Here is a 55142-nt window from a genome sequence, read left to right on the forward strand (position 1 = left end):
GTCGACCACGGGGACGCCGTCGGCCCGGACAGCCGCGGGCTGTTCCAGCAGCGCGCCAACGGTGCCTGGGGCAGCTACGAGGACCGGATGGACCCCACCACCTCGGCCACGAACTTCTACCGGGCCCTGCTCGAGGTCGACGGCTGGGAGACGCTGCCCCCGACGCTGGCCGCCCACCGCACCCAGCGCAACGCCGACCCCTACCACTACGCCCGCTGGTGGGACGACGCGCTGGAGGTCACCGGCGCGCTCTCCGGGGCCACCGTGACCGGCCTGGCCCCCGGCACCGGCTCGGTGCCCTGCACCAGCACCGGCCCCCTGCTGCGCGCCGTCGACGGCGCCTGGACCTCGCCCACCGACGGCCCCCTCACCAGCGGGTTCGGCCCGCGCGAGGGCCCGACCGGGGGCGGCGTCCGGCTGCACGCCGGGCTGGACCTCGCGCCGGGCTGCGACGCCCCGATCGTCGCGGCGTCGGCCGGTGTCGTCGTGCGCGCCGGGGTCTCCTCCGGGTACGGCAACCTCGTCGTCGTCGACCACGGCAACGGCGTGGTCACCCGGTACGCCCACATGGAGGACGACGACCTGCTCGTGGTCGTCGGCCAGCCCGTGGTCGCGGGTCAGCAGATCGCGCGGGTCGGCACGAAGGGCGACTCGACGGGGTGCCACCTGCACTTCGAGGTGCTGGTGGACGGCGTCCCGACCGACCCGTCGACGTTCCTCGCCCAGCAGGGGCTGGACGTGGCCTGACTGTGGGCCGCGGCGCACCGGCGCCCGGAACAGCGGGTGCCGCGGAGCTGCTGGACAGGGTGTGGGAGCCGATCCGACCCCGACCGCCGTCCACCCCGACCTCGCCCGGCTGCTGCCGGTGCGGGAGATCCACGCCGAGCCGGCCGCCCTGGCCTCCCCCCGCGGCCGCGAGGTGCTCGCCCGGTTCCCCGACGCCCGGGTCGTCGAGGTGGCCTCGCACTGGCAGATCCCCGACCTGCACGGCAACGCCGGCAACGTCGACCGCTGGGTGCGGGTGAAGTCCGAGACGCTGGTCATGGGCGTGAAGAAGTCGCTGTCGGCCCGCCCCAACGGCCGCTCCGCGAACTGGATCGCCCCCTCGACCGCCAACGGGTGCGCGATGGCGTGCGCCTACTGCTACGTCCCCCGCCGCAAGGGCTACGCGAACCCGATCACCGTCTTCACCAACATCGAGCAGATCACCGGCTACCTGCGCCGGCACGTGGCCCGGCAGGGTCCGAAGCCGGAGGCCGACGAGTGCGACCCGGTGAGCTGGGTCTACGACATCGGCGAGAACAGCGACTGCTCGGTCGACGCGCTGGTCAGCGACAACGTCGCCGACCTGGTCACCACCTTCCGCGACCTGCCGACGGCGAAGGCCTCGCTCGCGACCAAGTACGTCAACCGGCAGCTGCTCGACCTGGACCCGCAGGGCCGCACCCGCATCCGGTTCTCCCTGATGCCGGAGGCCGACGCCCGGGTGCTCGACGTGCGCACCAGCCGGGTGGCCGAGCGCATCACCGCGGTCGACGACTTCGTCGAGGCCGGCTACGAGGTGCACCTCAACCTCTCCCCCGTCGTCCTGCGCGAGGGGTGGGAGGCCGACTGGGCCCAGCTGCTGCAGCGGCTGGACGACGAGCTGTCCCCGGCGGCCAAGGCGCAGGCCGCCGCCGAGGTGATCATGCTGACCCACAACCGCGACCTGCACGAGGTCAACCTCGGGTGGCACCCGAGGGCGGAGGAGCTCCTCTGGCGGCCGGACCTCCAGCAGCCCAAGCGCAGCCAGAACGGCCAGTGGAACGTGCGCTACCGCAACGACGTCAAGCGGGCCGGCCTGGAGCGCCTCCGCGGGCTCGTGGCCGCCGAGGCGCCGTGGCTGCGGGTGCGGTACGCCTTCTGACCCGCTCCGGTGTCGACATGACGCCATGTCGCCCCGGGCCGGGGGTGTTGACCGTGCGTGTGGGATCGTGGACGCGGCGTCCCCAGCAAGGAGGAAGACCGCGACGATGGCGTCCCCGTTCGACTCCGCCGTCGCTGCGCCGTCCCTGCTCACCGCCCTGCCCGACACCGTCGTCGTGGCCGACAGCACCGGTCGCATCGCCTACGTGAACCCGGCGGTGCGGGTGCTGCTCGGGTACGAGCCGGAGGCCGTCCTCGGGCAGCCCCTGGAGGTGCTCATGCCCGAGCGCTTCCGCGGCGGCCACGCCGCCGACTTCGCGCGCTTCCTCGCCACCGGTCAGGGCGAGCTGGCCGGTCGGACCACCCAGCTGCCGGCCGTGCACGCCAGCGGCCACGAGGTCGCCGTCGACGTCACCCTGGCGATGCTGCCGCCACCCGACGGTGGCGGGCCGGACCAGGCCGGGGTGGTCGCCGTCCTCCGCGACGCCAGCACCACCGTCCTGCTGGAGCGCCAGCTGCTGGTCGGCCGCTACCTCGCCGCGACGTTGCGGGTCACCGCGGCGCTCACCGAGGCGGCCGACGCCGACGTCGCCTTCCGGGACCTCCTGCCGACGCTGTGCACCGAGCTGGACTGGGACACCGCCACCCTCTGGCAGCCCGACGACGCGACCGGCCGGCTGCGGCACGCGCGCACCTGGACCGCGCCGGGAGAGCAGCCCGGCGCCCTGCACGCCGAGAACCGGACCCGCCGGTTCCGTCGCGGCGAGGGACTGCCGGGCCTGACCTGGGCCCAGCGGGTTCCGGTCGCCGTCGAGGACCTGTGCAGCGATCCCCGCTTCACCCGCGGCGCGGCCGCGCACACCGACGGCCTGCGCAGCGCGGTCGTCTTCCCCGTGCTCAGCGGCGGCGCCGTCCTCGCCGTCTGCGAGCTCTTCTCCCGCGAGCGGCGGTCGATCCCGGCCGAGCTGGTGGACGTCCTCGCCCACGCCGGCCGGCAGATCGGGCAGTTCCTGGGCCGGCTGCGCGCGGAGTCCGAGGTCCGGGAGCTCGCCGACACGCTGCAGCGCAGCCTGCTGCCCTCGACCCTGCCCGCCGTCCCCGGCCTCGAGCTGGCCGCCCGCTACCGCCCCGGCAGCGACTCGGGCCTCGTCGGGGGCGACACCTACGACGTCATGCCGCTGCCCGACGGTCGCTGGATGGCGCTGATCGCCGACGTGTGCGGCACCGGCGCGGAGGCGGCCGCCGTCACCGCGCTGACCCGGCACACCGCACGGGCCGCGGGAGCCTCCGGCGACCCGGCGGAGGTGCTCCGCGCGGTCAACGCCGCACTGCTGCACGAGCAGGGCGAGGGCCCCCTGCGGTTCGTCACCGCCTGCTGCCTGGTGCTCTCCCCCGGCCCGGACGGCGTCCGCGCCGCCGTCGGCGTGGCCGGGCACCCGCTGCCACTGCTGACCACCGGGACGGGCACCACGGAGGTCGGCGTCGTCGGGCGTCCGCTCGGCATCACCGCGGAGCTGGACCTCGAGGTCGTGGACGTCGACCTGCCGCCCGGCTCGACGCTGGTGCTCTACACCGACGGCGTGACCGAGGCCCGCGACGACACGGGGGTCCAGTTCGGCGAGGAGGGGCTGGCCCGCGTGGTCCACGCCGCGGCGCCCGGCGCCGAGGCGACCGTGGCGGCGGTGGGTGCCGCCGTCGAGGAGCAGCTGCGCTCCTCCCGGTACGAGGCCGACGACCTCGCCGTCCTGGCGCTGGGCGTGCCCGCTCAGCCGGTCTGACCGGTGTCCGCGTGCGCGGCGCCCACCGGCTTGGACTCCGGCGAGCCGCGCTGGCGCAGGTAGACCGAGAAGATCGCCATCGAGCCGACGGCCAGCATCTCCGACTGCCAGTTCTGGAACGACCGGTTCCAGAAGTCGGCCTCACCGAGGTAGCTCACCCAGCTGACCGGGTCCTGCCGGTCGGCCAGCTGCTCGGAGTTGTAGGCCGCCCAGCCGGCGATCGAGGAGGCGGCCCAGGTCAGCAGGAACAGCCCACCCATGAGCAGGCCCAGCGAGCGGGAGAACAGCGCCGTCCGCCACCCCCCGGCGCGTGCCCAGGGCGGTGACTCCCCGTCGGCGTGCCGCCCCACCTGCTGCTCCTCGTCGGACTCGGTGCCCTCCTGGCCCGGTTCCTTGGACTCCGAGGAGCCGCGCTGGATGAGCCACACGGTCGCGAAGACGTAGAGGAAGAACTGCAGGTACTCCGACTGCCAGTTCTCCATCACGTCCACCCCGAAGGACGACGAGGTGACGTAGTCGAGCAAGGAGACGGTGGGCAGCCCGTCGGCGACCTGCCGGGCGTTGAAGTCGGCAGTGCCCGACACCGCCTGGCCGACCAGGGTGACCAGGAACAGGACGCCGAAGGCGAGGCTGAGCGCGTTGGCGCGCAGCGGCCCGTACCGGCTCATCGCCCCATCAGCCCCAGCGCCGTCACGTAGACGATGCCGACCAGCAGCACGACCATGTAGACGGCGAACACCGCCCGGACACTCCTCACGGGCCCTCCACCTCGCAGTCGTAGGGCGCCTCGGCCCGGGGTTCGCAGCCGGCGGCGACCACCTTCCAGCCGGTGACGGTCTCGGCGAGGAAGACGGTGTCGCCGCCGAGCCGGACCTGGGCGTTGCCGCCCCAGACCTCCACCGCCTCCACGCCGCCGCCCGGCAGCGGCACCTGCTCGATCGCGTCGACACACGGTGCCGACGCCTCGGACTCCAGCGCCGCCAGCGTGGCCGGGGCCAGCAGGGCGCACCGCTGCGCGGGGTCGCCGGCAGGGTCCTCGAACGCGACGGCCACCCCGCCGACGTCCTGCTCCTGGAGGTCCGCGCACCCGGACAGCGACACGGCAGCCACGAGTGCGCCGCCGGCCAGGCACCTCCTCGTCGAGGTCCTCACGTGCCCTCCGCTCCTCCCCGGTCCCCGGCGGTGCTGGCCGGGTAGATCGCCTACCCCGGCCACGACTGCAGGCAAACGATCTTCGCCCGGCCGGGGGAACCGGGGGTTGCCCGGGCGCCGGCGGCTACCGTGGCCGCGTGGCGCGGGTGGCGGTCGTCGGCGCCGGGATGGGCGGGCTCGCGGCGGCGGCCCGGCTGGCGGCCCTGGGGCACGCCGTCACGGTGCTGGAGCAGGCCGCCGACGTCGGGGGCAAGCTCGGCTGGTACGCCCGCGACGGCCACGGCTTCGACACCGGCCCGAGCCTGGTGACCCTCCCCCAGGTGTACCGCGACCTGTTCGACGCCACCGGCGGCCCGCTGGAGGACGCCGTCGACCTCGTCCGCCTCGACCCGGCCGTCGCCTACCGGTTCGCCGACGGCACCCGCCTGGCTGTGCCCGGGCACCGCGCGGAGGTCCCCGACGCCGTCGACGCCGCGCTCGGGCCCGGGACCGGCGCCCGGTGGGCCGCGCTCATGGACCGCGCCGAGGCGATGTGGCGGGTGACCGAGCAGCCCTTCCTGCGCTCACCGCTGGCCGGTGCGGCCACCCTCGCCCGGCTGGCCCGCAGCGCCTCCGACGTCGCGACCGTGGCGCCGTGGCAGACGCTGCGCGGCCTGGGGACGGCGTACCTGCACGACCCGCGGCTGCGCACCCTGCTCGACCGGTACGCCACCTACTCCGGCTCGGACCCGCGGCGGGCGCCGGCCGTGCTGGCCACCGTCCCGTACGTGGAGCAGGCGTTCGGCTCCTGGTACGTGCGGGGCGGGCTGCGCCGGCTGGCCGAGGCGGTCGCGGCGCGGACGGTCGAGCGCGGCGCCGTCGTCCGCACCGGCTGCGCGGTCGAGCGGGTCCTGGTGGACGGCGGGCGGGTGTCGGGGGTGCGACTCGCCGGCGGGGAGGTGCTCCGGGCCGACGTGGTGGTCTCCGGGGCGGACGCCGCCGTGCTGTACGCCGACCTGCTGCCGCCCACCCGCACGACCCGGCGGGTGCGCCGCGACCTGGCGCGCAGCACCCCGTCCCTGTCGGGCTTCGTGCTGCTGCTGGCGCTGCGCGGGCGGACGCCGGGACTCGCGCACCACACCGTGCTCTTCCCTGCGGACTACGACGCCGAGTTCGACGCGGTCTTCGGCGTCGGCTCGTGCCGGGGCGTCCCGCAGCCGGTCGAGGACCCCACCGTCTACGTCAGCGCCCCCGACGACCCCGCCACCCGGCCCGGCGACGACGGCGAGTCCTGGTTCGTCCTGGTCAACGCCCCCCGGCACGACCCGGCCGGCGGGGTCGACTGGGACACCCCCGGGCTGGCCGACCGGTACGCGCAGCGGGTGCTCGCGGTCATGGCGGCCCGCGGCCTCGACGTCCGCGACCGCGTGCGCTGGTGCGAGGTCCGGACCCCCACCGACCTGGAGCGGGACACCCGCAGCGCCGGCGGCTCCATCTACGGGACGTCGAGCAACGGGGCCCGGGCGGCGTTCCTGCGCCCCGCCAACGCCGCACCCGTGCCGGGGCTGTTCCTCGTCGGCGGGTCCGCGCACCCCGGTGGCGGGCTGCCGCTGGTCGCGCTGTCCGCCCAGATCGTCGCCGGCCTCGTCGGCCCGGCGTGAGAGGGGCCCGGCGTCAGCCGCGGGCGGCGCCGTACCCGAGCAGGGCGGCCAGGCCGAGGGCGCTGCGCGGGGCGTAGGCGCCGCGCCACAGCCCGCCGTGCGCCGCGGCGTACGCCTCGTCCTGCCACGGGTGCTCGTGCGCCGGGCCGCCCCCGGTGTGCAGGTCGTGGACCAGGAGGGCCGCCATGAGCACGTTCGAGGTGGCCGGCTCGAACACCTCGACGCCGAACCGGTGCGCCCCGGCGTACGCGGCGGCCAGGGCGCGGTTCTTCACCACCGAGCGGGTGCGCGTCGGCGGCGCCACGTTGAGCGAGACGGTGCGCCCGGCGGCCCGCGCGGTCGTCGCCCGCCACCGCTGCAGCCGCTTGGCCAGCGCGTAGTTGGGCCCCTGCTGGGCCACCAGGCTGTCGGCGATGCCCGGGTCGGAGCCGGGCACGTAGGCCCGCTGCAGCAGCCGCCCCGCCGAGAGGGTGCGCAGCGGGCGGCCGAGCAGCTTGCCGGTGCGCGACCGCGCCGCGTAGGCCCGCACCGACTGCTCGACCGCCTCGGCCGGGACGGCGAAGACGTCGGTCGGCGTGGCCAGGAACGCCAGCGCGAGGTCCTCGCGGGCCGCGGTCAGGCGCACCGTGAGCGCGTCGACCGCCGTCGACACCCGCACGTTGGTCGCGCCGTCGGCGTAGACGTAGTTGCCGAGCACCGGCCGGCCGGGCAGCGCGGCCACCCAGTCGGCGACGGCCGGCACCTCGGTGACGAGGTCGGCGCCGGCCGTGGCGGCGACGTCCCCTGCGTCGCCCACCGGCAGCAGCAGCGTGCCGGCGCCGCGGCGGGCGGTGTCGAGCACCCGCTCCCACAGCGGCGCGTGCGGCAGGTCGACCCCCGCCACCCGGGCCCCCCAGCGCAGCAGGGCGGGCAGCGGGCCCATCTCCGCGCCGGCGCCCAGCACGACCACGGTGGTGTCGGGCAGCGCCAGCCACTCCGGGTGGGCGGCGACGGTGCGGACCGCCTCGGCGCACGAGGGCTCCACCACCCCCGCCTCCACCCAGGTGTCCAGCCGGCGCAGCAGGGCGTCGCCGCGCAGCCGCCCGCCGTGGAAGGGCAGGGACAGCTCCCGCTCCGGCTCGGCGGTGCCCCGCACCTCGGCCGTGGCGAGCGCCCGCCCGGCCGGCGCGGTGGCCAGGACGTCCAGCCCGGCCTCCCCGTCGTCGCCGGCGACCCGCATCCGGGCGTGCAGGGCGGTCAGGCCGGCGTCGGCGATGTCCCGGGCCGCCTGCGGAGCCGCCAACCCCGCCTCCACCAGCCGGCGGAAGTGGGTCAGGTACCCGGCCCGCCAGTTGGTCTCCCGCTCCGCGGCGCCGGCACCGGTCGGGTCGACCGGGCGCAGCGCGTCGGCCACGACCGCCCGCCCGAGCGCCGCGGTGCTGCGCCGACCGTCGGGGCCGGCCGGGAAGACGACCCCGGTCTCCGCGGCCATCAGTCCGCGGTCATCGGGGCGTCGACCGGGGCCCCGGCCTCCAGCCACCGCAGCAGGGTCCGGGCGCCGAAGCCGGTGCCGCCCTTCACCACCTCGGCGTCGTCGGCCGCGGCGCGGGCCGGCCCGGCGACGTCGAGGTGCGCCCACGGCAGGTCGCCGGCGAACGGCCGGAGGAACAGCGCGGCGGTCGTGCCGCCGGGGTTGCCCGGCGCGTTGTTGGCGTCGGCGACCGCGCTCTCCAGCAGGTCGACGTGCTCCTCGGCCAGCGGCATGCGCCAGACCGGCTCACCGGCGTGGCCGGCGGCGGTGCGCAGCGCGTCGGCCAGCCCGTCACTGGTGGCGTACAGGCCGGCGGTGCGGGTGCCCAGCGCGACCTTCATCGCCCCGGTCAGCGTGGCGACGTCGACCAGCACGGTGGCGCCCAGGTGCAGCCGGGCGTGGGCCAGCCCGTCGGCCAGCACCATGCGGCCCTCGGCGTCGGTGTTGAGCACCTCGGTGGTGCGGCCGCCGACGTGGCGGACGACGTCGGAGGGCCGGTAGGAGGAGCCGGAGACGGCGTTCTCCGCGGCCGGGACGACGGCGGTGACCGCGACCGGCAGCCGCAGCCGCGCGGCGGCGTCCACCGCGGCCAGGACGGCGGCACCGCCGGCCATGTCGGTCTTCATCTCGCGCATGCCGGCGGTGGGCTTGATCGAGATGCCTCCGGTGTCGAACGTGATGCCCTTGCCGACCAGCACGGGGTGCGCGGCGCCCGCGGCCGGGGGGCGGTAGGACGCCACGATGACGCACGGCGGCGAGGCCGAGCCGCCACCGACGGCGAGCACCCCGCCGAAGCCGCCGGCGCGCAGGTCGTCGACGTCGAGGACGTGCACGGTGACGTGGTCGAGGCCGGCGAGCCGTTCCCCGGCCTCCGCGGCCAGCCAGGCCGGGTCCTTGGTGTTGCTGGGGGTGTTGACCAGGTCGCGGGCCCAGGCGATCGACCGGGCGCCGACCTCCCCCGCGTGGGCGGCGGCGGTGACGGCGGGGTCGCCGGCGTCGGTGGCGACGACGGTGACGGTGGCCAGCCGCGGCGGGTGCGGCTTCGAGGTCTCCCGGAAGCGGTAGCCGGCCAGCAACGCGGTCTCGACGGCGGCGCGCACCTCCTCGGCCCCGGCCGGCGCCGCGGCGTCGTCGACCGGCAGCACCAGCCGGGTGGCGCCGTGCTCGGCGAGGGTCTGGGCCCGGCGGACGGCGACCCCCACGCACCGGCGCAGGTCGGGCAGGGTGGCGTCGCCGACCCCCACCGCGACCACGCTGCGCGGGCGCCGGCCGGGGATCGGCAGGTTGGTGATGACGCCCGGCGCACCGGTGTTGCCCGTGTCGCGCAGGGCGCCGGCGACCAGGTCGGCGTCGACCGGCGCACCCGGCGCGGTCAGCCACGACGGCAGCGCGGCGCCCGACCCGACCGGCACGGCCAGGACGTCCTCCTCCCCGAGCGCGGGGAGGGTGGTGGCGAGCTCGACCCGCGGCAACGGCGCGGCCCCGGTCGCCGGCGTGCTGCCGGCGGCCGGGGCCGTGTCGTCCTGCGCGGAGCTGCCCGGAGGCAGGTGCGCTGCGGTGTTCAGCTGGTCGCGCCCTTCAGTGCCTCGGACAGCGCCGCGGCCTCGTCGGGCGACAGCTCGACGACCAGGCGACCGCCGCCCTCGAGCGGTACGCGCATGACCAGGCCGCGCCCCTCCTTGGTGACTTCCAGGGGACCTTCACCCGTGCGCGGCTTCATGGCCGCCATGCGTGCCTCCTTCATCGGCCACCCGCGAGCCTGGTGAGCTGCGGTGCGGCTGCTCGTCGATGCTGTGAGCTCTGCTCCCCATGATCCCGTATCCGGCGCCGAGGACCAACACGAGGCCCCCTCAGGGGGTGGCGCGGAAGCAGTCGGCGACGTGGTCGTCGACCATGCCGGTGGCCTGCATGAGGGCGTAGGCGGTGGTCGGCCCCACGAAGACGAAGCCCCGGCGTTTGAGCTCCTTGGCCATCGCGGTCGACTCGGGGCTCGTGGCGGGGACGTCGGCGAGCGTGGCCGGCCGGGCCCGCGGGCCGGTCGGGGCGAACGACCACAGCAGCGCGTCGAGCCCCTCGGGGACCTGCTGCGCGGCGCGGGCGTTGGTGACCGCCGCCCGGATCTTGGCCCGGTTGCGGACGATGCCGGCGTCGGCCATCAGCCGGGCCTCGTCGTCCTCGGTGAACCCCGCGACGGCGTCGATGGCGAACCCGGCGAAGGCGGCCCGGAACGCCGGCCGCTTGCGCAGGATCGTGATCCACGACAGCCCCGACTGGAACGCCTCCAGGCACAGCCGCTCGAAGAGGGCGTCGTCGCCGTGCAGCGGCGTGCCCCACTCCTCGTCGTGGTAGGCGACGTACTCGGGGGTGCTGTCGCCCCAGGCGCACCTGACCACCGGGGCGTGACCGATCGGCTCCACGGCGCGGAACGCTAACCGCAGGGGCCGACAGCCCTACGGTCGTGCGGTGGCCGCGCCGGTGACCCTCCCCTCCCCGGTCGACCCGCGGCCCGCCCTGGCCCGCGCGCCCCTGACCGCGCTGGCCGCCGGCGTCGCACTCCTGCTCGTCGCGGTCTCCGGCCGGTACGGGTACCACCGCGACGAGCTGTACTTCCTGCGCGCCGGGCGGGAGGCGGCGTTCGGGTACGTGGACCAGCCGCCGCTCACCCCGCTGCTGGCCGCCGCGCTCGACGCGCTGGCGCCCGGGTCGCTCGTGGCGCTGCGGGTGCCGTCGGCCCTGGCCGCCGGGGCGGTGGTGGTGCTGACCGGCCTGCTGGCGCGGGAGTTCGGCGGCGGGCGCGCCGCCCAGCTGCTGGCCGCCGCGGCGATCGGCGTGTCCGCGTTCCTGCTGGCGGTGGGCCACCTGCTCTCGACCTCGACGGTCGACCTGCTGGTCTGGACGGCGCTGTCCTGGCTGCTGGTGCGGGCCCTGCGCGACGGCGGCGCGGTCTGGCTGGCCGCGGGCGCGGTCGCCGGGGTGGGGTTGCAGAACAAGCTGCAGCCGGCGTTCCTGGTCGCCGCCGTCCTCCTCGGGGTGCTGGCCGTCGGGCCGCGGGAGGTGTTCCGGTCCCCGTGGCCGTGGCTGGGCGGTGCGCTGGCGCTGGCGCTGTGGTCCCCGAACCTGGTGTGGCAGGCGTCCCACGGCTGGCCGCAGCTGGCGCTGGCCGAGGCGATCGCCGCCGGCAGCTCGGGCACCAGCGAGCCCTGGTACCTCTTCCTGCCCTTCCAGCTGGTGCTGGTCAGCCCGCTGCTGGTGCCGGTCTGGGTCGCCGGCTGGGTGCGCCTGGCCCGCGACCCGGGGCTGCGCCCGTGGCGGGCGTTCGCGGTGGCCTACGCCGTCCTCGCCGCGGGGTTCCTGCTCACCGGCGGCAAGCCGTACTACCTGGCCGGGCTGTACCCCGTGCTGCTGGCCGCCGGCGCGCAGCCGGTGCTGGCGTGGGTCCGGCGCGGGACCGGCCGGGTGCGGGCCGGGCTGGTGGCGGCCGCGCTGGCGCTCAGCCTCGTCGTGGACGCGCTGCTCATGCTGCCGCTGCTGCCCGTGGGCGCGCTGGCCCGCAGCCCGGTGCCGGCGGTCAACTACGACGCCGGGGAGACCGTCGGCTGGCCGGCGTTCGCCGCGACCGTCGAGCGGGCCCGGCAGCGGCTGCCGGCCGGCCGGCCGGTCGCCGTCCTCACCCGCAACTACGGCGAGGCCGGCGCCGTCGACCGCTTCGCCCCCGGCCTGGCGCCCGCGTACAGCGGGCACAACGCGTACTGGTCGTGGGGCCCGCCCGGGGACGAGGTGACGGCGGTGGTCGCCGTCGGGTTCCCCGAGGAGCAGCTGCGCCGCTGGTTCGGCCGGGTCGAGCCCGCCGGGCGGGTGGACAACGGGGTGGGCCTGGACAACGACGAGCAGGGCGTGCAGGTGTGGGTCGCCGCGGACCGGCTGGTGCCCTGGGCGCAGATCTGGCCGCACCTGCGCCGGCTCGGCTGAGCCGTCCCGTCCGGGACGGCCCAGCCGGGGCCGGCTCAGCCCTGCAGGTCCAGCACCCCGATCGGGACGCCGGCCCACAGCTCCCGCGACGCCTGCTCCGGATAGCGGTGCACCCCGCCCCGCTCCCCGGCGTCGAACACCCGGGTCAGCTGCCGCTGCTCGTCGTGGGCGGGCCAGCCGGGGTCACCGTCGCGGGCGAACGCGGTCCACGCCGCCTGCAGCTGGGCGGAGACCTCGGCCGCCTCCGGCGGTGGCGTGGGACCCAGCAGCTGCACCGCCAGGCCCTGGTCGAGGACGCCGAACACCAGCGGGACGTCGAGTGCGTGACAGGCGCCCAGGACGCCGCCCGCGCCCGGCGCCGGCCAGGTGAGCTCGTACAGGTGGCTGCGCCCGCCGCCGGCGGTGTGTGCCGCGGCCAGGTGCAGGCTCGGCACGCGGAACATCCGGTCGGAGTGGGCCAGCACGTACAGCTCCTCGGCCCCGGCGCCGGGGAACGCCGCCCGCACCCGGGCCGCGGCGTCCGGACCGGGCCCGAAGACGGCCATCGCCTCCTCCGCCATCTCGTCGGTGACCCGCCCGACCAGCCCGCCGAGGGCGAGGAACAGCCGCCACTCGTCCCGGTTGTGCCCGACCACCAGGGGGACGTCGCGGCCGGCGCCGGCGGCCAGCCCGGTCCACGGGTCGGTCGGCAGCACCTCGCCGTCCACCACCGGGGAGTAGGGCGTGGGGGTGTGCGCGACCAGGCCCCAGCGCTGGAGGGAGGACATCCGCCGGTCCAGCGCGGACAGCGCCGCGACCAGGTCGGCCGGTGGGACGTCGGCGAGCGCCGCGGCCGACGGGGCGAGGCCCAGCGGCGCGGTCAGCTCGGCGCTGACGTCGCGGGCCAGCGCCGGGGTGAGGTACGTGCCCGGCACGCTCTGCGCGATGGCCTGCGCGAACAGGTCCTCCGCCACCGGCATGACCAGCAGGGCGGCGACCGCCCCGGCGCCGGCCGACTCGCCGAAGACCGTCACCCGGGCGGGGTCGCCACCGAACGCGGCGACCTCCTCCTGCACCCAGCGCAGGGTGGCCACCACGTCGAGCAGCGCCCGGTTGGCCGGCGCGCCCTCCAGCTCGGCGTAGCCCTCGACGCCGACCCGGTGGTTGGCGGTGACCACGACGGCTCCGGAGCGGGCCAGCGCGGCGCCGTCGTAGCCCGGTTCCGCCGACGACCCCATCCGGTAGGCACCGCCGTAGACCCAGACCAGCACCGGCAGCCCGGTGGCGCCCGGGTCCGGCGTCCAGACGTTGAGGGTCAGCCAGTCGGTCGGGTCGTGGCGCACCGGCCCGACCGCGGCGGGGGCCGGCGGTGGCGGGCCCATCCACGCCTGGGGCGGCGGAGGCCCGAAGACGTCGGCCTCCCGGACGCCGTCCCACGGCTGCGCCGGGCGCGGTGCCTGGAACCGCAGCGGGCCGACCGGGGGTGCGGCGAACGGGATGCCGCGGAACACGGCGGTCCCGTGCTCGGTGCGGCCACGGACGGCGCCCGCGCGGGTGCGGACGACCGGCTGCTCGGTCACGTGGTTCCTCCAGGGGTCAGGGGACGGCGGCGTCGACGTCGGACAGCTCGCACCGGTCGCGGCGCACGGGGCTGCGGCGGGTGGCGAGCACGCAGCCGAGCACGATGACCGGCAGCCCGACGGCGAGGCCGAGGGTGAACGGCTCGTCGAGCAGCAGCACCCCCAGCAGGACCGCGACCGCCGGGTTGAGGAAGGTGATGACCAGCGCCCGCTGCGGGCCGACCTCGCGGATCAGCGCGAAGAACAGCGCCAGGGCCACGGCGGTGCACAGCAGGCCGAGGGTGGCCACCGACAGCAGCGCGTCGGCGGGGGCGCGCACCGCCTCGTCCAGCTGCGGCACGGCGAACGGCGCGTAGACGGCGGCGGTGACGGTGAGCGCCACCGCGCTGGCCGCCACCCCGGGGACGTCGGGCAGCCGGCGGCTGACGATCAGCGGCGCGGTGGCGTAGCCGACGACCACCAGCGCCACGGCGAGCAGCGGCAGCAGCGCCAGCCCCTCGACGTCGAGGCCGAGGAGGACCGCGATGCCGACCACCCCCAGGCCCATGCCGGCCAGCCGCACCGGCGTGAGCCGCTCCTCCTCCCCCGCCAGCCGGGCGGCGAGCGCGGCGACGAAGGGGACACCGGCGACCAGCAGGCCGGTCAGGGAGCTGGACAGCGTCTGCTCGGCGTAGGACAGCAGCAGCCAGGGGCCGGTCATCTCGAGCACGGTGAACGCCAGCAGCGGCTTCCAGTGCCGCAGCGCCGGGCGCAGCTGGCCGCGGGCGATCGTCCACGGCAGCAGCAGCGCGGCGCCGAGGACGCAGCGGGCGAAGACGACCATGACCGGCGAGAGCTCGCCGACCGCCACCTTGATCAGCAGGTACGGCACGCCCCAGATGAGCGACATCGCGAGGAACAGCGCCCAGCCACGACGGCTCATCGCTGCCCGCGCGCAGCACTGCACGACTCCACGGCCGACATCCTGCACGAGCCCCCCGACGTCTCCCGGCGGGTTCCGGCCGCGTCGTCCGGCGGCCGCGCCGTTTCCGGCCCGCTCCCCGGGGCACCGGTCGGCCGTGACCGATGCCCGCGTCGTGCCCGGCCGCCGGCTGCTGGTCTCCGGGCTGCTGCTCGGCGCCGGCCTCATGGGGGCGGTCGACGAGATCGTCTTCCACCAGTTGCTGCACTGGCACCACTTCTACGACCGCGCCAGTGGCGCGGTCGGCCTGGTCTCCGACGGGGTGCTGCACGCCGCCACCCTCTCGGCGGTGGTCGCCGGCCTGGCGCTGGTGGCCGACGTCCGGCGCCGCGGGGCCTTCGACCGGGTGCGCTGGTGGTCGGCGGTGCTGCTCGGCGCCGGCGCGTTCCAGCTGTGGGACGGCGTCGTCGACCACAAGCTGCTGCGGGTCCACCAGGTGCGCTACGGCGTGGACCTCGCCCCGTACGACGCGGCCTGGATCGGCGGCGCCGTCGTGCTGCTCGCCGCCGGGGCGCTGCTGGGCCTGCGCGCCCGCCGGCGGCCGTGACCGCGCTGGCCGTGCCGCTGGTCGCCGGCGCGCTCTACGTCGCGGCGACCTGGCGGTGCCGGGCCCCCTGGCCCCTCGTCCGGACGGCGTGCTGGCTGGCCGGCCTGGCCGCGGTGGGTGCGGGGTGGGCGCTGGCCGGTGCGCACGGCGACCTGCGGACGCACATGGCCGGCCACCTGCTGCTCGGGATGCTCGGGCCGCTGCTGCTCGTGCTGGGTGCACCCGTGACCCTGGCGCTGCGGGCGCTGCCGGTGGGCGCGGCGCGGCGGCTGACCCGGCTGCTGCGGACCCGCCCGGTCCGCTGGGCGACCGACCCGCTGGTCGCCGTGCCGCTCAACGCGGCGGGCCTGTGGGCGCTGTACGGCACCGACCTGCACGCCGCGGCCGCGCACCGGCCCGTGCTCGGCGCGCTGGTCGCCCTGCACGTGCTGGTCAGCGGGTACCTGGCGACCGCGGCGGTGCTCCCCGTCGACCCGGCGCCGCACCGGCGCGGGGTGGGCGTGCGGGCCGGCGCCCTGGCCGCGGGGACGGCGGCGCACGACGTCCTCGCGACGTGGCTGTACGCCACGCCACCGACCGGGTTCGTGGCCGCCGAGGAGGGGGCGCGGCTGATGTACGACGGCGGCACCGTCGTCTCGCTGCTCACCGCCGCGGTGCTGTGGCGGCGCTGGTACCTCAGCCGCGCCGCCGTCCGCCCGGCCGGCCACCCCGCAGGGGCCGCCCCGGTGGTCCGGCCGGGGGCTCAGACCTCCCCGGCGAGGTAGGCACGGCGCCGGTCGGGCGGGTACCTCTCGATCGCGTAGCGCAGCATCGTCCGCGGCATCCGGCGGTGACGCGGCCCGAGGAACTCCTCGGCCAGGGCGCGGTCGCGGTTGCCCACCTCGCGCAGCATCCAGCCGACGGCCTTCTGCACCAGGTCGTGCGGGTCGGTCAGCAGGCGGTCGGCCAGCCGCAGCGTCGGCTCGAACCGGCCCGCCCGGACGGCGCCGAACGTGGCCATCACCGCGATCCGGCGGTCCCACACCGACGCGGACCCGGCGAGCTCGTCCAGCACCGCGGGGTCGACGTCCCCCAGGAGGTACGGCGCCGAGGCGTCGACCAGGTCCCAGTTCGACACGTGCGCCCGGCAGCGCAGGTAGAGCGTGACGATGCGCTGCCGCTCGTCCTCCGCGGCCCGCTCGAACCGCCGCACCAGCACGAACAGCGCGGTCAGCCGCTCCTCGTGCAGCGGGCTGGTCAGCAGCTCCTCCGCCTGGTCGAGGGTCGTCGACGCCGCGTACCGGCCGGCGACCCGGCGCAGCACCGGGACGGCGATGCCGAGGAACCGGTCGCCCTCCCCGTAGCCCCCGGGACGGACCTGGAAGTACCGCGCCATCCCGGCCGCGCGCCCGGGGTCCGCGGCCGCCGCCAGCTCGGCCCGGATCGCCGCGGCGGTCACCGCACCGGCCAGGCGATCTCGAGGTGCGGCGTCCCCGGGTCGACGTCCCGGCCGGTGAGGTACACCTCGGCCGGGCTGCCGGCCCTGTCCAGGCCGGCCGCGTCGCACCAGCGGGCCACGGCGTCGTGGGCGCCGAGGATGCGTGGGAGCTCCGCCTCCTCGCGGGTGAGCAGCGCGACCGCCTCGCGCCCGGCCGGCTGCAGCCGGATCCGCAGGCCCGCTCCCGGCCGGGCCGGGCCGGTGGACGGGACGGCGACCTCCACCGGGCCGTCGCTGTCCTCGGTGACCATGCCGTGGTGGACGACCCGCAGCGCCCCGGCGGGTGCCGCGCCGCAGGCGGCGAGGTGGTCCTCGATCGACCGGCGGGCGGTGGTGACGACGTCGTCCAGCCCCTCGACGGTCAGTCGCCGCTCGGCGCTCAGCAGCGTGTCCTCGCCGGGCGGGCGACGTCGGACCACCAGCGGTCCACCGCGGCGGCGCGTTCCCCGGACCCGTCCACACCCGCAGCGTGGGGCCGGGTCGAGCCGGATGACGCGCTCGGGTGGTCCCCGCCGGTCGCAGACCACGGCAGCTCGCCGGTCGCTCAGCCGGGGTGGGCCACGGCGAAGGCGGCGAACCGGCGCAGCGACCGCCGCACGCCGAGCACCACGAACGGGCGCACCAGCGGCCAGCCCACCACGCCCAGCAGTCCGAAGGGCAGGTACAGCCGCTCGGTCCAGGTGAACGTCGTGCGCTCCCCGTCGGGCACCAGCTCGAAGATGCCGGGGCCGCGCACGACCCGGCCGGTGTGCTGGACGACGACGCGCCGCGGGGGGTCCCACTCGGTGATCACCATCGTGTCGAGCACGCCGAGGTGCCGCCCGCGGCGCCACGGGATGCCGGTGCGCGCGGCCAGCCGGCCGCCGAAGCCCTGCGCGTCCCCGCCGACGGTCTCCACGTCGGTGAGCAGCATCCACTCGCCCTGCCGGGTCCAGTCGGTGAGCGCCGCCCACACCCGCTCGGGCGGGGCGTCGACCGTGGTCGTCTCGACGAGCTCAGGCATCGGCGTGCGTCCCGTCCTCGGGGGTGGGCGTCCGCGGCGGGACGTCGTCCCGCGCGGGGGCCGCGGTGTCGTCCAACCGGCGGCGCAGCTCGGCCAACTGCGCGTCGCGCTCCTCCAGCGTCTGGGCCAGCTGCTCGACCAGCCAGTCGACCTCGGTCATGCGGTAGCCGCGGACGGTCACGCTGATCCGCGCCGCCCGGAGGTCGTCGGCGGTCACCGGGCGGTCCTCCGGCAGCTCGAGCGGAGAGCGGTCGGGATCGGCCGGCGGGCGGGTCTCCCCGCGGCCGAGCAGCAGCGAGCCGCCGAGGAACACCAGCCCCCCGACCACCAGCACGGTGACGACGAAGACCACGGCGGAGAGCACGCCGGAGGGCCTCAGGCGTCGCTCGGGCCGGCGTCGGCCGGGACCGACCGCATGCCGCCGCCGTTGTCACCGGCCTGCCGCGCCGCCTCGGCCTCCTGGACCAGGCGGATGACCTCCTCGACGTCGTCGGTGACGGTGAACAGGTCCAGGTCGGTCTCCTTGATGGTGCCCGCCGGCACCATCGTGCTGCGGATCCAGTCGACCAGCCCCGACCAGTACTCCGACCCGTACAGGACCACCGGGAAGCGGGTGACCTTGGCGGTCTGCACCAGGGTGAGCGCCTCGAACAGCTCGTCGAGGGTGCCGAAGCCGCCGGGGAGGATCACGAAGGCCTGCGCGTACTTCACGAACATCGTCTTGCGGACGAAGAAGTAGCGGAACGCGATGCCGACGTCGACCCACTCGTTGAGCTCCTGCTCGAACGGCAGCTCGATGCCCAGCCCCACCGACAGCCCGCCGGACTCCGAGGCCCCGCGGTTGGCCGCCTCCATGGCCCCCGGGCCGCCGCCGGTGATGACCGCGTACCCGGCCCGCGCCAGCGCCGCGCCGATCGCGACGCCGGCCGCGTAGTGCGGGGAGTCCCGGGGGGTGCGGGCGCTGCCGAAGACGCTCACGGCGCGGGGCAGCTCGGACAGCAGCCCGAACCCCTCGACGAACTCGCTCTGGATGCGGAGCACCCGCCAGGGGTCGGTGTGCACCCAGTCCGTGGGACCGCGCCGGTCCAGCAGCCGCTGGTCGGTCGTCGTCCCGACGGTGCGGGCGTCGGGCTCGCCGCCGCGCAGCATCACCGGGCCGCGGTGCCGGGTCGGGCGGGGCCGGCGGCCGTCGGCGGGCTCCGGGGTGGTCGTCATGCGCGGCTCCTCAGGCGGAGGGGGTCGACAGGTAGGCGACGAGCGCGTCCTCGGCCGGCTGCAGCCGCTCGACGACGACGTGCTCCTCACGGGTGTGGGCCAGTTGCGGGTCGCCGGGGCCGTAGTTGACCGCGGGGATGCCGAAGGCGGCGAAGCGCGCCACGTCGGTCCAGCCCAGCTTGGCCCGGGCCGGGCGCCCGACGGCGGCCACGAAGGCCGCGGCCGCGGGCTCGGCCAGCCCCGGCAGCGCCCCACCGGCGTTGTCCACGACGCTGAGCGTGGCGCCGGCCGCGACCGCCTCGGCGAAGACCTCGCGGACGTGCGCCTCGGCAGCGTCCTCGTCGCGGTCCGGCGCGTAGCGGAAGTTCACCGTCACCACGCAGCGGTCGGGGATGACGTTGCCGGCGACGCCGCCCTCGACGCGGACGGCGTTGAGCCCCTCGCGGTAGGTGCAGCCGTCGATCTCCACCTCGCGCGCCCGGTAGGCGGCCAGGATGGCGAGGATGCCCGCGGCGCCGTGGATCGCGTTGACCCCCAGCCAGCTGCGGGCGCTGTGCGCGCGCCGGCCCGGCACCTCGAGCACCGCCCGCAGGGTGCCCTGGCAGCCGGCCTCGATCTCCCCGTCGGTGGGCTCGAGGAGGATCGCGAGGTCGCCGTAGAGCCAGCCCCGGCGCTCGCGGGCGACCCGGCCGAGGCCGTTCTTGACCGCCTCGACCTCCTCGTTGTCGTAGAAGACGAAGGTGAGGTCGTGCGCCGGCTCCGCGCCCGGGACGCCGAAGCGGCCGGCCAGCCGCAGCATCACCGCGTCGCCGGCCTTCATGTCGCTGGTGCCGCAGCCGTGGAGCCGGCCGTCCTCGAGCCGGCTGGGCACGTTGTCGGCGATCGGCACGGTGTCCAGGTGGCCGGCGAGGACGACGCGGGTGGGCCGGCCGAGGTTGGTCCGGGCGAGGACGGCGTCCCCGACCCGCTCCACCTCCAGGCCGCCGAGCCCGCGCAGTGCCGCCTCCACCGCGTCGGCCAGCGTCGCCTCGTCGCCGGACACCGACGGGGTGTCGACCAGCGCTCGGGTGAGGGTCAGGACGTCGGCGGAGAGGTCCAGGTGCGGTGCGGGACTCACGGTGGACGACCCTACGGGCGCCGCCGCGCTCCGGCCGCCGCACCGCGCCACGTCACCGGCCGGTCGCGCACCGTTCACCCGCAGGAGCGTCCGCCTCCTGCCCGGCCCCCACCCCGCGCTGGGTAGCGTCGTCCCCGTGACGAACACCGCCCCGCTCTCCGCCGTCGCCGCCGGCCTGGCCACCGTGACCCCCTCCGGGACGGTGCTCGACACCTGGTACCCCGAGCCCCGCCTGGGCGCTCCCGAGGGCTCCCCCGCCGGCACCACCCGCCTCGGCGCGCTCGAGCTCTCCGGCGAGCTGGGCCCCGACTACGGCGGCCTGGTGCGCCGCGACGAGGCCCGGGGCGTCGAGGTGATCGCCGTCCGCACGGTGATCCCGGACCTCTCCGCCCCGCCGGTCGACACCCACGACGTCTGGCTGCGGCTGCACCTGCTGTCCTCCCGGCTGATCCGCCCGCACGGCGCCGACCTCACCGGGATCTTCGGGCTGCTCACCAACGTCGCCTGGACCAGCGCGGGCCCGGTCGAGGCGGCCTCGTTCAACGCCCACCGGCTGCGCGCCGCCCACGGGCAGGTCACCGTGTACGGCGTCGACAAGTTCCCGCGGATGGTCGACTACGTCATCCCCTCCGGGGTCCGCATCGCCGACGGCGACCGCGTGCGGCTGGGCGCGCACCTGGCCGAGGGGACGACGGTCATGCACGAGGGCTTCGTCAACTTCAACGCCGGCACGCTGGGCCCCTCCATGGTGGAGGGCCGGATCAGCGCCGGCGTCGTCGTCGGCGCCGACAGCGACATCGGCGGTGGCGCCTCGATCATGGGCACCCTCTCCGGCGGCGGGAAGCAGGTCATCTCGATCGGCTCGGGCTGCCTGCTGGGCGCCAACGCCGGCATCGGCATCTCCCTGGGTGACCGGTGCGTCGTCGAGGCCGGCTGCTACGTGACCGCCGGCGCCCGGGTCGCCCTGCCCGACGGCTCGACGGTCAAGGCCGCGGAGCTCTCCGGCCGCGACGGGCTGCTGTTCCGGCGGAACTCGGTCACCGGGGCGCTGGAGGCGCTGCCGCGCGACGGCGACTGGGGCGCCCTCAACGCCGAGCTGCACACGAACTGAGGAGGGGCCACCCCTCCCCACGCCGCGGAGGAGGACCCGCTTCGCGGGCTCAGGGCGGCGCTGGGACGGAGCCGGCAGGGCCCTGCGGAGGGGTCACCGGCGTTAGGCTCCCCCGCACTCGTGCGCGGACCGAGCCGGAGGAGACGACGGTGGCCGACCAGCGGACCAAGATCCTGCTCGATGAGTCACAGCTGCCGACGCAGTGGTACAACGTCGTCCCCGACCTGCCCGGCCCGCCCCCGCCGCCGCTGCACCCGGGCACCCTGCAGCCGGTCGGCCCCGACGACCTGGCCCCGCTGTTCCCCGCGGACCTCATCGCGCAGGAGGTCACCGCCGAGCGCTTCGTCGACATCCCCGGTGAGGTGCTCGACGTCTACCGGCTGTGGCGGCCCTCCCCGCTGTACCGCGCGCACCGGCTGGAGAAGGCCCTCGGGACGCCGGCCCGCATCTACTACAAGTACGAGGGCGTCTCCCCCGCCGGCTCGCACAAGCCGAACACCGCCGTCCCGCAGGCGTACTACAACGCGAAGGCCGGCGTCCGGAAGCTCACGACCGAGACCGGAGCCGGGCAGTGGGGGACGGCGCTGTCGTTCGCCAGCGCGCTGTTCGACCTCGAGTGCGAGGTGTGGATGGTCGGCGCCTCCTACGACCAGAAGCCCTACCGCCGGATCGCGATGGAGACCTTCGGCGCCCGCGTGCACCGCTCGCCGTCGGACCTGACCGACGCCGGCCGGGCCATCCGCGCCGAGGACCCGCAGCACCCCGGGTCGCTCGGCATCGCGATCAGCGAGGCGGTGGAGGTCGCCGCCGGGGACCCGCAGACCCGCTACGCGCTCGGCAGCGTCCTCAACCACGTGCTGCTGCACCAGACCGTCATCGGCGAGGAGGCCCTCCTGCAGCTGGCCGCCGTCGGGGAGACCCCGGACGTGATCGTCGGCTGCACCGGCGGCGGGTCGAACTTCGGCGGGCTGGCGTTCCCGTTCCTCCGCGAGAAGCTGGCCGGCCGGATGTCGCCGACCATCCGGGCCGTCGAGCCGGCGTCCTGCCCCTCGCTCACCCGCGGCACGTACGCCTACGACTTCGGCGACACCGCCGGGATGACGCCGCTGCTCAAGATGCACACCCTCGGCCACCGGTTCATCCCCGACCCCATCCACGCCGGTGGGCTGCGCTACCACGGGATGTCCCCGCTGCTGTCCCACGTCTACGAGCTGGGCCTGGTCGAGGCGATCGCGCTGCCGCAGACCGAGTGCTTCACCGCCGCGGTCCGCTTCGCCCGCACCGAGGGGATCATCCCGGCACCGGAGCCGTCGCACGCGCTGGCCGCCTGCATCCGCGAGGCGCTGGCCTGCCGGGAGTCCGGCGAGGAGCGGGTGCTCCTGACGGCGCTGTGCGGGCACGGCCACTTCGACCTGGCGGCCTACGACGCGTTCCTGTCCGGCCGCATGACCGACGAGGACGTGACCGACGAGCGCCTGGCACCCGGCCTCACCGAGCTGCCGGCGGTGCCGGCCGGGGCCTGAGCCGGCCGCCTCAGCCCAGGTCGCCGGGGCCCGGGGTCTCCGGCGTGTTGGACGGCGCCGCTGCGGGGTGGTCGAGGTGCTCGAGCAGCGCGACGACGAACTCCTGGGGCCGCTCGACGTGCGGGGAGTGCCCGACGCCGGGCAGGACGACCTCGCGGTAGGCGCCTCCGCTGGCCGCGTACCGGTCCAGGACGGCGCGGGTCTGGGTGACCATCGGCTGCGGCGGGCAGACCTCCTCCCCCGGCCAGCCCGGCACCGCGCCCAGCGCCCCGAGCTGGGCCAGGTCGAACATCGACGCGTCCGAGACGATGGCGTCGGCGTCCCCCCGGATCCACAGGACGGGCGGCTTGCGGCGCACGTCGACGATCCCGCTCAGGTCGAACACCGTCGGCGCCATCGTGTTGAGCACCCCGCGCCCACCCGGGGCGACCCCGGGCCAGGTGGCCGACGGAGCGCCCTCGCCCGGGTAGTGGTCCTCGCCGGTGCGCGTGCTCAGCATGGCGGCGACGAAGACGTCCTCGAGCTGGGGGTCCAGCGGCAGGGAGTCCGGGGCGACGTAGAACGCGCGCAGGATCGACCGCGGGCTGGTCGGCTCGTCGGCCGACGTGTCGCCCGCCGCCAGCGCCGCCACGAACGCCGGGTTGGCCGCGCCCGCGCCCGAACCGGCGCCGTCCTCGGACAGCCGCCGCCCCTCCGCCCCGGCCGTGCCGCCGAAGCCGTACGGGGAGACCGGTGCGACGAGGACGACCGACGCCACACGCACCGGGTGGTCGAGCAGGTACTGCAGCACCACCCCGGCGCCCATGCTCCAGCCGACCAGGTGCACCCGCTCGAGGCCGAGGGTCTCCACGAGGGCGGCGACGTCGTCGGCCCAGTCGCGCACCCCGCGCCGCGCGTCGATCGGCAGGGGGTCGGTGTCGCCGTAGCCGCGCAGGTCCACCGCGAGCGGGCGCACCCGCCCGGCCTCGGCGAGGGCCAGCAGCGGCTGCTGCCAGAACAGCGACGAGCTGACGTTGCCGTGCACGAACAGCACCACCTCCCCGGGACCGGCCGGGTCCATCCCGTCGGGGTGCAGCACGTTCTGGGTCAGGCGTGGGGTCTCCACGCGGGTCGCGGTGACACCGGGCAGCAGGACGTCGCTCATCGGGGCTCCTCGCAGGTGGGCGGCGTGCCCACGCTAGCGACCGACACCTCGTCCGGGCAGCGCCGTCCTGCCGGGGAGGGCACCTACAGTCAGGCGCGATGCCCAGCGGACGGAGTGCGACCACGGCCCGCCCGGTCCGACGGACGACCACGGCCCGGCGACCCGGGCGCCGGCCGGCGCGCCGTTCCCCGGTCCCCCGGCGCGGGCGCCGGCACACCGCCGCGTCCTGGGCGTGGCTGGCCGCGGTCCTCGTGGTGGTGGCGCTCGTGGTGCTGTCGGTGGGCGCCGAGCGGAGGAACGCCCCCCTCGTCACCGCGGAGTGCACCCTGCCGGCGACCGGCGTGCGGCTCACCGACGAGCAGGTCGCCAACGCCCGGACGATCGCCCGGGTCGGCTACGACCGGGGCCTGCCCCAGCGGGCGGTGGTCATCGCCCTGGCCACGGCCATGCAGGAGTCCGGGCTGCGCAACCTCGACCACGGCGACCGCGACTCCCTCGGCCTGTTCCAGCAGCGGCCGTCGCAGGGCTGGGGCAGCCCCGAGCAGGTCCGCGACCCGGTCTACGCGGCCGGGAAGTTCTACGACGGGCTGGTCCAGGTGCCCGGGTGGGACAGTCGCCGGCTGACCGACGCCGCGCAGATCGTCCAGCGCAGCGGCTTCCCCGAGGCGTACCAGAAGCACGAGGGCATGGCCGTGGAGCTCACCACCGCACTCGACGTCGACGCCCTGCCCTGCGGCTGAGCGGCCCACCGGTGCCGCGTGGGTGCCGGTCTCACCCGGCCCCCGCGCCGAGCACCTCCGCCAGCGCCAGCACGTCGTCGTCGCGGCGGCCGTGGTCCTGCGCCGTCCACACCGCCCCGACCGCCGCGCTGACGAACCCCCAGGCCCGCGCCCGGGCCGCCGGCACCCCGAGGCCGGCGGCGAGCAGCGCCACCCGGCGGTCCAGCAGCTCCTCCAGCCCGGGGACGCCGGCCCAGGCCCGCGGCGGGTTCAGCAGGGCCGTGCCGGCGTCGAGCGCGGGCTCCCCCCGCACCCCGTGCGGGTCGATGGCCACCCAGCCGCCGTCGTCGCGGAGCACGTTGGCCGCGTGCAGGTCCCCGTGGCACAGGACCGGGTCGGCGGCGCTGTCGAGCAGCCGTTCCAGCGTCGCGGCCGCCCGGTCGGTGAGCGGGGCGGGCACGAGGGGCGAGCCGGCGCGGAGGAGCGCCACGCGGCGGCGGCTGTCGGGGACGCCGTCCGGCCGCGCGGCGCCGGCCCCGTGCAGCCGGCGGGCCACCGCGGCCAGCACCGGGAACGCCTCCTCGTCGGGCAGCGCGCAGAGGTCCGTGCCCGGGCTCGCGGCGCGCAGCAGCAGCGCCGTCGTGCCGGCGTCGGTCTCGGCGGCCAGCAGGTCGACCGCGCCGTGTCCTCGCCAGGCCGCCAGCGTCGCCGCCTCCTGCGCGAGGGTCCCGGCCCGCCCCAGCTTGAGCACGACCCCGGCCCCGTCGGCGCGCACCGCCGGCGCCACCCAGTGGTACGTGGCCGGGTACGGCGGCCCCACCTCCAGGCCCCAGCGGGCCGCGGCCCGCGCGACCGCGGCGGGCAGGGCGGCGCACCAGGCCCGTCCCGCGTCGCCGTGGAGGTCGCCCATCGCCGCGACCAGCGCGGGAGGGACCACGACCGGCCGCATCCGGCGAGGGGGTCAGCCCGCCAGGCGCTCGACGGCGGCGGCGATCCGCTCGTCGGTGGCGGTCAGCGCCATGCGCACGTGCCGCGCACCGGCCGGGCCGTAGAAGGACCCCGGGGCGGCGACGATGCCGAGGCCGGCCAGCCAGTCGATCGTCGTCCAGCAGTCCTCGTCGCGGGTGACCCACAGGTACAGCCCGGCCTCGGAGTGGTCGACGCGCGCCCCGGCGCCCCGGACGGCGGCGATCAGCTGCTCGCGGCGGGCGCGGTAGCGCTCGTGCTGGGCGTCGACGTGCGCGTCGTCGGCGAGGCCGGCGGCCATGGCCACCTGCACCGGCGTCGGCACCAGCAGCCCGAGGTGCCGGCGCACCTCCCACACGGTGCGGACCAGCGCCGGGTCACCGGACAGCAGCCCGGCCCGGTAGCCCGCGGCCGTCGACTGCTTGGACAGCGAGTGCACCGCGAGCAGCCCACCGTGGTCCGCGCCGGCCACCTCCGGGTGCAGGATCGAGCGCGGTCGGACGTCCCAGCCGAGGGTGACGTAGCACTCGTCGGCGACGACGGGGATGCCGTGCGTCCGGCCCCACTCCACCCAGGCCCGCAGCTGCTCGTCGGTCATGACCCGCCCGTGCGGGTTGCCCGGTGAGTTCAGCCAGGCCAGCACGACGCCGGTCGCGTCGGACGGCGGGGTGTCGGTGCGCCGCACCGCCAGACCGGCCAGGACCGCACCGACCTCGTAGGTGGGGTAGGCGACCTCGGGCACCAGCACGGTGCCGCCGCCGCGCAGGCCCAGCATGGTCGGCAGCAGCGCGACCAGCTCCTTGGAGCCGATCGTCGGGATCACCGACGGGTCGGCGCCCAGCGGGTCGGCCAGGTGCACGCCGAGCCGGCGACGCAGCCACTCCGCCGCCGCCGTCCGCACCTCGGCGGTGCCCAGCGCGGTCGGGTAGCCCGGGGCGTTGCCGGCGCCGGCGAGCGCGGCGGCCAGCACCTCAGGGGTGTCGTCGACCGGGGTCCCGATGGAGAGGTCGACGACACCGCCGGGGTGGCGGGCGGCCTTCGCCCGCGCCGCGACGAGGGAGTCCCAGGGGAAGTCGGGCAGCCGGCCGGCCGCCGTCCCGGGGGCGACGCCCCCTGGGGGCAGGGTCGTCAGTGCCCTTCCGCCTGCGGGGGCAGGGCGGCCACCAGCGGGTGGTCCTTGCCGATCCGGCCGGTCTTCGCGGCACCGCCGGGGCTGCCCAGGTCGGAGAAGAACTCCACGTTGGCGTTGTAGAAGTCCTTCCACTTGTCCGGGACGTCGTCCTCGTAGTAGATGGCCTCCACCGGGCAGACCGGCTCGCACGCCCCGCAGTCGACGCACTCGTCGGGGTGGATGTAGAGCATGCGGTCGCCCTCGTAGATGCAGTCCACCGGGCACTCGTCGATGCACGCCTTGTCGAGGACGTCGACGCAGGCCTGGGTGATGACGTAGGTCACGGTGGATCCCTCCCGGGGATGCGCAGCAGGGCACTGGCTCGCGGCCAGGCCGTTGGATCGCTGCTCAGTATGGCGCGTGCTGCCGGTACCGGGCGCGACGGGTGGGCGCCGGGGACCCGCGAGGAGCGGGCCGGGGCGCGCCCCGCAGGATCGCGGCATGGGACAGAGCCGCTCACCCCTGGACGTCGTCGGCCTCGAACGCGTCGCCGCCCGCGGCTGGCGCGGCACGGAGGAGGCGGCGCTGGGCGACTGGCTGCTGCGCGCCGGTGGCGGCTTCACGGGCCGCGCGAACTCGGTGCTGGTCGCGGGCGACCCCGGCCTGCCCCTGCCGGGCGCCGTGGACGCCGTCACCACCTGGTACCGCGAGCGCGGGCTGCGCCCCTGCGCCCAGGTGCCCGGCCGCCAGGCCCGGGCCGCCGACGCGGCGTTCGCCGACGCCGGGTGGGATCGCGACGAGGACGTCCTGGTGCTCACCGCGCCCCTGACGCCCCTCCCGGACACCGGGGTGCCGGTCGCCCTCTCCCCCACCCCGGACGACGCCTGGCTGGCCGGCTACCACCACCGCGGCCGGCCCCTGCCGCCCACGGCGGGCGCGGTGCTGACCAACGCCGAGGAGGTCGTCTTCGCCTCGGTGCGGCTGGACCCCGCGCCCGCGCCGCTGGCCGCCGTCGCCCGCGGCGCGGTCACCGACGACTGGCTGGGCGTCACCGCGGTCACCGTCGCCGAGCAGCACCGCCGGCGCGGCCTGGCCACGGCGGTCATGGCCGCGCTGCAGCGCTGGGCCGCCGACCGCGGCGCCCGCTGGGTCTACCTGCAGGTCACGTCGTCCAACGAGCCCGCCCGCGCCCTCTACCGCCGGGCCGGCTTCATCGAGCACCACCGGTACCACTACCGCTCCGCCCCGGCCTGAGCGGGGGCGCCGCCATCACCCGGCCGACGGCGAACGCGGCCGCGACCACGCCGCCCAGCAGGAACGCCAGGTTGACCAGGCCGGCGGCGCCGCCCCCGGTGACCAGGAGGTCGCCCTCCGGACGGCGGATGCTGCCCGCCACCGCGACGACCAGCCACACCAGGGCCGGCAGCGCCGCCACCAGCCGCGACCCGGTCAGCCGGTGGGCCAGCCGCACCAGCAGCAGGTTGCCGGCGACCGCCGCCACCACCGACACCGGCACCAGGACGCCGAACACGCGCAGCGGCAACCAGAAGACCTCGACCAGCGCCAGCTCCGCCGCCGCCAGCACCACCAGCACCCCAGCCCCGGCGCGCACCCAGGGGCTGCGGGTCATCCGGGCAGACCGGCGAACAGGTCGTCCTCCCACCCGTGGGGCGCCTCCCCGGCCGGCCCGCGCTCGCCGCGGACCAGGCGGTAGTACTCGACGCCCAGCACCTCCTGGCCGAGGTTGTTCGACAGCGCGAAGAACGGGCCGTCGACGGTGATCTGCGTGGCGTGCGCGCGCATCGCGGCGTCCTTGCGGTCGGCGTGCGACCGGCCGTCGACCGCGGCGGTGACCACCTCGTCGGCGACGGCGAAGGGCACCTCGTCGAGGTCGCCGAGCGCCTCGAACGGGGAGGCCTCCCCCAGCGCGGCCATCGCCTCGACGCCCTCGCGCAGCACCGACCGCGGCATGCAGCACCAGTAGACCTTGGCGACGTCCCAGGCCGTGCCCAGGTCGGGCCGGTAGGCGGGGTCGGCGGCGCACTCCACCGCGCGCATGGCGACCCGGTGGGCCTGGATGTGGTCGGGGTGGCCGTAGCCGCCGTTCTCGTCGTAGGTGACGACGACCTGCGGCCGGACCTCGCGGACGACGGCGACCGCGTGGGCGACCGCCTCGTCGAGGTCGGCGTTCCAGAAGGCGCGCGGCTTGTCGTTGGCCGGGGTGCCCATCATGCCGGAGTCGCGGTAGCGCCCCGCCCCGCCGAGGAAACGCCAGTCGGTGACCCCGAGGGCGTCCATGGCCGCCCGCAGCTCACCGATCCGGAAGCCGCCCAGCTGGTCGGCGTGGTCGGCGGCCAGCAGCTCCAGCTCCGGCACGAGCACCTCGCCCTCCTCGCCCAGCGTGCAGGTGAGCAGGGTGACGGCGACCCCCTCCGCGGCGTAGCGGGCCATGGTGGCGCCGTTGTTGATCGTCTCGTCGTCGGGGTGGGCGTGCACCAGGAGCATGCGGCGGTCAGCGGTCACGAGGGACATTCTCCGGGAGACCGCTGCGCGGCCGGGGACGGCACCCGGCTCGGGCAGCGGCTGAGCACCGGCCGGGGGACGGCACCCGGCCGCGGTGTCGTCCCACCGGACGACACCGCGGCCTCACTCGGCGTCGACGGGGACGACCTCGCGGGCCTCGGCGAAGTGGCAGGCCGACGGGTGGCCCTGGCCGCGGTCGACCAGCGCCGGGGCCTCCTCCGCGCAGATGTCCTGCGCCTTCCAGCAGCGGGTGCGGAACCGGCAGCCCGAGGGCGGGTCGGCCGGGCTCGGGACGTCGCCCTGCAGCAGGATCCGGTCCTTCTGGCCCCGCAGGTGCGGCTCGTGCAGCGGCACCGAGGACAGCAGCGCCTGGGTGTAGGGGTGCGACGGTGCGGTGTACACCTGCTCGTCGGTGCCCTCCTCGACGATGCTGCCGAGGTACATGACCGCGACCCGGTCGGAGATGTGCCGCACCACCGACAGGTCGTGGGCGATGAACAGGTAGGACAGGCCGAACTCGTCCTGGAGGTCCTCGAGCAGGTTCACCACCTGGGCCTGCACGGAGACGTCGAGGGCGGACACCGGCTCGTCGCAGACGATGATCTCCGGCCGCAGCGCCAGGGCCCGGGCGATGCCGATGCGCTGCCGCTGGCCACCGGAGAACTGGTGCGGGTAGCGGTTGACGTAGTCGGGGTTGAGCCCGACGCGGTCCAGCAGCTCCTGGGTGCGCTGGAGCCGGCCCTTCTTGGGGGCGACGTCGGCGTGCACGGCCCAGCCCTCGGCGACGATGTCACCGACGGTCATCCGCGGGTTCAGCGACGCGTACGGGTCCTGGAAGATGATCTGGACCTCGCGGCGGTAGTCCTTGAGCGCGCGGCCGCCCATCTTCGCGACGTCCCGGCCCTTGTACAGGATCGAGCCCGCGGTCGGCCGCTCGAGCGCGACCAGCAGCTTGGACACCGTCGACTTGCCGCAGCCGGACTCCCCCACCAGGCCCACGGTCTCCCCGCGGCGCATGGTCAGGTTCACGCCGTCGACGGCGCGGACGTGGCCGATGGTCCGCTTGAAGAGGATCCCCTGCGTCAGGGGGAAGTGCTTCTGCAGGTCGCGGACCTCCAGCAGGGTCTCGCCGAGGGCGCCGCGCCGGCTGCCGTCGGCCGCCGTGGCGCCGGTCGTGGACTCAGACACCGAGGACCTCCTCGCTGTAGTGGCACGCCGCCTCGCGGCCCGGGACGACCAGGCGCAGCGGTGGCACGTCGGTGGCGCACTCCCGGCCCGGCGCCGCGGCGGCACCCAGCCGGCGCCGGGAGCAGCGCGGGTGGAACGGGCAGCCGCTGGGGATCGCGGCGAGGTTCGGCGGCTGGCCGGCGATCGGCAGCAGCCGACCGCCCTTGGCCTCCACCTGCGGCACCGAGCTCATCAGGCCGTCGGTGTAGGGGTGCGCCGGGTTGGAGAAGACGTCGTCCACGGTGCCGCGCTCGACGATCCGCCCGGCGTACATGACCGCGACGTTGTCGGCGACCTCGTTGACCACACCGAGGTCGTGGGTGATGAGGATCAGCCCCATCCCGGTGTCCCGCTGCAGGTCCTTGAGCAGGTCCATGACCTGCGCCTGGACCGTGACGTCGAGGGCGGTGGTGGGCTCGTCGGCGATGAGCACCCTCGGGTCCAGGGCGATCGCCATCGCGATCATCACGCGCTGGCGCATGCCGCCGGAGAACTGGTGCGGGTAGTCGTTGACCCGGGAGGCCGCCGCCGGGATGCGCACGCGGTCCATGAGCTCGACGGCGTGCTTCCTGGCGTCCTTCTTCGACATCCCGCGGTGGGCACGGAACATCTCGCCGATCTGGTAGCCGACGCTGTACACGGGGTTCAGCGACGACAGCGCGTCCTGGAAGATCATCGAGATCCCGGGGCCACGGACCTTGCGCTGCTCCTCCTCCGGCTGCTGGAGCAGGTCGCGGCCCTCGAACCAGATGCCGCCGCCGGTGATGACCGCGGGCGGGGTGTCGAGGATGCCCATGATCGCCTGGGCCGACACCGACTTGCCGGAGCCGGACTCCCCGAGGATCGCGAGGGTCTCGCCCTGCGCGAGGCGGTAGCTGACACCGTTGACGGCGTTGACCACGCCGGAGCGGGTGCGGAACTCGACGTGCAGGTCGTCGACCTCGAGGACGGTGTCGCCGGTGCCGGGTGCCGCGGCGGTGGGCTGGGAGAGGTCGGGTCGGGTCATGCGCGCTGCCTCGGGTCGAGGGCGTCGCGCAGCGCGTCGCCCATCATGATGAACGCCATCACGGTCAGGGTCAGGACGATGCTGGGGAACAGCACCAGGTGCGGCGCGGTCCGCAGCAGCGACTGGCCGGCCTCGATCTGCAGCCCCCAGGAGATGGCCGGCCGCTGCAGGCCGACCCCGAGGAAGGTCAGCGTCGCCTCCGCCGCGATGAGCACCCCGATGGTGATGGTCGTGTAGACCAGCACCGGCGCGACCGCGTTGGGCAGGATGTGCCGCACCAGGATGCGGCCGTTGGACGCCCCCATCGCGCGGGCCGCGGCCACGTAGTCCGAGCTCTTCACGGCGATCACCTGGGAGCGCACCAGCCGCATCGCCGTCATCCACCCGAAGGCGGCGAGCGCGATGGCCACCGCGACCACCCCCCGGCCGAGGACACCGCTGCGGAGCACGACCAGCGCGCCCAGGACCAGCGGCAGGGCGTAGAAGATGTCGGTCACCCGGGACAGGATGCTGTCGGTGATCCCGCCGTAGAAGCCGGACACGGCTCCGACGAGCACGCCCAGCACGAGGATGACGACCACCGCCAGCAGGCCGATGATCAGCGAGTTCCGTGCGCCGTACACGACGTTGGCCAGGTAGTCGCAGCCCTGCTGGTCGAAGCCGAACCAGTGGTCGGCCGACGGCTTCTGCTGGCTGTTGGACAGGCTGCACGCCCGCGGGTCCGCGCCGCGCGCGAACACCTGCGGGACCAGGGCCATGAGCAGGAAGACCAGCATCAGGAAGGCGCCGATCCAGAACAGCACGTTGCGCTTGAGCTCGCGCCAGGCATCGCTCCACAGGCTGTTCTGCCGGGTGTCGGTGGCGTCGACCGACGGGCTGGCCAGGCCGGTCGTGGTGCCGGCCTCCACCTCGTCGTGGCGCAGGTCGGCCTGCTGCTGGTCAGTCATAACGGATCCTCGGGTCGAGGACGGCGTAGAGCACGTCCACGACCAGGTTGAAGAAGATGAAGAAGAACACCATCAGGGTCACGATCCCCACGACGACCGCGCCCTCCTGCTGGCGGACGGCGTCGAAGACCGCCCGGCCGATCCCGGGCAGGTTGAACACCGACTCGGTGACGATCGCGCCGCCCATCAGCGTGCCGATGTCGGCCCCGATGAAGGTCACCACCGGGATCAGGCTGTTGCGCAGCGTGTGCCGGATGACCACCGTGCGGTTGGGCAGGCCCTTGGCCCGCGCCGTCCGGACGTAGTCGGCCCGCAGGTTCTCCGCGACGCTGGTGCGGGTGAGCCGGGCGACGTAGGCGAGGGAGCCCGACGCCAGGACCAGGCCGGGCAGCAGGAAGCTGTACCACCCGTCGCCGATGCCGGAGATGGGGAACCACCCCAGCTGCAGCCCGAACACGAACTGCGACACGAACGCGAGCACCAGGATCGGCACGGACACGACGATGGTGCTCGAGACGAGCACCAGGTTGTCCAGGAAGCCGTTGCGGCGGATGCCGGCGAGGACGCCGGCGATGACGCCGATGACCGCCTCGAAGAGGATCGCGACGACCGTCAGCTGGATGGTCACCGGCAGCCGCTGCTGGATCGTGTCCAGCACCTCGCGGCCGCGGAAGTCGGTCCCGAAGTCACCCTGCAGCAGGTCACCGACGTACTTGGCGTACTGCACCAGCAGGGGGTCGTCGAGGTTGTACTCGTCCCGCAGCTGGGCGACGACGGCGGGAGCCAGCGGACGGTCCCCGCCGAGGGCCCGGATCGGGTCGCCCGGGAGGGCGTAGACCATCGCGAAGATCAGGAACGAGGCCCCGATCAGGACCGGGATGGTGAGCAACAGTCGGCGCGCGACGTAGCGGCCCATGTCCCCCCTCGGGTGTGTGCGCCGGGCCGCGGTGCGGCCGGCGCCGGTTCCATCGTGCCCGGTACGGGGCACGCGCGCCGCCGGGGGCGACCGTCCTCGCGGACGGCGCCCCCGGCGGGTGGTGCGGGTCCTGCTGGTGGATCAGCTGACGACCGTGACGGCCGCCGCGTCGATGCGACCGAAGGCGTCGATGATCACGTTGTCGACGTTCTCCGAGTGCGCGCCCTGGTTGAGCCGGTAGAACAGCGGGGCCGAGGGCAGGTCGGCGATGAGGACGTCCTCCGCCGCCTGGTAGGCGGCGACCGCCTCGTCGTCCGACGCGGCCGCGTTGCCCTGCTGGAGCAGCTGGTCGAACTGCGGGTTGCTGTAGAAGGTGTAGTTCGACCCCGCCGGCGGCAGCGCGGAGGAGGAGTACAGCGGGCCGAGGAAGTTCTCGGCGACCGGGTAGTCCATGATCCACGCGTCGCGGAACGGACCGGTCATGCCCTGCGCGTCCTTCAGCGGCAGGAACTCGGCCTGCTGCAGGTCGCCGCGCAGCTGGTACTCCACGCCCAGGTTCTCGCGGAGCTGGTTGCCGACGGCCTCCATCCAGGCCTCGTGACCGGCACCGGCGTTGAACCACAGGTCGACCGGCTGGTTGCGGTCGAAGCCGGCGGCGTCGAGCAGCCGGTTGGCCTCCTCGACGTTGAGCTCGCAGACGTCGCAGGCGTCGGCGCGGTGGCCGTTGACCACCGGGCTGATGAAGGACGTCGCCGGGGTGCGGGTGCCGTTGAAGATGGCGTCGCTGATCGCCTGGCGGTCGATCGCCATCGAGATGGCCTTGCGCACGTTCGGGTCGGCGAAGCGCTGGTCGTAGGTCGGGAAGCCCAGCGAGGTGATGTCACCCTGCTCGGTCTCGATGTAGCGGTCACCGAACTCCGACTCGGCCGAGGCGATGGCGTCCGGCGGGAGGGTGTCCATGATGTCGACCGCGCCGCCCTGCAGGTCGGTGTAGGCGGTGTCCTGCTCGGCGTAGACGCGGTACTCGACCGACGCGGCGTTGGCCGGCTGGTCGCCGGCGTAGTCGTCGTACCGGGTCAGGGTGATGCCCTGGCCGCGGACGAAGGGCTCCTCGGCCTGGAACGGGCCGTTGCCGATCGGCTGCTCGCCGAAGCCCTCGGGGTCGTCGAAGAACGCCGGCGGCAGCGGGAAGAACGCGGTGTAGCCGACGGTGGTCGGCCACTGGGCGTACGGCGAGGACAGCGTGACCTCGAAGGTCAGGTCGTCGACGACGCGCAGGCCGCTCATCTCGGTGGCCGCGGGGTCGCCGCCGGTCTCGGGGGCCTGGAGCTGGTCGTAGCCCACGATGTTGGCGAAGAAGTACGAGTTGCCCTGCGCGTTCGGGCTGTAGGCCGTGTAGTTCCACGCGTCGACGAAGGACTGCGCGTTGACCGGCGAGCCGTCGTGGAAGGTCCAGCCGTCCTTGAGCGTGACGGTCCAGGTGGTCTGGTCCGGGGACTCGATGGACTCGGCGACGCCGGTGAAGGCGGCCTCGTTGGTCTCGTGGTCGTACTGGACCAGACCCGTGAACAGGGAGTCGACGACCTGGCCGCCCTCGGTCTCGTTCGTGTTGCCCGGGACCAGCGGGTTCTCGGGGTCGCCGATGTAGACGCTGAAGCTGCCGCCGTCGGCGCTCGCGCCCGAGCCGCCTTCGTCGTCGCCGCCGCCGCAGGCGGACAGCAGCATCGCGCCGGACAGACCGGTCGCGATGAGCGCAGCAGCGCGCTTGCTCAACTTCACGTGCAATGCCTCCCTCGTCCCGCGGTGCGGGGGGAATGGACTGGTTCTCCCGGGTCGCCGACCCGGTCAGCGGGTCAGCTGGGGGGACGTGCGGACAGGTACCGAGTCTGGCTGGTACGACGGGCGACCCTAGGCGGGCTCCGCGAAGAGCGTCCACGACCGACACCGACTTGTGACCTCGGCTCAGGATCTCACAGGGTGGAATCCCGCTTGCACCCGACGTCCCACCTCGGGACCCGCAGGAGTTCCGGCGCCGGCCCCCTCACACCGCAGGACTTGCGCCGTTCCCCGCCTCGGGTGTCGACCCCCTGCACCGCGGGTAGAGCCCTCCGTGACCGACGAGAGGAGTCCGGCATGAGTGGCATGGACAAGATGAAGAACAAGGCCGAGGAGCTGTCCGGCAGGGGCAAGGAGGCCGTCGGCGACGCCACCAACGACCCCGACCTGAAGGCGGAGGGCAAGGCCGACCAGGCCTCCGGCAACCTCAAGCAGGCCGGCGAGAAGGTCAAGGACGTCTTCAAGTAACCCCTCGGCACACGCCGCGGACGCCGCCCCGGGTCCCCGGGCCGGCGTCCGCGGCGCGTCCGGGGGTGGTCAGAGCCGGGCCAGCAGCGCCCGGACGGCGGGCAGCAGGGGCCGGTCGGCGGGGATCCACTCCAGCGCCTCCAGCTCGTCGCCGGTCAGCCACCGCAGCTCGGCGTGCTCGTGGGCGGTCAGTTCCCCGCCGTCGGCGACCCGCGCCCACCACACCCGCAGCGTCGAGGCGCCGGGCAGCCCGCCGGCGACGACGCCGTCGAGCACCACCTCACCCAGGAACGCCTGCGGGACGACGACCGCGCCGAGCTCCTCGCGGATCTCGCGCACCAGCGCCGCCAGGTCGGCCTCCCCCGGTTCGACCTTGCCCCCGGGGAACTCCCAGAACCCGTCGTAGGGGCCACCCGAGCGCTGGGCCACGAGCACGCGGTCGCCGTCGACGAGGGCGGCGCCCACCACCTGGACGACGTCGAGGGCCCGCCGGGCGGCCGCGGCGGCGTAGGCGTCGAGGTGGGCCTGCATCGCCCGCCGCACCCGCCGGCGCAGGACGCGGTCGAGCAGGCGGCCGAGCGGACCGGGCAGCGACGTGGCCCAGTCGACCTGCTCGTCGACCAGGGTGCCGGCCCCCGTGGCCGAGAACCGCCGGGAGTGGGTGAGCCAGCGCCAGCCCCGACCGGGGCCGGCGGCGTACACGTCGCGCACCGGGCGGACCGAGACGACCTCCTCCAGCGGCACCGGCCAGGGACGGCCCAGGGACCGGGCGACGTCGAAGGCCACGGTCAGCGGCGCCTCCACCACAGTGGTGAAACGCAGCCGGGACACCGGCCCACCTTCCCAGACCACGGCAGGATGGCTGCTGCAGGACTCGGCAGAAGGGATTCCAGTGCGCATCACCGCCCGGGTCGACTACGCCGTCCGAGCCGCCGTCGAACTGGCCGCGGCGGCGCCGGGCGCGCTCACGTGCGACCGCATCGCCACGGCCCAGAACATCCCGTCCCGGTTCCTCCAGTCGATCCTCGGGGACCTCCAGCACGCCCGGCTGGTCACCAGCCAGCGCGGCCGGGAGGGCGGCTACCGGCTGGCGCTGCCCCCGGAGGAGGTGTCGATCGCCCGGGTCATGCGGGTCGAGCAGGGCTTCCTCGCGGAGGTCCACGGTCAGCGGCCGGAGGACGTCGAGTACCCCGGTGCCGCCGAGTGCCTGGCCTCGGTGTGGGTGGCCGCCCGCGAGGCCTACCGCCGGGTGCTGGAGGAGGTCACCCTCGCCGACGTCGTGGCGGGGAAGCTGCCCGGGCCGGTGGCCGAGCTCACCGCCCTGGAGGAGGCGTGGCGCTCCTTCAGCGAGCCCCCGGGCGAGTAGCCCGCCGGGCGGGTCGGCGGCCCCGGCCGGGCCTGCGGGAGACTGGCGGCATGTCAGCTGCGCACCGCCGGGGCGTCACCGTGTTCCTGACCGGGCTGTCCGGCGCGGGGAAGTCCACGATCGCCGACGCCCTCGTCGCCTCCCTCGAGGCCGGGGGACGCCCGGTGACCGTCCTGGACGGCGACGTCGTGCGCACCCACCTGTCCAGCGAGCTCTCCTTCTCCCGGGAGGACCGCGACCTCAACATCCGGCGCATCGGGTTCGTCGCCGGCGAGGTGGTCAAGCACGGCGGCACCGTCGTCGTCGCCGCGATCGCGCCCTACGAGAAGGCGCGCGAGGAGGCCCGGGCGCTGGTCGAGCAGCACGGCCGGTTCCTGCTGGTGCACCTGTCGACGCCGCTGGAGGTCTGCGAGGGCCGGGACGTGAAGGGCCTCTACGCGCGGGCGCGGGCCGGGGAGATCCCCGGCTTCACCGGCATCGACGACCCCTACGAGCCGCCCGCGCGCGCCGAGCTGGTCATCGACACGTCGGTCACCCCGCTGGAGGAGTCGGTGACGCGCATCCGCGCCGCCATGGACGGGGAGCCCGCGACCGTATCCTGAGTCACACTCCGCCGTCGGTCCCGGATGTGGGACCATGGGGGCGTGACCGACCGCGGCCTGCTCCTCGTCGCGCGCCGTCACATCGATCTGGCGCTGGTGAGCAGCGCGGTCTGTCGCCCCGCGCGCTGACACCCCGGTTCCCTGCGCAGCGTCTGCTGCGCCCTCCGATCTGCCAGCGCCCTCCCCGTCCCGGTCCCGGCGCCGGGCGGACGGCGCAGAAGGAAGTGCCCTCGTGACTGCCTCCCCCGGAACGAGCCCTGCCCGCACCAGCAACCGGCCCCAGCGCGCCCAGGGCCAGTGGGCGCTGGGCTACCGGGAGCCGCTGAACCCGAACGAGCGGATGAAGCGGGACGCCGACGGCCTCACGGTCCGGCAGCGCATCCTCGACATCTACGCGGCCACCGGCTTCGACGGCATCGACGCCGGTGACCTGCGCGGCCGGATGCGCTGGATGGGCCTCTACACCCAGCGGGCCCAGGGCATCCCCGGCGGCAAGACCGCCGTGCTGGAGCCCGAGGAGCTCGAGGACTCCTACTTCATGATGCGCGTGCGCACCGACGGCGGGGCGCTGAGCAGCGAGCAGCTGCGGGCCATCGGCGGCATCAGCACGGAGTTCGGCCGCGACGTCGCCGACGTCACCGACCGGCAGAACATCCAGTACCACTGGATCCGCATCGAGGACGTGCCGGAGATCTGGCGGCGGCTCGAGGCGGTCGGCCTGACGACGACCGAGGCCTGCGGTGACACCCCGCGCGGCATGCTGAACTGCCCGCTGGCCGGCGTCCTCGAGGACGAGGTCCTCGACGCCAGCGACGTGATGGCGCAGACGGTGGCCAAGTACGTCGGCAGCCCGGAGTTCAGCAACCTGCCGCGCAAGTGGAAGACCTCGATGTCGGGGTGCGTCGACCACTGCACCGAGCCGGAGATCGACGACATCTCCTTCGTCGGTGTGCGCAACGAGGCCGGCGAGGCCGGCTACGACCTGTGGGTCGGTGGCGGGCTGTCCACCAACCCGATGTTCGCCCAGCGGGTCGGCGTCTTCGTCCGCCCCGACCAGGTGACCGACGTGTGGGCAGCCTGCACCTCGATCTTCCGCGACTACGGCTACCGCCGGCAGCGCAACCGCGCCCGGATCAAGTTCCTGATGGCCGACTGGGGCCCGGCGAAGTTCCGGCAGGTGCTGGAGGAGGAGTACCTCCACCACCCGCTGCCCGACGGCCCGGCCGCCGCGCCGCCCAAGCACGAGCAGCGTGACCACGTCGGTGTCGCCCGGCAGAAGGACGGCCGCAACGCCGTCGGGTTCGCCCTGCGCACCGGCCGGATCAGCGGCAGCCTGCTGACCCGGATCGCCGACCTGGCCGACGAGTACGGGCAGGGCCGGACCCGGACGACGACGCAGCAGAAGATGGTCGTCCTCGACGTGCCCGACGAGCGGGTCGAGGACCTCGTCTCCGCGCTGGCCGAGCACGACCTGCTGGTGCGGCCGAGCGCCTTCCGCCGCGGCACCATGGCCTGCACCGGCCTGGAGTTCTGCAAGCTCGCGATCGTGGAGACCAAGCAGCACGCGCAGGACCTCTACGCGGAGCTGGAGAAGCGGCTGCCCGGCTTCGACGAGCCGATCGGCATCAACGTCAACGGCTGCCCGAACAGCTGCGCCCGCTTCCAGACCGCCGACATCGGCTTCAAGGGCTCGATGGTGCGCGACGACTCGGGCGAGATGGTCGAGGGCTTCCAGGTGCACCTGGGTGGCCACCTCGGCACCGAGGCCGCCTTCGGGCGCAAGTTCCGCGGCCACAAGGTGACCAAGGCCGAGACCGCCGACTACTGCGAGCGGGTGCTGCGCGGCTACCTCGAGCGGCGCGAGCCGGGCGAGCGGTTCGCCGCCTACGTCGCGCGGGCCGAGGAGTCCTGGCTGCTGTGAGCGAGGAACCCGCCGAGGGCGGAAGGTCGCGGCAGCTCCCGGTGTTCTTCTGCCCGTACTGCGGGGACGAGGAGCTGACCCCGCACGGGGACGACGGCGCGTGGCACTGTGCCGCCTGCCTGCGGACCTTCACCGTCCGGCTGACCGGGACAGGAGTGCAGAACCCATGACGACCGCGATCGCCGCCACCCCCGAGCTCGCCGCGGAGGCCGACGCCCGCTTCGAGGGCATCGCCGACCCCGTCGAGCAGGCCCTCGCCGTGCTGCGCTGGGCCGGGGAGACCTTCGGCGACGACTTCGCGATCACGTCGTCCATGGCCGACGGGCTGCTCGCGCACCTGGCCAGCCGGGCGATCCCGGGCGTGCACGTGGTGTTCCTCGACACCGGGTACCACTTCGCCGAGACCATCGGCACGCGCGACTGGATCAGCGGCGTCCTCCCGATCACCCTGGTGAACGTGCGCCCGGCCCAGACGGTCGCCGAGCAGGACGCCGAGTACGGGCCCGAGCTGCACCAGCGCGATCCCGACCTGTGCTGCTCGCTGCGCAAGGTGCAGCCGCTGGCGCAGGCCCTGGCCGGCTACACGGCGTGGGGCTCGGGCGTGCGGCGCGACGAGGCGGCCACCCGTGCGGGCACGAGGGTCGTCGACTGGGACGCCAAGCGCGGCATGGTGAAGGTCAACCCGCTCGCCGCGTGGACCCAGGACGACGTGGACGCGTACACCGCCGAGCACCAGGTGCCGGTGAACCCGCTGCACGAGATCGGGTACGCCTCGATCGGCTGCGCGCCGTGCACCCGCCCGGTGGCCCCGGGCGAGGACCCGCGCGCCGGCCGCTGGGCCGGCCGCGGCAAGACGGAGTGCGGGCTGCACCTGTAGCCGCCTCCGGCGCCACACTGACCACCGTGCCCCGACCGCCCCGCCTGTCCCCCGACGAGCTGACCGCGGCCCTCTCCGGGCTGCCGCTGTGGTCGGGGGACGGCGACGGGCTGCGGCGCAGCGTCGGGCTCCCCGGCTTCCCGGACGCCGTCGCCGCGATCGTGCGCATCGGCTTCGTCGCCGAGGAGCTGGACCACCACCCGGACGTCGACCTGCGCTGGCGCACCCTGCACCTGACGCTGGTCACGCACTCCGTGGGCGGGGTCACCGAGCTCGACGTCGAGCTCGCCCGTCGGATCGACGCTCTCCTACCCGGCTGACCCCTCAGGGCAACGGGCAGAACAGGTCCACCGAGTACCCGTCGGGGTCGGCCACCGTCGCGTACCGCTGCCCCCACGGCGCGTCCCACGGCGGCGTGACCACCCGGTGGCCGGCGCCGGCGACCCGGCCGGCCACCTCGTCCACCTCGGCCGGGGAGCCGTACAGCAGCGCGAAGCCGGAGACGTTCCCCGGCCGTGGCGGCTCGCCGTGCAGCTCCTCGACCAGCGATGCGGCGTCGACCATCAGCCGGACGCCGGCCTCGGCCTCCACGTGCAGCGACCCCGGTCCCAGCGGCGGGAACACGAAGCCCAGCAGCTCGTAGAAGGCGACGGCCCTGGACAGGTCGGTGGCGCTCACGGCCACGGCGGCGATCTCCATGGCGCAGCTCTACACCCGGCCACCGACGGACGACGGCGCCGGGACCACCGGTCGGGAGGTGGTCCCGGCGCCGCGCCCCGCCGCGGGCCGGCTGGCTCAGCCGCCGACCCGGCCGCCGTCCTGCCGGTAGACGACGGCCACGCTGGGCCGGGGGAACGGCCGCGCGCTCGAGCGGTCCGGCCAGGTGCTCGCCGGTGTCTCGAGGGTCGACCCGGTGACCTCGCCGGGGTGCTGGACCGAGACGAACACCGACCGCGCGTCCCGGCTGATCAGCGGGCCACTGCACTCGGCGCCGAGGGGCACGGTGAGGAACGCCTTGAGGTGCCCGCGCTCCGGCCCGTCGGTGGGGACGGCGAAGAGCCCGTCGTTGGTCCCACCGACGGTGCCGTCGGCCTGGTTCACCTTCGACAGCACGTTGCCGTCGGTGGAGATCCACAGGTTGCCGGCGGGGTCGAACTCCAGGTTGTCCGGGCAGGAGATCGCGCTGACCTGGGACGTGTCGTAGCCGGCGAAGTAGGTCCCCGGCTTCCCCGGGTCACCGGCCACGAGGAAGACCCGCCACTGGAAGGTGTCCCCCGCGATCCCGCCGGTCTCCTGCCACTCGATGACGTGGCCGTTGCGGTTGCCCGGCTGCTCCTCGTAGGTCCCCTTCTCGGCGTCGAAGGCGAACGACCGCGCAACGGGGTTGGCCTCGTCGGCCGTCGTGCGGTTGGAGTTGTTGGTCAGGGCCGCGTAGATCCGCCCGTTGACGGGGTTGACCTGGATGTCCTCGGGCCGGTCCATCTTCGTCGGCACCTTGCCGGGGTCGACCACCGTCTCCGGGGTGAGGAGGTCCCCGTTGGCGTCCAGGGCCTTGCCGAGCCGGTCGGCGGCGAGCCGGGTGAAGGTCAGCACCCAGGCGACGTCCTTGCCGGGCACCATCGACTCCCCGTCCCGGACGAGCGGGATCCACTGGCCGGTGCCGTCGAACTCGCCGTCGGACGGGAGGCTCCCGCCACCGTCGACCGCCCCGGAGTCGCCGGTGAAGCGGGCGACGTAGAGGTCGCCGTCCTCCAGGAGCGTCAGGTTGTGGGCACGGGCGGCCCGGCTGTCCCCGGCGCGGTAGCGCTTCCTCGAGACGAACTTGTAGATGTAGTCGAACCGCTCGTCGTCGCCGGAGTAGGCGACCACGCGGCCGTCCTCGGCGATCTGCACGTTGGCACCCTCGTGCTTGAACCGGCCCAGCGCGGTGCGCTTCTTCGGGGTGGAGGCCGGGTCGTAGGGGTCCACCTCGACGACCCAGCCGAAGCGGTTGGGCTCGTTGGGCTCGCGGCTGACGTCGAAGCGGGGGTCGACGAGGTCCCAGCGGCGGCCGGCGGGCTTGTCGGCGGTGATGCCGTAACGGCGCAGGCGCGGCTCGGCGGCGTCCTCCGTCACCGCGGTGACCGCACCGAAGTACTGGTTGAAGTTCTCCTCGCCGTGCAGGGTCGTACCCCACGGCGTCATGCCCCCGGCACAGTTGTTGAGCGTGCCGAGGACCCGCCGCCCGGTCGGGTCGGCCGAGGTCTTCAGGTACTCCGAGCCGGCGGCCGGCCCGGTGAGCTCCATGGGGGTCACCGCGGTGATCCGCCGGTTGCGGTCGCCGTTGCGCACGGGCCGGAACTCACCGCCCTGCCCGTGGCGCCGGACCTCCACCACGGAGATCCCGTGCGCCATCATCGCGATGCGCTTCTGCACCTCGTCGGTCGGCGCCGACTCGCTGGCGACCCCGGCGAACATGAGCTGCTCGTTGGTGTACTCGTGGTTGACCACGAGCAGGAACCGGTTGCCGTCATCGCCGTCGAGCGGCAGGAAGCCGATGTAGTCGCAGTTGTAGCCGAACTGCCGGGCCTGCGCCTCGGGCGTCTGGGCGTCGATGTCGAAGTCGGGCGCGCCCTTCTCGACCGGGTCACCCCAGCGCATCACCACGGCGTAGCCGTAGCCGGCCGGGACGACGAGCTCGTCCTCCAGGTTCTGCTGCACCGGCTCGAAGGTGAGGGCACCGCCGCCCGGCGCCCTCCGCCGGCCCGGCGCGGCTGCCGCCGTCTCGGGGAACAGCGGGGCCGCCGCCACGACGAGGGCGCCCGTCCCGGCCACCTTGAGCAGGTTCCGGCGACTGATGGCGGTCTGCACGACGGACTCGAACGTCGGGTTGTCGGTCTGGTTGGGGACGGCCGCGTCACAGGCGTTGCCGCACTTGTAGTGGCAGGTGGCGTGGCTCCGGCTGCCGTGGCGGACGGAGCCGAGCAGCGGCAGGCGCAGACGGCGGCGGGAGTCGGACATGTCCGGCATGGGGTCCTCGGGCTCTTGTGGGCGTCGACCTCCGGACGGTATGGAGCCGGATCGTCGTCCGGGTGACGCCCGGGCGAGCACCGCGTGAAGGCGGACGACACCCGCCGTTCACGTCCGCGGGGTACGGGGCTCAGCCCTGGACGGGCAGCACCAGCAGCCGCAGCAGCCGGTCGGCCTCGGCGTCCGGGTCCGTGGTGAGCCCGGTGTGCACCGGCCCCGCCTGCACCACCGTGCTGCGCGGCGCGGTCAGCCAGCGGAACCGCGCCCCCAGGGCCTCCCGCCCGGCCGCGCCCGCCCCAGGGTCGGCGGCGCACACGTCGGCGGCCACCTGCAGCGCGCGGCGGATCGCCTCGGCGTCGGCGGTCGGGTCCAGCGCGTGCAGCCGGTCGACGTCGAGGTGCACCCGCGAGCCGAGGTAGTCCCGCTGCCGGCAGTACACGAGGACGCCGGCGTTGAGGGTCTCCCCGCGTTCCACGCGCGGCACCACCCGCAGGACGGCGTACTCGAACGTGTCCCGGCTCATCGCTGGGCGATCCCCTCGGGCGGTGGCGGGCCCAGCCACGACGGGCGGTTCTCCCCCACCCTCGCCCGGCGGCGGGAACCCCCGGCGGCCGCGGCGGTCAGCAGCGGGGGCAGCCAGGCGTCGCGGGCGGCGAGCCGGGAGAGCAGCTGGTCGGCGTAGCGGGCCCGCACCTCGTCGGGGGTGTCGTCGGGCGAGGGCCCCTCGAGCCAGTCGTCGGGCACCTGGGCCAGCACGCCCGCGAGCAGCCCAGCGGTGACCCGCGGTCCGAGGGCGGCGTCGGCGGCCCGTACGTCGGGGGCGCAGTCGACCAGCGCGTGCTGGCCGGCGTCGTAGGGCCGGGCGACCGAGGCTGCCGCGCCGGGCCAGTTGTGGTGGAACGTCAGCGCCGCGCCGTGGTCGATCAGCTGGAGCCGGCCGTGCCAGAACAGCATGTTGGGGTTGCGCCACGAGCGGTCCACGTTGCCGACGAGCGCGTCGAACCAGAGCACCCGGCCGGCCAGCTCCGGCTCCACCGACGCGACACCGGCCTCGAAGTCGAGGGCACCGGGCAGGTAGTCCAGCCCGAGGTTGCGCCCGGCCGAGCGCTGCAGCAGCTCCTGCACCTCGGGGTCCGGCTCGCCCACCGCCAGCTCCGGGGCGACGTCGACGGTGACCAGGGCGGGCACCGGCAGGGACAGCGCCCGCGCCAGCTCGCCGCACACGACCTCGGCGACGAGGACCTTCACGCCCTGACCGGCGGCCCGCCACTTGACCACGTAGGTGCCGAGGTCGTCGGCCTCCATGAGCCCCGGCAGCGAGCCACCCTCGCGCAGCGGGGTGACGTAGCGGGTGGCGGTGACGGCGGGCAGCACAGTGGCCGCGACCCTACCGGCGGGCCCGCCGGGGAGACTGCAGGCGTGGCACTCCTCCGCGCGACCGACCCCGCAGACCTGGCCGCCGCGCCGTTCACCTACGCCGAGGTGGGCGCCACGCGGGACGCCGCGCTGCCCGCCGGCTACGACCACGTGGAGCGCTCGGTGGGAGTGGGCCGCGGCGACGCGGTGTTCGAGCGGGCCGTCGCGGCGGTGTTCGACTGGCGGGCGCAGCGCGGCGTGGGCCTGCGGGTGCGGGCCACCGGGCCGGCGTCCGAGCCCGGCACCGTCGTGGTCCTCACCGCGGGCCTGCCCCGCCTCGGCTACGACATCCCCTGCCGGGTGGTGTGGGCGCAGACCACCGGCGACGAGCGCGGCTTCGCCTACGGCACCCTGCCCGGCCACCCGGAGAGCGGGGAGGAGGCGTTCCTGGTCCGGCGGCTGCCCGGTGGCGACGTCGTGTTCGCGCTGCGGGTGTTCGCCCGGCTGGCCTCGCCACTGGCCCGTCTCGGCGGGCCGGTCAGCACCGGCGTCCAGCGGCTGGCCACCGCCCGGTACCTGTCGGCGATCCGGGCGGCCGCGCGCGGTCAGACGTCGCGGCGCCTCGACGACTAGACGTCGCGGCGCTCCAGCAGCACCGCGCCGATCGCCCAGGCGCCCAGCGCCCACGCACCGCACACGACCAGCCCCACCGGCCAGGTCGTGGGGACGGCGAGGAACGCGTCCTCCCCCACCCGCAGCGCCGGCAGGCCCTGGGAGACGCGGGAGGCCAGCTCCCCTCCGGAGAGGGCGAGGACCGGCGGCAGCACGAGGACCAGGGTCGCCCCGAGGCCGACCCCGCCCGCCGTGGAGCGCAGCACCGCGCCCAGGCCGACCGCGAGCACCGTGACGAGCACCGCGGAGGCCACCTGCAGCCCCAGCGCGCGCAGCACGTCGGGGTCCCCCAGCGGCACCCCACCCGGGACGGCGGTCAGCGTGCGCGCGGCCAGCCAGCAGACGAGGGCGAGCACCGCGGTGAGCAGCGCCGCCCACCCCGCGACGACGACGGTCTTCGCGACCAGCAGGCGCGTCCGGCGCGGGACCACGGTGAGCGACACCAGGGCCGCCCCGGTGGCGAACTCGGCCGCCACCGCCAGGACACCGAGGACCACCAGCACCAGCTGACCGAAGCCGAAGCCGGTCATCGCCACGCCCACCGCGAGGTCCGCGCGCACCGACGTCGGGGTGCTGGCCGCGGCCAGCCAGCCGAACGCGGCCACGACGAGGAGGTACACGAGCGTGCACCACCACGTGGAGCGGACCGACCGCAGCTTGGTCCACTCGCTGCGCAGCACCGCCCGCACCGGCACGGTCGCCCTCACGCCACACCGGCCCGGTACTCGACGTCCTCACCGGTCAGCTCGAGGTAGACCGCCTCCAGGGAGGCCACGACCCGGGTGAGCTCGTGCACCCGCACCCGCGCGGCGAACGCGACGTCCCCCACCTGGGCGGCGTCGAGGCCCTCCACCCGCAGCGCGCCGTCGAGCTCCAGGGTCACCTGGGCGCCGGCGTCGCGCAGCGCCGCCGACAGCAGCGGGGCCTGGGGGCTGCGCACCCGGACGGCGGCGTGCGCACCGAGCAGGTCGGCCATCGACACGTCGGCCAGCAGCCGGCCGCGGCCGAGGACGACGAGGTGGTCGGCGGTGTCCTCCATCTCGCTCATCAGGTGGCTGGACACCAGCACGGTGCGGCCGTCGTCGGCCAGGCCGCGCAGCAGCTCGCGCACCCAGCGGATGCCCTCCGGGTCCAGGCCGTTGACCGGCTCGTCGAGCAGCAGCACCTCGGGGTCGCCGAGCAGTGCCGCGGCGATGCCCAGCCGCTGGCCCATGCCGAGGGAGAAGCCCCGCACCCGCTCGTGCGCGACGCTGCCGAGCCCGACCAGCTCGACCACCTCGTCGACCCGCCGCATCGGCAGCGCGTTGCTCTGCGCGAGCACCGCGAGGTGCTGGTAGGCGGTGCGGCCGGGGTGGCGGGCGCGGGGGTCGACCAGCGCGCCGACCCGCCGCATCGGGTGGTCCAGACGCCGGTAGGGGACGCCGAGCACGGTCGCCGTCCCGGCGGTCGGCCGGGTCAGCCCGAGGACGCAGCGCATCGTCGTCGTCTTGCCCGACCCGTTGGGCCCGAGGAACCCGGTGACCCGGCCGGGGTGGATGCGGACGGTGAGATCGTCGACGGCGACCCGGTCGCGATACTGCTTGGTCAGGCCGTCGAGCTCGATCACGTGGGCCAGCATGGCGAGCGCGGGCCCGTCCGCGGGGGAGGCTCGGCGGGACGGCGTCCTCAGGCCCCGGCGGCGGCCCGTTCCCGCTCGATGAGCTCCTTGCTGCGCACCAGCCGCAGGAAGGTGACCACGACCAGACCGCCGGCCACGTTGAGCAGCGTCGTGTACCAGAACCAGGCCAGCCAGTCGCCGTAGCCGTAGGGCGCTCCGGCGTGGATGGCGCCGAAGAGGATCAGCGAGTCCAGGATCGAGTGGAACAGCACGAGCCCGGCGAGGAGGAACGCCCCGGCGACGGAGGCGGCGAGCTTGCCGGCCTCGGAGTCGGCGCCGTGCTGCATCCGGGTCATCAGCGTGATGAAGGCGCCGGCCAGCAGCGACAGGCAGACCGCCGTGAGGTCGAGCGGGGCGTCGACGAAGGTCCGCCCCGACTCGATCGCGGTGGCACCGAGCGGCGGCAGCGCGTGCACGACCAGCCACATGACCGCCCAGCCGCCGACCAGGTTGGCGACCAGCGTGCCGGCCCACAGCTTGCCCAGCTGCGCCACGCTCGCCCGGCCGGCGACGACGGCGGTGACCGGCACCAGGAAGCCCTCGGTGAACAGCTCGCTCTTGGCCAGCATGAGCGCGATGAACCCGATGCTGAACGCCAGGCCGGCCAGCAGGTGGCTGCCGGTCTCGGCGTAGACGGCCAGCAGCGCCACCACACCGGTGGCGACCTCCAGCCCACCGGCCAGGCCGGTGGTCAGGACCTCCCGCCACGAGCGGTGCAGCCGCTGCGCCCCCTCGTCGACGATCCGGTCGAAGGCCTGGACGACCTGGTCCTCCGCCGGGGCGTCGGTCTCGCCCAGCTCCTCGCGTACCGACTGCGCCACGCCGTGTCTCCTCCCGTGCACCCTCGCCCGGGGGGCTGCGGGCGGCGTCCCGGCCGTACCCCGGCGCCGCGCGCCCGCACACGTGCATCGGGGAGGATCGCCCCGTGACGAGCCGGCGGGTGACCACCCTGCACGTGTGGGGGGTGCCCGGCCGCGCCGTCCCGGCGGCCCTGGTGCGCATGGCCGCGGACCGGCGTCCGCTGCGCCGCACGCCCGGCCTGCGGTTCGCCAAGCTGCTGGGCACCGGGAGCGGGCGGACCTTCACCCTGCGGGACGCCGACCCGCGCCGGTGGGCGCTGCTGGCCGTGTGGGACGACGCGCGGGCCGCCGACGCCTTCGAGGCCGGGCCGGTCGTCGCGCGGTGGCGGCGGATCGCCGACGAGCAGTGGACCGCGCGGCTGCGGCCGCTGTCGGCCCGCGGCCGGTGGTCGGGCGAGGAGCCGTTCGGGCGGCCGTGGCCGCAGCGGTGGGACGGCCCGGTCGCCGCGGTCACCCGCGCCCGGCTCAGGCCGCGCAAGGCGCTGACCTTCTGGCGCGCGGTCCCCCCGGTCTCGGCGGACCTGCACACCAGCCCCGGGCTGCGGTTCGCGCTGGGGGTCGGGGAGGCGCCGCTGGGCCTGCAGGGCACGGTGAGCGTCTGGGACTCCCCCGCCGCGCTGAACGCCTTCGCCCACCACCGGGCGCCGCACGTCGCCGTCGTCCGGCGGACGGCGCAGGAGGGCTGGTACGCCGAGGAGCTGTTCGCCCGCTTCGGCCTGCTGTCGGCCGAGGGGACGATCGGCGGCCGCGACCCGATGGCCTGAGGCGGCTACAGCCGGCAGGTCAGGTGGATCTCGTCGCGGTCGTCCCCCGGCGCCACCCGGATCGCGCCGGGCATGCGCCCGAACTGCTCGTAGCCGAGGCCCTCGTAGAACGCCTCGATCCCGGTGCCGCCGCGCACGGTGAGGTGCAGGAACTCCAGCCCGCGTGACCGGGCGATGTCGTGGACGCCGGTCATGAGGACCCGCCCCAGCCCCCCGCCCTGCCGGCTCGGGTGCACCTGCACCCGCAGCACGGTGGCCCAGTGCCGCCGCAGCGGGCTCAACGACAGCGACAGGACGGCGAACCCGGCGACCTCCCCGTCGACGCGCAGGAGGGCGACCACCTCGCGCCCCTGGTGCACCCGGCCGATGACCGCGTCGAGCACCGGGGCGACCTCCTCGGCCGTCACCGGCGGCACGAAGCCCACCGCTCCCCCGGCGTTGCTCACGTCGGTCCAGCACTGGAGCAGCTGCGCGCGGAGCTCCTCGTCGACGGTGGCGATCGGGGAGACCTCGGAGTGCATGGCGACGATTCTCGCGCTGCGGCGCCGGTCACCCGGCAGCGGGCACCGGGGCCGGGCTGCAGCGCCGCCGTCCCGCGGGTCGGGGTCGCCTCAGCCGCTGGGGCCGAAGCGCTCCACCCGGATGTCGGGCGCCGGCACCCCCATGCCCACCAGCAGCTGGCTGGCCGCCTCCGCGAAGGACGCCGACCCGCACACGTAGGCGGTCTGCCCCGGCTCCCACAGCGGGACGAGGTCGGCGGGGGTGAGCCGGCCGGCGGGCCGGATGCCGTGCGGCTCCCGGCTGGTGACGACCAGCGCGCCGGCCTCGACCAGCTCCTCGGCGTAGGGCAGCGTGGCCAGGGTGCGCGTGGCCGCGGCCACCCGGAGCCGGTCGGTCCGGCCGAGCGCCCGGGCGGTCCGCAGCATCGCGACGAACGGGACCACCCCGGTGCCGCCGCCGACCAGCAGGGCGGGCATGTCGCCGTCCCACACGAACCAGCCGCCGATCGGGCCGCGCACCTCCAGCTCGTCGCCGGGCTGCAGGACGTCGGCGAGGAAGGTGGAGACCTCGCCGTCCGGCAGCCGCTCGACGAACAGCTCGACCTGCGGGTCACCGGGCGCGGAGGCGATGGAGTACGACCGCTGCGCGGTGTAGCCGTCCGGGGCGGTCAGCCGGACGACGTAGTGCTGGCCGGCCACGTGGTCGATCCGGTCGGCCACGTCCAGGCGCAGCAGGACGGTGTCCGGCAGGGGGTGCTGCACGTCGGTCACGGTCGCCGTCCGCCAGCCACCGCTGGGTGCCGGCGGGCGGTGCGGCAGCTCAGTCACCCTGGTACCGCTGCTCGCGCCAGGGGTCGCCGCGGTCGTGGTAGCCGTTCTGCTCCCAGAAACCGGGCTGGTCGCGCTGCAGGACGGTGAGCCGGCTGATCCACTTCGCGCTCTTCCAGAAGTACAGGTGGGGCACCAGCAGCCGCACCGGCCCGCCGTGCTCGACGGGCAGCGGCCCGCCGTCGTACTCCCAGACGACCCACGCCTTGCCGCCGGTGAGGTCCTCCAGCGGCAGGTTGGTCGTGTAGCCGGTCTTGGACGTCGCCATGACGAAGTGCCCGTCGGACGTCGGGCGGGCCGCCTCGAGCAGGGTGTCGACGCTGACTCCGGCGAACCACGTGTCGAACTTCGACCACGTCGTGACGCAGTGGATGGCGCCGCGGTACTCCGACCGCGGCAGCCGGTGCGCCTCGTCCCAGGTCCAGGTCGTCGGCGTCTCGACCCGCCCGTCGACGGTGATGCTCCACGTCTCGGGGGTGATCCGCGGGGTGGGCTCGGCGGTCAGCACGGGCCAGTCGCGGCCGGCGTCGTACTGGCCGGGCGGGAGGCGGGGGTCGCGTGGGCGGCGGCCGAGGAAGCCGCGGGTGGGTCCAGGCACGGGGTGATCCTCCCCCCACGGGGTGTGCGGCACACCGTCCCCGGGGCCGTCGGCGCAGGCACCTTAGCGTGATCCGCCGGTTAGGCAAGCCTTACGAGAGCTGTGTCACCACGCGTTAACTTGGCCGTCAAGACGGCAAAGACCTAGCGTTGGCAGACGTGGTGACGGTGACAGACTCGGCCCAGCGCAGGACCCCCAAGGCCGCGAAGACCAGTTCGGTCTTCAAGAAGGCGGTGATGGCGGTCAGCGGCATCATCCTGGTGCTGTACCTGATCGCCCACATGATCGGGAACCTCAAGGCCTTCGCCGGCCGGGAGTCGTTCAACCACTACTCGGAGTGGATCCGGACCATCGGTGAGCCGGCGGTCCCGGCGCAGACCACGCTCTGGATCATCCGGATCGTCCTGCTCGCCGCCGTCGTGGCCCACATCTGGGCCGCCGTCACGCTGTGGCGCCAGGCCAAGCGGGCCCGGCCGCAGGGCTACGTCACCAAGAAGGCCGTGGCGCAGAGCTACGCCTCGCGCACCATGCGCTGGGGCGGCGTCATCATCTTCTTCTTCGTCATCTACCACATCCTGGACCTGACGACCGGCACGGTGAACCCGGACGGCGGGGACACCACGCCCTACGACCGCCTGGTCGCCGGCTTCTCGAACCCCTTCGTCACCGCCTTCTACGTGATCGCCCTGCTGCTGCTGGGCATGCACCTGCGACACGGCATCTGGAGCGCCACCCAGACCCTCGGCCAGAGCAACCGGCGCCGCGAGCGGACGGTCAACGCCTTCGCGATCGCCTTCGCCTCCCTGCTGACGCTCGGCTTCCTGCTCGTGCCGTTCTCCGTCCTCTTCAACATCATCGACTGAGGAGCTCCACCGCGATGCCTCTCGACCTCTTCACCGTCGGCGACCCGATCGCCGACACCAAGGCACCCATGGACGTGCCGATCGGTGAGCGCTGGAGCACCCGCCGCTTCCGCGGCCGGCTGGTCAACCCGGCCAACCGCCGGAAGATGACGATCATCGTCGTCGGCACCGGCCTGGCCGGTGGCTCGGCGGCCGCCACGCTGGGCGAGGCCGGCTACAAGGTCAAGTCCTTCTGGTACCAGGACAGCCCCCGCCGCGCGCACAGCGTCGCCGCGCAGGGCGGGATCAACGCCGCCAAGAACTACCGCAACGACGGCGACTCGGTGCACCGGCTGTTCTACGACACCGTCAAGGGCGGCGACTTCCGCGCGCGCGAGAACAACGTGCACCGGCTGGCCGAGGTCAGCGTCAACATCATCGACCAGGCGGTGGCCCAGGGCGTGCCGTTCGCCCGCGAGTACGGCGGCCTGCTGGACAACCGCTCCTTCGGTGGCACCCAGGTGTCGCGGACCTTCTACGCCCGCGGCCAGACGGGCCAGCAGCTGCTCTACGGCGCCTACCAGGCGCTGGAGCGGCAGATCGCGGCCGGCAACGTCGAGCAGCACGCCCGCACCGAGATGCTCGACCTGATCGTCGTCGACGGCCGGGCCCGCGGCATCGTCGCCCGCGACCTGGTCAGCGGCGAGATCAGCACCCACTACGCCGACGCGGTCGTCCTGGCCAGCGGCGGCTACGGCAACGTCTTCTACCTGTCGACCAACGCCAAGGGATCCAACGCCACGGCGATCTGGCGGGCGCACAAGCGGGGCGCGTACTTCGCCAACCCCTGCTACACGCAGATCCACCCGACCTGCATCCCGGTCAAGGGCGACTACCAGTCCAAGCTCACGCTGATGAGCGAGTCGCTGCGCAACGACGGCCGCGTGTGGGTGCCCAAGGAGCGCGGCGACACCCGCGACCCGCGGGAGATCCCCGAGGACGAGCGCGACTACTACCTCGAGCGGATCTACCCCTCGTTCGGCAACCTGGTGCCCCGCGACATCGCCTCGCGCCAGGCCAAGAACGTGTGCGACGAGGGTCGCGGCGTCGGCCCCGGTGGGCTGGGCGTGTACCTGGACTTCGCCGAGGCCATCCAGCGCCTGGGCCGGCCGGCGGTCGAGGCCAAGTACGGCAACCTCTTCGACATGTACGCCCAGATCACGGGCGAGAACCCGTACGAGACGCCGATGCGCATCTACCCGGCGGTCCACTACACGATGGGCGGGCTGTGGGTCGACTACGACCTGCAGTCGACCATCCCGGGCATGTTCGTGATCGGTGAGGCCAACTTCTCCGACCACGGCGCCAACCGGCTCGGCGCCAGCGCCCTCATGCAGGGCCTGGCCGACGGGTACTTCGTGCTGCCGTCCACCATCACCGAGTACCTGGCCGACGGCCCGTTCGAGAAGATCGACGACAGCCACCCGGCTGCCGCCGAGGCCATCAACGGGGTGCGCGACCAGGTGCAGCGGATGCTCAGCATCAACGGCACGCGTTCCCCCGCCTCGTTCCACCGGGAGCTGGGCAAGCTCATGTGGGACCTCTGCGGCATGGAGCGCTCCGAGGAGAGCCTGCGCAAGGCCCTGGACCGGATCCCCGAGATCCGCCAGGAGTTCTGGACCAACCTCAAGGTGACCGGCACGGAGGGTTCCTTCAACCAGACCCTCGAGCACGCCGGTCGCGTGGCCGACTTCATCGAGTTGGCCGAGCTGATGTGCATCGACGCCCTGCACCGCAACGAGAGCTGCGGTGGCCACTTCCGGGCCGAGAGCCAGACCCCCGAGGGTGAGGCCCTCCGCGACGACGAGAACTACGCCTACGTCGCCGCGTGGGAGTGGACGCCAGAAGGCGCCCCGCCGGTCCTGCACCGGGAAGCCCTCGAGTACGAGTACGTCCACCTCGCCCAGCGGAGCTACAAGTGACAGTCACCCACGAGGGCGCGCACTCGACGGTCGGCGCGACCGACGCGACCGGCCAGAAGCGCGGCATGACCCTCAACCTGCGGATCTGGCGCCAGAACGGTCCGCGGGACAAGGGCCGGATGGTGACGTACAAGGTCGCCGACATCTCGCCGGACATGTCCTTCCTCGAGATGCTCGACGTGCTCAACGAGCAGCTGATCCAGGCCGGCGACGACCCGGTGGCCTTCGACCACGACTGCCGCGAGGGCATCTGCGGCATGTGCGGCGTCATGATCAACGGCATGGCGCACGGTCCGCAGCAGACCACCACGTGCCAGCTGCACATGCGGTCGTTCAAGGACGGCGACACGATCGACGTCGAGCCGTGGCGGGCCACCCCGTTCCCGGTGATCAAGGACCTCGCCGTCGACCGGCGCGCGTTCGACCGGATCATCCAGGCCGGCGGGTACATCAGCGTCCCGACCGGCACCGCCCCGGAGGCGCACTCCGTGCCGGTGCCGAAGAAGGACGCCGACTCCGCGTTCGACGCCGCCACCTGCATCGGGTGCGGCGCGTGCGTGGCGGCCTGCCCGAACGCCTCCTCGATGCTGTTCACCGCGGCCAAGGTCACCCACCTGGGCCTGCTGCCGCAGGGGCAGCCGGAGCGCAACGACCGCGTGGTGAACATGGTCGCCCAGCAGGACCGCGAGGGCTTCGGCGGCTGCACGAACATCGGTGAGTGCTCGGCGTCCTGCCCGAAGGGCATCTCGATGGAGACCATCTCCCGGCTCAACCACGACCTGCTCGGCGCCCTGCGCGCCGGTGCCCGGCCGAAGAGCTGAGGTCCACCGCACCCAGCGGCGCCTGACGGGCGGGGACCCCTCCGGGGGTCCCCGCCCGTCGTCGTGCGCCCCGCTCCACCCACCCTGGGTTCGATGTGCGAACCTAGCGCGGTGACCACCGAGCAGACCGACCTCCCGACCACCCCCGCCTCCTGGGGCGAGCCCCGCTCCCGCACGGTGACCTGGCACGACCCGTTCGTCGTGGCGTCCGGGGCGATGGAGCGCAGCGGCCTGGAGACCCTCGAGGCCCTGCGGGACGGCGTCCTGCCCCCGCCGCCCATCGCGCGACTGTTCGCCATGGACGTCGTCGCCGTGAGCGAGGGCCGGGTGGAGTTCCGCTGCGAGGTCGACGAGTCCGCCTACAACCCGATCGGCGTCGTCCACGGCGGCCTGGTCTGCACCCTGCTGGACACCGTCGCCGGCTGCGCGGTGCACTCCACGCTCCCCCGCGGCACCGGCTACACCTCCATCGAGCTGAAGGTGAGCTACCTGCGTCCGGTGCACGCCAACAGCGGGCCGCTCACCGCGGTGGGCACCGTCGTCAAGCCCGGCCGGCGGGTGGCCTTCGCCGAGGGCGAGGTCCGCGACGCGAGCGGGGCGACGGTGGCCACGGCGTCCAGCTCGCTGCTGGTCTTCCCCCTCCCCGGCTGACCGGGCCTCAGCCGGCGACGCGGACCCGGGCGTCATCGGGAGGGGGCACGGCACGCGGCCGGGTCAGACCGCGGCGGTGGCCGGGTCGGCGGTGGGGGCCGCCACCCCGTCCTCCGAGGGCGTGGCCGCCGCGCCGTCGGGGCGGGGCTCGGGGCGGGGCACGGACGGCGGCATGATCCGCTCGATGAGGTCGGCCGGCACCAGGCCCGCGGAACCGAACCGGCGGCCCACCTCCACGAACTGCGGCGCGACACCGGCCAGCTCGGTCAGCAGGGCCCGCGCGGCGTCCTCACGGCCGGCCAGCCCGGCGACGACGGCGCGCCACAGCACGTGGTCGGGCTCGGTGCGCGGGTCGGGCAGCCGCAGGTCCTCGAGGACGAGGTCGGCGGTGACCGGGTCCCCACCGATCGCCTGCTGGAAGGCCCGCACGACGTCGTGGTAGCGGGCCAGCCGGGCCACCAGGTCGCCGAGCTCGGTGACGGGGTCGGGTGAGTCGTCGACGCGCA

The 55142-nt window shown here is 75.0% G+C and carries 61 protein-coding genes (2 of these 61 cut by a window edge); 24 read left to right on the plus strand and 37 right to left on the minus strand.

The window, feature by feature from the left end:
- From ACI79E_RS11985 to ACI79E_RS11995, 3 genes are all read left to right on the plus strand, one after another.
- A protein-coding gene (locus tag ACI79E_RS11985; RefSeq protein WP_456932767.1) for a M23 family metallopeptidase crosses the window boundary here: on the plus strand, nt 1-747 show its 3' portion. It extends 285 nt beyond the left edge of the window; 747 of the gene's 1032 nt are visible here — the last part of the coding sequence; its start codon lies beyond the left edge, outside the window; the stop codon is at nt 745-747.
- Nucleotides 748-808: 61 nt separating this feature from the next.
- Nucleotides 809-1906, plus strand: coding sequence for a spore photoproduct lyase family protein (locus ACI79E_RS11990; protein ID WP_456932768.1), 1098 nt, complete (start codon nt 809-811; stop codon nt 1904-1906).
- A gap of 106 nt (nt 1907-2012) precedes the next feature.
- Nucleotides 2013-3683, plus strand: coding sequence for a SpoIIE family protein phosphatase (locus tag ACI79E_RS11995; protein ID WP_456932769.1), 1671 nt, complete (start codon nt 2013-2015; stop codon nt 3681-3683).
- Here ACI79E_RS11995 and ACI79E_RS12000 read toward each other — a convergent pair.
- Both ACI79E_RS12000 and ACI79E_RS12005 read right to left on the minus strand, forming a co-directional pair.
- Complete coding sequence (locus ACI79E_RS12000; protein WP_456932770.1) at nt 3671-4351, minus strand: DUF6766 family protein; 681 nt, start codon at nt 4349-4351, stop codon at nt 3671-3673. The two genes, ACI79E_RS11995 and ACI79E_RS12000, sit on opposite strands and share 13 nt — an antisense overlap.
- A gap of 85 nt (nt 4352-4436) precedes the next feature.
- Entirely contained in the window at nt 4437-4835 is a 399-nt protein-coding gene (locus tag ACI79E_RS12005; protein WP_456932771.1) for a hypothetical protein, read from the minus strand.
- 137 nt (nt 4836-4972) lie between these two features.
- Here ACI79E_RS12005 and ACI79E_RS12010 point away from each other — a divergent pair, with 137 nt between their 5' ends.
- Nucleotides 4973-6475, plus strand: coding sequence for a phytoene desaturase family protein (locus ACI79E_RS12010; protein WP_456932772.1), 1503 nt, complete (start codon nt 4973-4975; stop codon nt 6473-6475).
- 13 nt (nt 6476-6488) lie between these two features.
- On the opposite strand, the gene ACI79E_RS12015 is transcribed toward ACI79E_RS12010, so the two are convergent.
- From ACI79E_RS12015 to ACI79E_RS12030, 4 genes are all read right to left on the minus strand, one after another.
- On the minus strand, nt 6489-7946 hold the full coding sequence (locus ACI79E_RS12015; RefSeq protein WP_456932773.1) for a hypothetical protein: 1458 nt from the start codon (nt 7944-7946) through the stop codon (nt 6489-6491).
- Nucleotides 7946-9457 carry a leucyl aminopeptidase family protein gene (locus ACI79E_RS12020; RefSeq protein WP_456932774.1) on the minus strand — a complete coding sequence of 504 codons (1512 nt, stop codon included), beginning with the start codon at nt 9455-9457 and terminating at the stop codon, nt 7946-7948. Before ACI79E_RS12020 ends, ACI79E_RS12015 begins: the two co-directional genes overlap by 1 nt.
- Nucleotides 9458-9546: 89 nt before the next feature.
- On the minus strand, nt 9547-9714 hold the full coding sequence (locus ACI79E_RS12025) for a DUF3117 domain-containing protein (RefSeq protein ID WP_012947303.1): 168 nt from the start codon (nt 9712-9714) through the stop codon (nt 9547-9549).
- Nucleotides 9715-9835: 121 nt separating this feature from the next.
- Complete coding sequence (locus ACI79E_RS12030) at nt 9836-10402, minus strand: DNA-3-methyladenine glycosylase I (RefSeq protein ID WP_456932775.1); 567 nt, start codon at nt 10400-10402, stop codon at nt 9836-9838.
- Between the two features lie 46 nt (nt 10403-10448).
- Between ACI79E_RS12030 and ACI79E_RS12035 the strand changes: the two genes are divergently transcribed.
- Nucleotides 10449-11954, plus strand: coding sequence for a glycosyltransferase family 39 protein (locus ACI79E_RS12035; protein WP_456932776.1), 1506 nt, complete (start codon nt 10449-10451; stop codon nt 11952-11954).
- 35 nt (nt 11955-11989) lie between these two features.
- Here ACI79E_RS12035 and ACI79E_RS12040 read toward each other — a convergent pair whose 3' ends face one another.
- Both ACI79E_RS12040 and ACI79E_RS12045 read right to left on the minus strand, forming a co-directional pair.
- Entirely contained in the window at nt 11990-13513 is a 1524-nt protein-coding gene (locus ACI79E_RS12040) for a carboxylesterase/lipase family protein (RefSeq protein ID WP_456932777.1), read from the minus strand.
- A 16-nt stretch (nt 13514-13529) separates the two neighbouring features.
- Entirely contained in the window at nt 13530-14435 is a 906-nt protein-coding gene (locus ACI79E_RS12045; RefSeq protein ID WP_456932778.1) for a DMT family transporter, read from the minus strand.
- Nucleotides 14436-14571: 136 nt separating this feature from the next.
- On the opposite strand from ACI79E_RS12045, the gene ACI79E_RS12050 reads away from it, so the two are divergent.
- Nucleotides 14572-15021 (plus strand): DUF2243 domain-containing protein, encoded by a 450-nt coding sequence (locus ACI79E_RS12050; protein WP_456932779.1) that lies wholly within the window; start codon nt 14572-14574, stop codon nt 15019-15021.
- Nucleotides 15018-15785 (plus strand): cytochrome c oxidase assembly protein, encoded by a 768-nt coding sequence (locus ACI79E_RS12055; RefSeq protein WP_456932780.1) that lies wholly within the window; start codon nt 15018-15020, stop codon nt 15783-15785. The genes ACI79E_RS12050 and ACI79E_RS12055 overlap by 4 nt, the downstream gene beginning before the upstream one ends.
- Here the strand turns inward: ACI79E_RS12055 and ACI79E_RS12060 are convergent.
- The 6 genes from ACI79E_RS12060 to dapE all read right to left on the minus strand — a co-directional run bounded on the left by ACI79E_RS12060 (nt 15764) and on the right by dapE (nt 19833).
- Nucleotides 15764-16459, minus strand: coding sequence for a DNA alkylation repair protein (locus ACI79E_RS12060; RefSeq protein WP_456932781.1), 696 nt, complete (start codon nt 16457-16459; stop codon nt 15764-15766). The two genes, ACI79E_RS12055 and ACI79E_RS12060, sit on opposite strands and share 22 nt — an antisense overlap.
- Nucleotides 16456-16917 carry a hypothetical protein gene (locus ACI79E_RS12065; protein ID WP_456932782.1) on the minus strand — a complete coding sequence of 154 codons (462 nt, stop codon included), beginning with the start codon at nt 16915-16917 and terminating at the stop codon, nt 16456-16458. The genes ACI79E_RS12060 and ACI79E_RS12065 overlap by 4 nt, the downstream gene beginning before the upstream one ends.
- 125 nt (nt 16918-17042) lie before the next feature.
- Nucleotides 17043-17501, minus strand: coding sequence for an SRPBCC family protein (locus ACI79E_RS12070; RefSeq protein ID WP_456932783.1), 459 nt, complete (start codon nt 17499-17501; stop codon nt 17043-17045).
- On the minus strand, nt 17494-17865 hold the full coding sequence (locus ACI79E_RS12075) for a DivIVA domain-containing protein (RefSeq protein ID WP_456932784.1): 372 nt from the start codon (nt 17863-17865) through the stop codon (nt 17494-17496). Before ACI79E_RS12075 ends, ACI79E_RS12070 begins: the two co-directional genes overlap by 8 nt.
- Nucleotides 17866-17876: 11 nt before the next feature.
- Complete coding sequence (locus tag ACI79E_RS12080; RefSeq protein WP_456932785.1) at nt 17877-18716, minus strand: LOG family protein; 840 nt, start codon at nt 18714-18716, stop codon at nt 17877-17879.
- Nucleotides 18717-18726: 10 nt separating this feature from the next.
- Nucleotides 18727-19833: a succinyl-diaminopimelate desuccinylase gene (gene dapE / locus ACI79E_RS12085; protein ID WP_456932786.1), complete on the minus strand. Its 1107-nt coding sequence runs from the start codon at nt 19831-19833 to the stop codon at nt 18727-18729.
- A 136-nt stretch (nt 19834-19969) separates the two neighbouring features.
- On the opposite strand from dapE, the gene dapD reads away from it, so the two are divergent.
- Both dapD and ACI79E_RS12095 read left to right on the plus strand, forming a co-directional pair.
- On the plus strand, nt 19970-20944 hold the full coding sequence (dapD, locus tag ACI79E_RS12090) for a 2,3,4,5-tetrahydropyridine-2,6-dicarboxylate N-succinyltransferase (RefSeq protein ID WP_456932787.1): 975 nt from the start codon (nt 19970-19972) through the stop codon (nt 20942-20944).
- A gap of 149 nt (nt 20945-21093) precedes the next feature.
- Nucleotides 21094-22467, plus strand: coding sequence for a TrpB-like pyridoxal phosphate-dependent enzyme (locus ACI79E_RS12095; protein ID WP_456932788.1), 1374 nt, complete (start codon nt 21094-21096; stop codon nt 22465-22467).
- Between the two features lie 10 nt (nt 22468-22477).
- Here ACI79E_RS12095 and ACI79E_RS12100 read toward each other — a convergent pair whose 3' ends face one another.
- A complete protein-coding gene (locus ACI79E_RS12100) occupies nt 22478-23611 on the minus strand; it encodes an alpha/beta fold hydrolase (RefSeq protein ID WP_456932789.1) in 1134 nt (377 codons plus the stop codon).
- A gap of 98 nt (nt 23612-23709) precedes the next feature.
- Here ACI79E_RS12100 and ACI79E_RS12105 point away from each other — a divergent pair, with 98 nt between their 5' ends.
- Entirely contained in the window at nt 23710-24351 is a 642-nt protein-coding gene (locus tag ACI79E_RS12105; RefSeq protein WP_456932790.1) for a hypothetical protein, read from the plus strand.
- 31 nt (nt 24352-24382) lie between these two features.
- Here ACI79E_RS12105 and ACI79E_RS12110 read toward each other — a convergent pair whose 3' ends face one another.
- From ACI79E_RS12110 to fdxA, 3 genes are read right to left on the minus strand one after another with little or no spacing between them, the layout of a single operon-like run.
- The gene (locus ACI79E_RS12110; RefSeq protein ID WP_456932791.1) at nt 24383-25279 is read right to left on the minus strand and encodes an aminoglycoside phosphotransferase family protein; all 897 of its coding nucleotides are present in this window, start codon (nt 25277-25279) and stop codon (nt 24383-24385) included.
- A 12-nt stretch (nt 25280-25291) separates the two neighbouring features.
- Nucleotides 25292-26428, minus strand: coding sequence for a succinyldiaminopimelate transaminase (gene dapC, locus ACI79E_RS12115; RefSeq protein ID WP_456932845.1), 1137 nt, complete (start codon nt 26426-26428; stop codon nt 25292-25294).
- The gene (gene fdxA, locus ACI79E_RS12120) at nt 26425-26751 is read right to left on the minus strand and encodes a ferredoxin (protein WP_097207965.1); all 327 of its coding nucleotides are present in this window, start codon (nt 26749-26751) and stop codon (nt 26425-26427) included. Before fdxA ends, dapC begins: the two co-directional genes overlap by 4 nt.
- A 157-nt stretch (nt 26752-26908) precedes the next feature.
- On the opposite strand from fdxA, the gene ACI79E_RS12125 reads away from it, so the two are divergent.
- A complete protein-coding gene (locus tag ACI79E_RS12125; RefSeq protein ID WP_456932792.1) occupies nt 26909-27661 on the plus strand; it encodes a GNAT family N-acetyltransferase in 753 nt (250 codons plus the stop codon).
- On the opposite strand, the gene ACI79E_RS12130 is transcribed toward ACI79E_RS12125, so the two are convergent.
- The 7 genes from ACI79E_RS12130 to ACI79E_RS12160 form a co-directional block, all read right to left on the minus strand.
- The gene (locus ACI79E_RS12130; RefSeq protein WP_456932793.1) at nt 27618-28037 is read right to left on the minus strand and encodes a hypothetical protein; all 420 of its coding nucleotides are present in this window, start codon (nt 28035-28037) and stop codon (nt 27618-27620) included. The genes ACI79E_RS12125 and ACI79E_RS12130 overlap by 44 nt on opposite strands.
- Nucleotides 28034-28930 (minus strand): N-acetyl-1-D-myo-inositol-2-amino-2-deoxy-alpha-D-glucopyranoside deacetylase, encoded by an 897-nt coding sequence (gene mshB, locus ACI79E_RS12135; RefSeq protein ID WP_456932794.1) that lies wholly within the window; start codon nt 28928-28930, stop codon nt 28034-28036. The genes ACI79E_RS12130 and mshB overlap by 4 nt, the downstream gene beginning before the upstream one ends.
- A 123-nt stretch (nt 28931-29053) precedes the next feature.
- Nucleotides 29054-30118 (minus strand): ABC transporter ATP-binding protein, encoded by a 1065-nt coding sequence (locus ACI79E_RS12140; protein ID WP_456932795.1) that lies wholly within the window; start codon nt 30116-30118, stop codon nt 29054-29056.
- The gene (locus ACI79E_RS12145; protein ID WP_456932796.1) at nt 30111-31163 is read right to left on the minus strand and encodes an ABC transporter ATP-binding protein; all 1053 of its coding nucleotides are present in this window, start codon (nt 31161-31163) and stop codon (nt 30111-30113) included. The genes ACI79E_RS12140 and ACI79E_RS12145 overlap by 8 nt, the downstream gene beginning before the upstream one ends.
- The gene (locus ACI79E_RS12150) at nt 31160-32110 is read right to left on the minus strand and encodes an ABC transporter permease (RefSeq protein ID WP_456932797.1); all 951 of its coding nucleotides are present in this window, start codon (nt 32108-32110) and stop codon (nt 31160-31162) included. The genes ACI79E_RS12145 and ACI79E_RS12150 overlap by 4 nt, the downstream gene beginning before the upstream one ends.
- A complete protein-coding gene (locus ACI79E_RS12155; RefSeq protein ID WP_456932798.1) occupies nt 32103-33026 on the minus strand; it encodes an ABC transporter permease in 924 nt (307 codons plus the stop codon). Before ACI79E_RS12155 ends, ACI79E_RS12150 begins: the two co-directional genes overlap by 8 nt.
- Nucleotides 33027-33167: 141 nt before the next feature.
- Nucleotides 33168-34805 (minus strand): peptide ABC transporter substrate-binding protein, encoded by a 1638-nt coding sequence (locus ACI79E_RS12160; protein ID WP_456932799.1) that lies wholly within the window; start codon nt 34803-34805, stop codon nt 33168-33170.
- A 354-nt stretch (nt 34806-35159) separates the two neighbouring features.
- Here ACI79E_RS12160 and ACI79E_RS12165 point away from each other — a divergent pair, with 354 nt between their 5' ends.
- Nucleotides 35160-35330 carry a CsbD family protein gene (locus tag ACI79E_RS12165; protein ID WP_456932800.1) on the plus strand — a complete coding sequence of 57 codons (171 nt, stop codon included), beginning with the start codon at nt 35160-35162 and terminating at the stop codon, nt 35328-35330.
- Nucleotides 35331-35399: 69 nt separating this feature from the next.
- Here the strand turns inward: ACI79E_RS12165 and ACI79E_RS12170 are convergent, their stop codons facing one another.
- A complete protein-coding gene (locus tag ACI79E_RS12170; protein WP_456932801.1) occupies nt 35400-36161 on the minus strand; it encodes a (deoxy)nucleoside triphosphate pyrophosphohydrolase in 762 nt (253 codons plus the stop codon).
- Nucleotides 36162-36222: 61 nt separating this feature from the next.
- Between ACI79E_RS12170 and ACI79E_RS12175 the strand changes: the two genes are divergently transcribed.
- The 6 genes from ACI79E_RS12175 (at nt 36223) to ACI79E_RS12200 (ending at nt 40416) form a co-directional block, all read left to right on the plus strand.
- Nucleotides 36223-36696 carry an RrF2 family transcriptional regulator gene (locus ACI79E_RS12175; RefSeq protein ID WP_456932802.1) on the plus strand — a complete coding sequence of 158 codons (474 nt, stop codon included), beginning with the start codon at nt 36223-36225 and terminating at the stop codon, nt 36694-36696.
- A gap of 50 nt (nt 36697-36746) precedes the next feature.
- The gene (gene cysC, locus ACI79E_RS12180; protein WP_456932803.1) at nt 36747-37298 is read left to right on the plus strand and encodes an adenylyl-sulfate kinase; all 552 of its coding nucleotides are present in this window, start codon (nt 36747-36749) and stop codon (nt 37296-37298) included.
- A 232-nt stretch (nt 37299-37530) separates the two neighbouring features.
- Complete coding sequence (locus ACI79E_RS12185; RefSeq protein WP_456932804.1) at nt 37531-39219, plus strand: nitrite/sulfite reductase; 1689 nt, start codon at nt 37531-37533, stop codon at nt 39217-39219.
- Entirely contained in the window at nt 39216-39389 is a 174-nt protein-coding gene (locus ACI79E_RS12190) for a hypothetical protein (protein ID WP_456932805.1), read from the plus strand. Before ACI79E_RS12185 ends, ACI79E_RS12190 begins: the two co-directional genes overlap by 4 nt.
- Nucleotides 39386-40096 (plus strand): phosphoadenylyl-sulfate reductase, encoded by a 711-nt coding sequence (locus ACI79E_RS12195; RefSeq protein WP_456932806.1) that lies wholly within the window; start codon nt 39386-39388, stop codon nt 40094-40096. The genes ACI79E_RS12190 and ACI79E_RS12195 overlap by 4 nt, the downstream gene beginning before the upstream one ends.
- Nucleotides 40097-40122: 26 nt before the next feature.
- A complete protein-coding gene (locus ACI79E_RS12200) occupies nt 40123-40416 on the plus strand; it encodes a 4a-hydroxytetrahydrobiopterin dehydratase (protein ID WP_456932807.1) in 294 nt (97 codons plus the stop codon).
- 4 nt (nt 40417-40420) lie between these two features.
- Here the strand turns inward: ACI79E_RS12200 and ACI79E_RS12205 are convergent, their stop codons facing one another.
- The 4 genes from ACI79E_RS12205 to ACI79E_RS12220 all read right to left on the minus strand — a co-directional run bounded on the left by ACI79E_RS12205 (nt 40421) and on the right by ACI79E_RS12220 (nt 44479).
- Nucleotides 40421-40795, minus strand: a complete 375-nt coding sequence (locus ACI79E_RS12205) for a VOC family protein (protein ID WP_456932808.1) — start codon at nt 40793-40795, stop codon at nt 40421-40423.
- A 96-nt stretch (nt 40796-40891) separates the two neighbouring features.
- Nucleotides 40892-43096 carry a PhoX family protein gene (locus ACI79E_RS12210; RefSeq protein WP_456932809.1) on the minus strand — a complete coding sequence of 735 codons (2205 nt, stop codon included), beginning with the start codon at nt 43094-43096 and terminating at the stop codon, nt 40892-40894.
- Between the two features lie 139 nt (nt 43097-43235).
- Nucleotides 43236-43628, minus strand: coding sequence for a DUF3037 domain-containing protein (locus ACI79E_RS12215; protein ID WP_456932810.1), 393 nt, complete (start codon nt 43626-43628; stop codon nt 43236-43238).
- Nucleotides 43625-44479, minus strand: a complete 855-nt coding sequence (locus ACI79E_RS12220; protein ID WP_456932811.1) for a HipA family kinase — start codon at nt 44477-44479, stop codon at nt 43625-43627. Before ACI79E_RS12220 ends, ACI79E_RS12215 begins: the two co-directional genes overlap by 4 nt.
- Nucleotides 44480-44524: 45 nt before the next feature.
- On the opposite strand from ACI79E_RS12220, the gene ACI79E_RS12225 reads away from it, so the two are divergent.
- Nucleotides 44525-45094 carry a DUF1990 family protein gene (locus tag ACI79E_RS12225; protein WP_456932812.1) on the plus strand — a complete coding sequence of 190 codons (570 nt, stop codon included), beginning with the start codon at nt 44525-44527 and terminating at the stop codon, nt 45092-45094.
- Here the strand turns inward: ACI79E_RS12225 and ACI79E_RS12230 are convergent.
- The 3 genes from ACI79E_RS12230 to ACI79E_RS12240 are packed head-to-tail and all read right to left on the minus strand — an operon-like array spanning nt 45091 to nt 47611.
- Nucleotides 45091-45840, minus strand: a complete 750-nt coding sequence (locus ACI79E_RS12230; RefSeq protein WP_456932813.1) for an ABC transporter permease — start codon at nt 45838-45840, stop codon at nt 45091-45093. The genes ACI79E_RS12225 and ACI79E_RS12230 overlap by 4 nt on opposite strands.
- Complete coding sequence (locus ACI79E_RS12235; protein ID WP_456932814.1) at nt 45837-46739, minus strand: ABC transporter ATP-binding protein; 903 nt, start codon at nt 46737-46739, stop codon at nt 45837-45839. The genes ACI79E_RS12230 and ACI79E_RS12235 overlap by 4 nt, the downstream gene beginning before the upstream one ends.
- Before the next feature lie 59 nt (nt 46740-46798).
- A complete protein-coding gene (locus ACI79E_RS12240) occupies nt 46799-47611 on the minus strand; it encodes a formate/nitrite transporter family protein (RefSeq protein WP_456932815.1) in 813 nt (270 codons plus the stop codon).
- Between the two features lie 104 nt (nt 47612-47715).
- Between ACI79E_RS12240 and ACI79E_RS12245 the strand changes: the two genes are divergently transcribed.
- Entirely contained in the window at nt 47716-48414 is a 699-nt protein-coding gene (locus ACI79E_RS12245) for a monooxygenase (RefSeq protein WP_456932816.1), read from the plus strand.
- 5 nt (nt 48415-48419) lie between these two features.
- Here ACI79E_RS12245 and ACI79E_RS12250 read toward each other — a convergent pair whose 3' ends face one another.
- The 3 genes from ACI79E_RS12250 to ACI79E_RS12260 all read right to left on the minus strand — a co-directional run bounded on the left by ACI79E_RS12250 (nt 48420) and on the right by ACI79E_RS12260 (nt 50340).
- Entirely contained in the window at nt 48420-48935 is a 516-nt protein-coding gene (locus tag ACI79E_RS12250) for an N-acetyltransferase family protein (protein WP_456932817.1), read from the minus strand.
- Between the two features lie 90 nt (nt 48936-49025).
- Nucleotides 49026-49742 carry an FAD-binding oxidoreductase gene (locus ACI79E_RS12255; RefSeq protein WP_456932818.1) on the minus strand — a complete coding sequence of 239 codons (717 nt, stop codon included), beginning with the start codon at nt 49740-49742 and terminating at the stop codon, nt 49026-49028.
- Nucleotides 49735-50340, minus strand: a complete 606-nt coding sequence (locus ACI79E_RS12260; protein WP_456932819.1) for a molybdopterin-dependent oxidoreductase — start codon at nt 50338-50340, stop codon at nt 49735-49737. Before ACI79E_RS12260 ends, ACI79E_RS12255 begins: the two co-directional genes overlap by 8 nt.
- A gap of 158 nt (nt 50341-50498) precedes the next feature.
- Here ACI79E_RS12260 and ACI79E_RS12265 point away from each other — a divergent pair, with 158 nt between their 5' ends.
- From ACI79E_RS12265 to ACI79E_RS12280, 4 genes are all read left to right on the plus strand, one after another.
- Nucleotides 50499-51203 (plus strand): succinate dehydrogenase cytochrome b subunit, encoded by a 705-nt coding sequence (locus ACI79E_RS12265; protein WP_456932820.1) that lies wholly within the window; start codon nt 50499-50501, stop codon nt 51201-51203.
- 14 nt (nt 51204-51217) lie between these two features.
- Complete coding sequence (locus ACI79E_RS12270; protein ID WP_456932821.1) at nt 51218-53164, plus strand: fumarate reductase/succinate dehydrogenase flavoprotein subunit; 1947 nt, start codon at nt 51218-51220, stop codon at nt 53162-53164.
- Nucleotides 53161-53985 carry a succinate dehydrogenase/fumarate reductase iron-sulfur subunit gene (locus tag ACI79E_RS12275; protein ID WP_456932822.1) on the plus strand — a complete coding sequence of 275 codons (825 nt, stop codon included), beginning with the start codon at nt 53161-53163 and terminating at the stop codon, nt 53983-53985. The genes ACI79E_RS12270 and ACI79E_RS12275 overlap by 4 nt, the downstream gene beginning before the upstream one ends.
- A 93-nt stretch (nt 53986-54078) precedes the next feature.
- Entirely contained in the window at nt 54079-54636 is a 558-nt protein-coding gene (locus ACI79E_RS12280; protein WP_456932823.1) for a PaaI family thioesterase, read from the plus strand.
- A gap of 63 nt (nt 54637-54699) precedes the next feature.
- Here ACI79E_RS12280 and ACI79E_RS12285 read toward each other — a convergent pair whose 3' ends face one another.
- A protein-coding gene (locus tag ACI79E_RS12285) for a DUF1028 domain-containing protein (RefSeq protein WP_456932824.1) crosses the window boundary here: on the minus strand, nt 54700-55142 show its final stretch. Its footprint extends 550 nt past the window's final position; only the last 443 of its 993 coding nucleotides appear in the window; the start codon falls outside the window, past its right edge; its stop codon occupies nt 54700-54702.

The organism is Geodermatophilus sp. SYSU D00079 (genome assembly GCF_054050635.1).

What these genes read in the sequence shown, in the direction of transcription:
- ACI79E_RS12025 (WP_012947303.1), bottom strand. Translation starts at nt 9,714, where the DNA reads ATGGCGGCCATGAAGCCGCGCACGGGTGAAGGTCCCCTGGAAGTCACC.
- ACI79E_RS12250 (WP_456932817.1), bottom strand. Translation starts at nt 48,935, where the DNA reads ATGCACTCCGAGGTCTCCCCGATCGCCACCGTCGACGAGGAGCTCCGC.
- ACI79E_RS12215 (WP_456932810.1), bottom strand. Translation starts at nt 43,628, where the DNA reads ATGAGCCGGGACACGTTCGAGTACGCCGTCCTGCGGGTGGTGCCGCGC.
- ACI79E_RS12280 (WP_456932823.1), top strand. Translation starts at nt 54,079, where the DNA reads ATGTGCGAACCTAGCGCGGTGACCACCGAGCAGACCGACCTCCCGACC.
- ACI79E_RS12000 (WP_456932770.1), bottom strand. Translation starts at nt 4,351, where the DNA reads ATGAGCCGGTACGGGCCGCTGCGCGCCAACGCGCTCAGCCTCGCCTTC.
- ACI79E_RS12015 (WP_456932773.1), bottom strand. Translation starts at nt 7,946, where the DNA reads ATGGCCGCGGAGACCGGGGTCGTCTTCCCGGCCGGCCCCGACGGTCGG.
- ACI79E_RS12125 (WP_456932792.1), top strand. Translation starts at nt 26,909, where the DNA reads ATGGGACAGAGCCGCTCACCCCTGGACGTCGTCGGCCTCGAACGCGTC.
- ACI79E_RS12165 (WP_456932800.1), top strand. Translation starts at nt 35,160, where the DNA reads ATGAGTGGCATGGACAAGATGAAGAACAAGGCCGAGGAGCTGTCCGGC.
- ACI79E_RS12105 (WP_456932790.1), top strand. Translation starts at nt 23,710, where the DNA reads ATGCCCAGCGGACGGAGTGCGACCACGGCCCGCCCGGTCCGACGGACG.
- ACI79E_RS12130 (WP_456932793.1), bottom strand. Translation starts at nt 28,037, where the DNA reads ATGACCCGCAGCCCCTGGGTGCGCGCCGGGGCTGGGGTGCTGGTGGTG.
- ACI79E_RS12045 (WP_456932778.1), bottom strand. Translation starts at nt 14,435, where the DNA reads ATGAGCCGTCGTGGCTGGGCGCTGTTCCTCGCGATGTCGCTCATCTGG.
- cysC (WP_456932803.1), top strand. Translation starts at nt 36,747, where the DNA reads ATGTCAGCTGCGCACCGCCGGGGCGTCACCGTGTTCCTGACCGGGCTG.
- ACI79E_RS12110 (WP_456932791.1), bottom strand. Translation starts at nt 25,279, where the DNA reads ATGCGGCCGGTCGTGGTCCCTCCCGCGCTGGTCGCGGCGATGGGCGAC.
- ACI79E_RS12070 (WP_456932783.1), bottom strand. Translation starts at nt 17,501, where the DNA reads ATGCCTGAGCTCGTCGAGACGACCACGGTCGACGCCCCGCCCGAGCGG.
- ACI79E_RS12080 (WP_456932785.1), bottom strand. Translation starts at nt 18,716, where the DNA reads ATGACGACCACCCCGGAGCCCGCCGACGGCCGCCGGCCCCGCCCGACC.
- ACI79E_RS12205 (WP_456932808.1), bottom strand. Translation starts at nt 40,795, where the DNA reads ATGGAGATCGCCGCCGTGGCCGTGAGCGCCACCGACCTGTCCAGGGCC.
- ACI79E_RS12210 (WP_456932809.1), bottom strand. Translation starts at nt 43,096, where the DNA reads ATGTCCGACTCCCGCCGCCGTCTGCGCCTGCCGCTGCTCGGCTCCGTC.
- ACI79E_RS12155 (WP_456932798.1), bottom strand. Translation starts at nt 33,026, where the DNA reads ATGGGCCGCTACGTCGCGCGCCGACTGTTGCTCACCATCCCGGTCCTG.
- ACI79E_RS11995 (WP_456932769.1), top strand. Translation starts at nt 2,013, where the DNA reads ATGGCGTCCCCGTTCGACTCCGCCGTCGCTGCGCCGTCCCTGCTCACC.
- ACI79E_RS12270 (WP_456932821.1), top strand. Translation starts at nt 51,218, where the DNA reads ATGCCTCTCGACCTCTTCACCGTCGGCGACCCGATCGCCGACACCAAG.
- ACI79E_RS12145 (WP_456932796.1), bottom strand. Translation starts at nt 31,163, where the DNA reads ATGACCCGACCCGACCTCTCCCAGCCCACCGCCGCGGCACCCGGCACC.
- ACI79E_RS12195 (WP_456932806.1), top strand. Translation starts at nt 39,386, where the DNA reads ATGACGACCGCGATCGCCGCCACCCCCGAGCTCGCCGCGGAGGCCGAC.
- ACI79E_RS12150 (WP_456932797.1), bottom strand. Translation starts at nt 32,110, where the DNA reads ATGACTGACCAGCAGCAGGCCGACCTGCGCCACGACGAGGTGGAGGCC.
- ACI79E_RS12100 (WP_456932789.1), bottom strand. Translation starts at nt 23,611, where the DNA reads ATGAGCGACGTCCTGCTGCCCGGTGTCACCGCGACCCGCGTGGAGACC.